The sequence below is a fragment of the Pseudomonas sp. LB-090624 genome (assembly GCF_003205205.1).
Taxonomy (GTDB): domain Bacteria; phylum Pseudomonadota; class Gammaproteobacteria; order Pseudomonadales; family Pseudomonadaceae; genus Aquipseudomonas.
Genome location: NZ_QJRL01000030.1, coordinates 1 through 52120 on the forward strand (window position 1 = coordinate 1; position 52120 = coordinate 52120).

Annotated in this window: 46 protein-coding genes and 2 pseudogenes; 31 read left to right on the top strand and 17 right to left on the bottom strand. The window is 63.2% G+C overall.

All coding sequences use genetic code 11. The features are described from left to right. Window positions 1-215: 215 nt before the first annotated feature. On the bottom strand, window positions 216-947 hold the full coding sequence (gene fnrB / locus DMX11_RS21535; protein ID WP_110746620.1) for a Crp/Fnr family transcriptional regulator FnrB: 732 nt from the start codon (window positions 945-947) through the stop codon (window positions 216-218). Window positions 948-1174: 227 nt separating this feature from the next. Here fnrB and DMX11_RS21540 point away from each other — a divergent pair, with 227 nt between their 5' ends. Both DMX11_RS21540 and DMX11_RS21545 read left to right on the top strand, forming a co-directional pair. After that, window positions 1175-1744 carry a GNAT family N-acetyltransferase gene (locus tag DMX11_RS21540; protein ID WP_110746622.1) on the top strand — a complete coding sequence of 190 codons (570 nt, stop codon included), beginning with the start codon at window positions 1175-1177 and terminating at the stop codon, window positions 1742-1744. 117 nt (window positions 1745-1861) lie between these two features. Continuing rightward, window positions 1862-2410, top strand: coding sequence for a GNAT family N-acetyltransferase (locus tag DMX11_RS21545; protein ID WP_110746624.1), 549 nt, complete (start codon window positions 1862-1864; stop codon window positions 2408-2410). A 112-nt stretch (window positions 2411-2522) separates the two neighbouring features. On the opposite strand, the gene DMX11_RS26080 is transcribed toward DMX11_RS21545, so the two are convergent. After that, entirely contained in the window at window positions 2523-2687 is a 165-nt protein-coding gene (locus DMX11_RS26080) for a hypothetical protein (protein ID WP_177410774.1), read from the bottom strand. Window positions 2688-2878: 191 nt separating this feature from the next. Between DMX11_RS26080 and DMX11_RS21550 the strand changes: the two genes are divergently transcribed. Further along, window positions 2879-3382 carry a CinA family protein gene (locus DMX11_RS21550; protein WP_110746627.1) on the top strand — a complete coding sequence of 168 codons (504 nt, stop codon included), beginning with the start codon at window positions 2879-2881 and terminating at the stop codon, window positions 3380-3382. 70 nt (window positions 3383-3452) lie between these two features. On the opposite strand, the gene DMX11_RS21555 is transcribed toward DMX11_RS21550, so the two are convergent. Further along, a complete protein-coding gene (locus DMX11_RS21555; protein ID WP_256590654.1) occupies window positions 3453-4391 on the bottom strand; it encodes a LysR family transcriptional regulator in 939 nt (312 codons plus the stop codon). A 150-nt stretch (window positions 4392-4541) separates the two neighbouring features. On the opposite strand from DMX11_RS21555, the gene DMX11_RS21560 reads away from it, so the two are divergent. The 6 genes from DMX11_RS21560 to DMX11_RS21585 all read left to right on the top strand — a co-directional run bounded on the left by DMX11_RS21560 (window position 4542) and on the right by DMX11_RS21585 (window position 10018). Further along, a complete protein-coding gene (locus DMX11_RS21560; protein ID WP_110746629.1) occupies window positions 4542-4967 on the top strand; it encodes a DMT family transporter in 426 nt (141 codons plus the stop codon). A gap of 11 nt (window positions 4968-4978) precedes the next feature. After that, window positions 4979-5461 (top strand): DMT family transporter, encoded by a 483-nt coding sequence (locus tag DMX11_RS21565; protein WP_110746631.1) that lies wholly within the window; start codon window positions 4979-4981, stop codon window positions 5459-5461. A gap of 279 nt (window positions 5462-5740) precedes the next feature. Next, window positions 5741-6268 carry a (2Fe-2S)-binding protein gene (locus tag DMX11_RS21570; protein WP_110746633.1) on the top strand — a complete coding sequence of 176 codons (528 nt, stop codon included), beginning with the start codon at window positions 5741-5743 and terminating at the stop codon, window positions 6266-6268. Beyond that, complete coding sequence (locus DMX11_RS21575; protein ID WP_110746635.1) at window positions 6265-7266, top strand: xanthine dehydrogenase family protein subunit M; 1002 nt, start codon at window positions 6265-6267, stop codon at window positions 7264-7266. Before DMX11_RS21570 ends, DMX11_RS21575 begins: the two co-directional genes overlap by 4 nt. After that, a complete protein-coding gene (locus DMX11_RS21580) occupies window positions 7263-9461 on the top strand; it encodes a xanthine dehydrogenase family protein molybdopterin-binding subunit (RefSeq protein WP_110746637.1) in 2199 nt (732 codons plus the stop codon). Before DMX11_RS21575 ends, DMX11_RS21580 begins: the two co-directional genes overlap by 4 nt. Window positions 9462-9694: 233 nt before the next feature. Beyond that, window positions 9695-10018, top strand: coding sequence for a general stress protein (locus DMX11_RS21585; RefSeq protein ID WP_110746639.1), 324 nt, complete (start codon window positions 9695-9697; stop codon window positions 10016-10018). Between the two features lie 64 nt (window positions 10019-10082). Here the strand turns inward: DMX11_RS21585 and DMX11_RS21590 are convergent, their stop codons facing one another. Both DMX11_RS21590 and DMX11_RS26085 read right to left on the bottom strand, forming a co-directional pair. Beyond that, window positions 10083-11432, bottom strand: a complete 1350-nt coding sequence (locus DMX11_RS21590; RefSeq protein WP_110746642.1) for a sodium:proton antiporter — start codon at window positions 11430-11432, stop codon at window positions 10083-10085. 91 nt (window positions 11433-11523) lie between these two features. After that, window positions 11524-11685, bottom strand: a complete 162-nt coding sequence (locus DMX11_RS26085) for a hypothetical protein (RefSeq protein WP_177410775.1) — start codon at window positions 11683-11685, stop codon at window positions 11524-11526. Window positions 11686-11921: 236 nt separating this feature from the next. On the opposite strand from DMX11_RS26085, the pseudogene DMX11_RS26090 reads away from it, so the two are divergent. Next, a pseudogene (locus tag DMX11_RS26090) lies at window positions 11922-12189 on the top strand (short-chain dehydrogenase); the annotation flags it as partial. Between the two features lie 258 nt (window positions 12190-12447). On the opposite strand, the gene DMX11_RS21600 reads toward DMX11_RS26090, so the two are convergent. Both DMX11_RS21600 and DMX11_RS21605 read right to left on the bottom strand, forming a co-directional pair. After that, window positions 12448-13404 carry an aliphatic sulfonate ABC transporter substrate-binding protein gene (locus tag DMX11_RS21600; protein ID WP_110746646.1) on the bottom strand — a complete coding sequence of 319 codons (957 nt, stop codon included), beginning with the start codon at window positions 13402-13404 and terminating at the stop codon, window positions 12448-12450. A gap of 16 nt (window positions 13405-13420) precedes the next feature. Further along, on the bottom strand, window positions 13421-14386 hold the full coding sequence (locus tag DMX11_RS21605; RefSeq protein WP_110746648.1) for an ABC transporter substrate-binding protein: 966 nt from the start codon (window positions 14384-14386) through the stop codon (window positions 13421-13423). A 198-nt stretch (window positions 14387-14584) separates the two neighbouring features. On the opposite strand from DMX11_RS21605, the gene DMX11_RS21610 reads away from it, so the two are divergent. From DMX11_RS21610 to DMX11_RS21670, 13 genes are all read left to right on the top strand, one after another. Continuing rightward, a complete protein-coding gene (locus DMX11_RS21610; protein ID WP_110746650.1) occupies window positions 14585-15475 on the top strand; it encodes a LysR family transcriptional regulator in 891 nt (296 codons plus the stop codon). A gap of 168 nt (window positions 15476-15643) precedes the next feature. Beyond that, window positions 15644-16777, top strand: a complete 1134-nt coding sequence (locus DMX11_RS21615) for an acyl-CoA dehydrogenase family protein (RefSeq protein WP_110746652.1) — start codon at window positions 15644-15646, stop codon at window positions 16775-16777. Continuing rightward, complete coding sequence (locus DMX11_RS21620; protein ID WP_110746654.1) at window positions 16774-17718, top strand: D-isomer specific 2-hydroxyacid dehydrogenase family protein; 945 nt, start codon at window positions 16774-16776, stop codon at window positions 17716-17718. Before DMX11_RS21615 ends, DMX11_RS21620 begins: the two co-directional genes overlap by 4 nt. A gap of 17 nt (window positions 17719-17735) precedes the next feature. Next, a complete protein-coding gene (locus tag DMX11_RS21625) occupies window positions 17736-18530 on the top strand; it encodes a class II aldolase/adducin family protein (protein WP_110746656.1) in 795 nt (264 codons plus the stop codon). A 77-nt stretch (window positions 18531-18607) separates the two neighbouring features. Continuing rightward, window positions 18608-20227 (top strand): ABC transporter substrate-binding protein, encoded by a 1620-nt coding sequence (locus tag DMX11_RS21630; protein ID WP_110746711.1) that lies wholly within the window; start codon window positions 18608-18610, stop codon window positions 20225-20227. Beyond that, the gene (locus DMX11_RS21635) at window positions 20224-21174 is read left to right on the top strand and encodes an ABC transporter permease (RefSeq protein WP_110746657.1); all 951 of its coding nucleotides are present in this window, start codon (window positions 20224-20226) and stop codon (window positions 21172-21174) included. Before DMX11_RS21630 ends, DMX11_RS21635 begins: the two co-directional genes overlap by 4 nt. Before the next feature lies 1 nt (window position 21175). Then, window positions 21176-22090 carry an ABC transporter permease gene (locus DMX11_RS21640; RefSeq protein ID WP_177410776.1) on the top strand — a complete coding sequence of 305 codons (915 nt, stop codon included), beginning with the start codon at window positions 21176-21178 and terminating at the stop codon, window positions 22088-22090. After that, on the top strand, window positions 22087-23709 hold the full coding sequence (locus tag DMX11_RS21645) for an ABC transporter ATP-binding protein (protein WP_110746659.1): 1623 nt from the start codon (window positions 22087-22089) through the stop codon (window positions 23707-23709). The genes DMX11_RS21640 and DMX11_RS21645 overlap by 4 nt, the downstream gene beginning before the upstream one ends. A 71-nt stretch (window positions 23710-23780) precedes the next feature. Next, window positions 23781-25115, top strand: a complete 1335-nt coding sequence (locus DMX11_RS21650; protein WP_110746716.1) for an LLM class flavin-dependent oxidoreductase — start codon at window positions 23781-23783, stop codon at window positions 25113-25115. A gap of 30 nt (window positions 25116-25145) precedes the next feature. Then, entirely contained in the window at window positions 25146-26246 is a 1101-nt protein-coding gene (locus tag DMX11_RS21655; RefSeq protein ID WP_110746661.1) for an LLM class flavin-dependent oxidoreductase, read from the top strand. A 380-nt stretch (window positions 26247-26626) separates the two neighbouring features. After that, complete coding sequence (locus DMX11_RS21660; RefSeq protein ID WP_110746663.1) at window positions 26627-28189, top strand: FAD-dependent oxidoreductase; 1563 nt, start codon at window positions 26627-26629, stop codon at window positions 28187-28189. Window positions 28190-28208: 19 nt separating this feature from the next. Beyond that, entirely contained in the window at window positions 28209-28703 is a 495-nt protein-coding gene (locus DMX11_RS21665) for a RidA family protein (RefSeq protein ID WP_177410777.1), read from the top strand. Window positions 28704-28737: 34 nt separating this feature from the next. Beyond that, window positions 28738-31149, top strand: coding sequence for a TonB-dependent siderophore receptor (locus tag DMX11_RS21670; RefSeq protein WP_110746668.1), 2412 nt, complete (start codon window positions 28738-28740; stop codon window positions 31147-31149). A 33-nt stretch (window positions 31150-31182) separates the two neighbouring features. Here the strand turns inward: DMX11_RS21670 and DMX11_RS21675 are convergent, their stop codons facing one another. Beyond that, the gene (locus DMX11_RS21675) at window positions 31183-32502 is read right to left on the bottom strand and encodes an LLM class flavin-dependent oxidoreductase (protein ID WP_110746670.1); all 1320 of its coding nucleotides are present in this window, start codon (window positions 32500-32502) and stop codon (window positions 31183-31185) included. Between the two features lie 10 nt (window positions 32503-32512). After that, complete coding sequence (locus tag DMX11_RS21680; RefSeq protein ID WP_110746672.1) at window positions 32513-33466, bottom strand: ABC transporter substrate-binding protein; 954 nt, start codon at window positions 33464-33466, stop codon at window positions 32513-32515. A gap of 299 nt (window positions 33467-33765) precedes the next feature. On the opposite strand from DMX11_RS21680, the gene DMX11_RS21685 reads away from it, so the two are divergent. Then, window positions 33766-34374 carry a cysteine dioxygenase gene (locus DMX11_RS21685; protein WP_110746674.1) on the top strand — a complete coding sequence of 203 codons (609 nt, stop codon included), beginning with the start codon at window positions 33766-33768 and terminating at the stop codon, window positions 34372-34374. Next, entirely contained in the window at window positions 34371-35954 is a 1584-nt protein-coding gene (locus DMX11_RS21690; RefSeq protein ID WP_110746677.1) for a rhodanese-related sulfurtransferase, read from the top strand. The genes DMX11_RS21685 and DMX11_RS21690 overlap by 4 nt, the downstream gene beginning before the upstream one ends. Before the next feature lie 382 nt (window positions 35955-36336). On the opposite strand, the gene arfB is transcribed toward DMX11_RS21690, so the two are convergent. The 3 genes and pseudogenes from arfB to DMX11_RS21705 all read right to left on the bottom strand — a co-directional run bounded on the left by arfB (window position 36337) and on the right by DMX11_RS21705 (window position 37797). Then, window positions 36337-36750 carry an alternative ribosome rescue aminoacyl-tRNA hydrolase ArfB gene (arfB, locus tag DMX11_RS21695; protein ID WP_110746679.1) on the bottom strand — a complete coding sequence of 138 codons (414 nt, stop codon included), beginning with the start codon at window positions 36748-36750 and terminating at the stop codon, window positions 36337-36339. Between the two features lie 103 nt (window positions 36751-36853). Further along, window positions 36854-37219 (bottom strand): annotated as a pseudogene (locus tag DMX11_RS21700) (tetratricopeptide repeat protein); the annotation flags it as partial. Between the two features lie 98 nt (window positions 37220-37317). After that, a complete protein-coding gene (locus tag DMX11_RS21705) occupies window positions 37318-37797 on the bottom strand; it encodes an Lrp/AsnC family transcriptional regulator (protein WP_110746718.1) in 480 nt (159 codons plus the stop codon). Window positions 37798-37955: 158 nt separating this feature from the next. On the opposite strand from DMX11_RS21705, the gene DMX11_RS21710 reads away from it, so the two are divergent. From DMX11_RS21710 to DMX11_RS21720, 3 genes are read left to right on the top strand one after another with little or no spacing between them, the layout of a single operon-like run. Then, window positions 37956-39782 (top strand): tyrosinase family protein, encoded by a 1827-nt coding sequence (locus DMX11_RS21710; protein WP_110746685.1) that lies wholly within the window; start codon window positions 37956-37958, stop codon window positions 39780-39782. Then, window positions 39779-41512: a hypothetical protein gene (locus DMX11_RS21715; protein WP_110746686.1), complete on the top strand. Its 1734-nt coding sequence runs from the start codon at window positions 39779-39781 to the stop codon at window positions 41510-41512. Before DMX11_RS21710 ends, DMX11_RS21715 begins: the two co-directional genes overlap by 4 nt. Window positions 41513-41571: 59 nt before the next feature. Beyond that, on the top strand, window positions 41572-43158 hold the full coding sequence (locus DMX11_RS21720; protein WP_110746689.1) for a hypothetical protein: 1587 nt from the start codon (window positions 41572-41574) through the stop codon (window positions 43156-43158). Between the two features lie 94 nt (window positions 43159-43252). On the opposite strand, the gene dksA is transcribed toward DMX11_RS21720, so the two are convergent. Then, the gene (gene dksA / locus DMX11_RS21725; protein WP_110746691.1) at window positions 43253-43657 is read right to left on the bottom strand and encodes an RNA polymerase-binding protein DksA; all 405 of its coding nucleotides are present in this window, start codon (window positions 43655-43657) and stop codon (window positions 43253-43255) included. Between the two features lie 31 nt (window positions 43658-43688). Then, window positions 43689-45035 (bottom strand): dihydroorotase, encoded by a 1347-nt coding sequence (locus tag DMX11_RS21730; RefSeq protein WP_110746693.1) that lies wholly within the window; start codon window positions 45033-45035, stop codon window positions 43689-43691. A 149-nt stretch (window positions 45036-45184) separates the two neighbouring features. Between DMX11_RS21730 and DMX11_RS21735 the strand changes: the two genes are divergently transcribed. Continuing rightward, window positions 45185-45622 carry a DUF4440 domain-containing protein gene (locus DMX11_RS21735; RefSeq protein WP_110746696.1) on the top strand — a complete coding sequence of 146 codons (438 nt, stop codon included), beginning with the start codon at window positions 45185-45187 and terminating at the stop codon, window positions 45620-45622. Window positions 45623-45707: 85 nt separating this feature from the next. Here the strand turns inward: DMX11_RS21735 and DMX11_RS21740 are convergent, their stop codons facing one another. Beyond that, complete coding sequence (locus tag DMX11_RS21740) at window positions 45708-46322, bottom strand: dTMP kinase (protein ID WP_110746698.1); 615 nt, start codon at window positions 46320-46322, stop codon at window positions 45708-45710. A 138-nt stretch (window positions 46323-46460) separates the two neighbouring features. Then, window positions 46461-47213, bottom strand: coding sequence for an SDR family NAD(P)-dependent oxidoreductase (locus DMX11_RS21745; RefSeq protein ID WP_110746701.1), 753 nt, complete (start codon window positions 47211-47213; stop codon window positions 46461-46463). A 104-nt stretch (window positions 47214-47317) separates the two neighbouring features. On the opposite strand from DMX11_RS21745, the gene DMX11_RS21750 reads away from it, so the two are divergent. Together DMX11_RS21750 and DMX11_RS21755 are read left to right on the top strand one after the other, a co-directional pair. Next, window positions 47318-48238 (top strand): LysR family transcriptional regulator, encoded by a 921-nt coding sequence (locus tag DMX11_RS21750; RefSeq protein ID WP_110746703.1) that lies wholly within the window; start codon window positions 47318-47320, stop codon window positions 48236-48238. A gap of 224 nt (window positions 48239-48462) precedes the next feature. After that, complete coding sequence (locus DMX11_RS21755; RefSeq protein ID WP_110746706.1) at window positions 48463-51009, top strand: HWE histidine kinase domain-containing protein; 2547 nt, start codon at window positions 48463-48465, stop codon at window positions 51007-51009. Between the two features lie 158 nt (window positions 51010-51167). On the opposite strand, the gene DMX11_RS21760 is transcribed toward DMX11_RS21755, so the two are convergent. Further along, window positions 51168-52120 (bottom strand): acetolactate synthase large subunit (locus DMX11_RS21760; protein ID WP_110746720.1); only part of this gene is annotated, 953 nt, incomplete at its 5' end.

The window sequence follows — 52120 nt, forward strand, 5'->3', positions numbered from 1 at the left end:
CGTGGTTTCTCTGGTGAGTGTTTGGTCTTCGCAAACTCAACGTTAGCCAAGAACCACGATGACCATCCTCTTTCGCCTGCAGGGCGCCTTCGGCTGGTTCAGTTACACCACTTCCCGGGACACGATCCGCACGGATCATGTGCCACGCCCGATCGGGGTGGGGCACGCCCCCGAAAGCTGGCCTGTACAACGCTATGACCGGGTGCTTGCCGCGCTCAAGTGGGCGCCTCCAGGCGGGTCAGGTTGACCAGGCCTTGCATGTCGATGAGCCTCACCTCACGCCCGGCGCACAGCATGAAACCTGCATGGACGAAGCGGCTGAACAGTCGGCTGACCGTTTCCTGCGTGAGGTCCAGGTAGTTGGCGATATCACCACGGGACATGGGCAGGTTGAACACATCAGCCTGCAACCCTCGCGCCTGGTAACGCGCGGACATGCCCAGCAGGAAGATCGCCAACCGCTGCTCGGCACGCCCATGGCAGGAGCGCAGGTGCTCGTCCTTACCCTGGATCCCCAGGCTGAGCATGTGCAGCAGCTGATAGCGCAGCCCCGAAATCTGGCCGGACAGGTCCACCAGCTGGTCCAGCCTGATGGCGCAGACCAGTGAGACTTCCAGGGCAACGGCAAAGCTTCGGTAATGACTGGCACCAATAGCGTCCAGCCCAAGCATCTCCCCCGGCAGGAGAAAGCCGGTCACTCGCTCGGTGCCCTCGGCATCCAGCAGAAAATTCTTGATCGCCCCGGAGCGCACGGCAAACACGTGCTCCATGGGTTCATTGGCCTTGAACAGGTACTCACCCCGCTCCAGCGGTCGGTTACGGCGGACAATTCGCTCAAGCTTGGCCACTTCGTCAGCACTGAGGCTGGCTGCCAGGCAAAGCCGGCTCAACGAGCACGCAAGGCACCTCACATGGGGCCTTGCCCCCATTTCCGCAGAGCCTGACATGACGATGCCTCTGCTTTTTTGCAAGGCGGGTATCTATTGAAGTTAGCGGCTCCACTAAACGTTAGCGGTCTGTCCGACCAAGGGTCGGACGCTATCCCCCCGGCTATACCCGTTTATTTCTCTCGGTTTGACAGGTCATGTGGGAAGCAATTGACAACTGTCAAGTCAGCGCAGGGCCCACTGTCGACACTGAACTTCCTTGTTCATTCGACCCAGAGGACATTGCCATGGCGCCCGCCGAGACTTCCCGTGAACATAAAACGCCTTCGTTCCCTAAACCTTCGGGTGAATACTGGATCGAAGCCCTTGAAAACGGCGTTCACGTATTGATCAGGCCTTTGCAAGCCAAGGACCGAGAGCGCGAAAAAGCCTTCATCGAACGGCTGTCGCCCGAATCCCGACATTTCCGCTTCCTGTGCCAGCTCAGGGAGCCCGGTGACGCCATGCTCGACCAGCTGATGAAGGTCGATCAGGATCGGCAGGTGGCCTACGTCGCCTTGGCCCACGTGGATGGCGAATTGCAGGAAGTGGGCATTTCCCGCTATGCCACCGCCAGCGACAAGGACGAGTGCGAATGCGCCGTTACCGTCATGGACAGCTGGCAGCACCATGGCTTGGGTCGCCTGCTGCTCAAGCACCTGATCGACCATGCCCGGGCCAAGGGCTTGCGGCAGATGTATTCGGTTGACGCAGCAGCCAACCAAGCGATGCGCGAGCTGGCCAAGACGGCGGGGTTCACCACCGCTACTGACCCGGATGACCCCAGCCAGGTCATCCACCGGCTCTCGCTGATCTGACCCTGCGTGCAGATCAGAAAACCGTCATCGACCCTGAACTTGACCATTGTCAGAGCCGAACCGGATAGCCGCGTTATAACGGCTGCACGAGGCACACTTCAGACCCGCGGGGGCCGCATGAACGAGCAGCAGATCGAACAGCCGCAAGCCTGTGAACATTGGGTCGAAAAGCTTGACGACGGTTCAGCCGTGTTGATCCGCCCGCTGCGCGAGGACGACCACGAACGGGACAGGCGCTTTCTGAGCACCATCGCCTACGAGGCCAGGCGCTTTCGCTTCATCGCCGGGCTCAGTGGCGCAATGCCCAGCCTCGACCCGCGGTGGATGCCGGTCGATCAGCATCAGCGCGTGGCCTATGTCGCACTCGCCCATGTGGACGGCAAGTTGCAACAGGTCGGCGTCAGCCGCTATGCCGGCATAGCGGGCAGCTTGAACTGCGAATGCGCGGTGGCGGTCAGCGAGGACTGGCAGCGCAAAGGCTTGGGCAACCGCCTGTTGCAGCACCTGATCGAGGCCGCACGGCGCAATGGCTACCAGTGCATGGTCTCCCGGGACCTGGCGAACAACTATGCCATGCACCGGCTGACCAAGGCGCTGGGTTTCACCTCACGCTACCTGGGCGGCGACGTCAGCGAAATTGTCCATGAGCTGGACCTCAGCGCCTGAGTATCGCGCAACGGACTCGGACCTCACCAGCGAGGTCGCCCTGCTGCTGGTACTGAATCTGGGCGCGCTGAGCCTCAACCAACCCGAACTCGCCACGGCAGCAGGCCTAGCCTCAGTGCTTCTTCTCCCTTTCTTGACGCGCTGTTTTCTGCGCGGTCGAATCGTGATCGGTGCCAGATGAGCCATCGGGTCGATGCGCATCGTTGTCGCGCTCCTCTTCACCCTGGGGTTTTGACGAGGTCTGCGGCTTTTGCCCGGCGTTGGTGTGCTTGTTCATGGCCTGCCCTACCCTTGTCTCTGTCGTTGAATAGCCTATAGCGCTTCGGGGACCGGCGCTGCGCTCCCTGAGTTGATGCCAACGCGGGGTATGAAGTTCACGTCAAGAAAACCAGCGAACCTGCGCTAAACCGATGAACCATTTACCTGGCCGACACGTCCACCGCAAAAGAACAACGAGTTGATTTCAAAATGGCAAGTGATCCGGTCCTGGCCGTGCTTGGCTACCTCAAAGACCACCATCTGGTACTTACCACTGCCGAGTCCTGCACAGCAGGCTGCATGGTCGCTCTGTTAGCGGCCTTCCCGGGTACAGGCGAGGTCCTGGAAAGCGGTTATGTGGTCTATTCGCCCTCCGCCAAGAAGCGTCTGCTAGGGGTAAGCGCCGAAACCATCGATCGGTATGGACTGACCAGCGAACCCGTCGCGTGGGAGATGGCCCGAGGGGCTTTGCAGGACAGCGATGCCAACGTCGTTATTGCAACTACGGGTGTAGCCGGGCCTACCCCAGCGTCTGGGGTTCTACCCGGCACGCTGTGTTTTGCGTGGGCATTTGCCGGCGAGCCAATTGCCGTATTTACCCGTACCCAGCGTTTTTTTGGAGAGCGAGCGCAAGTCATGCACGATGGCGCCGTCTATGGACTGACCCGCCTGATCCATTATCACGAGCGCTGGCTTCGTGGCGCGCGCGCCTGAGAGGGCCCAGCAGTTCAAACAAGGCCGAACTTCTCACCGCACTGCTCATTCCCAGAAGTGCCCATACCCCTCACCCAAGGTCGTCCCAGTAAGGCGGGAACCCGATCGCATCCAACAAGAACGCTGATACCGCGCTTACTTTCTTCGAACGAAGGCGGTTTTCAGGCGAAATCAGATGAATCTGGCTTGTCACCGGTTCTATGGATCCCCTCCATTCCGGCAGCAACTGGATAAACTGACCGTTGACGAAATGCTCCTTGCCTAGCAACCAGGATGGGAATAGAACGATTCCCATCCCCCCCAGCGCTGCCTCGACAAGCGCCTCGGCATTGTTGCTGCGAAATGGGCCCTGGACATTGATCACCTGCACTTCGTCCTCCGGATGTAGCCGGAAGTGCCACCGCTGCATTCCGCCTTGACCTTTGTATACCAGGCAATTGTGGGCTTTCAGATCTTCCGGGCACTGCGGGGCCCCGTGGAGGGCGACATATTCAGCGCTCGCGCATAGTACGTAACGCTGGTCGCAGATCTTGCGCCCGATCAGTGCCGAGCTCTCCAGGTGCCCTACCCTGATGGTAATGTCGACGCCCTCCTGGACAGGGTCGATGTACAGGTCCGACAGCGTCAGTTCGACAACGAGTTCGGGGTACTCTGCATAGAGCCTTTCGACCAGGCGGACGATGTGCAGTCGGCCCAACGCGACAGGCGCATTGATTTTCACCAATCCGCGTATATCACTGCCCTTTCCTCCTAGATCCTCGTTGGCTGCGTCCAACAGCTCCAATACTTCGCGGATTTGCTGGAAATAGCGCTCGCCAGCGTCAGTGAGCCTCACTGCGCGAGTGTTGCGGTACAGCAACTGCTGCCCGAGTTCTTTTTCGAGGGCTGCGATGAAACGCGAAACAGAGGATGCCGGCACCTGAAAATGTCGGGCCGTTGCTGCAAAGCTACCCGTGACAGCAACCATCACGAAGTATCGATGCGCCTTGAGGTGCATCACCTCTCTCATCGCCAATCACTCCTTGTTCAGGACCAGGGATCACGTGCCTGGCTCCAGGCATTGCTAAAATCGCAATTAAGTCTTGCCAATCTGATGGATTGTGGCAATTGGAGCACGAAAATATCATTCCCGCTTCTTTGAGACGAGGCGTTTCCTACGATGCGGTTGTGGATCATTCCCTTGGTTGTCCTGGCGGGCATGGGGCTTTCGGTAGAAGCTGGCCTGCTCGGCCCCTTGGGTGCGCAAGTGGGCCATATCTGGGCCACGCTGGGCATTTTTGTCATCGGCACCCTACTGCTGACCTTCGGCTTGATCTTCGGTCGTCCGCGCTTGGGCAAGCTGTTCTCACAGCCACGCTGGATGCTCAGCGGTGGTGTCCTGGGGCCGGTGTATGTAGGCGCATTGACGATAGCGACCCCTCACATTGGGGTAGGTCTGACCATGGTTGGGATTCTCTTCGGCCAACTCGGCACAAGCCTGGTCATCGATCATTGGGGCTTGCTTGGTAGCGCCAGGCGCCAGGTCGACCGATATCGAGTCGGTGCTTTGGTCGCCATCCTCGCTGCGCTTTGGCTCATCCACTAAGGAGTACCGCTATGGTTGTTCTGATGCTGTTGGTTGTGATGCTCGGTGGCGCGGTACTCTGCGCCCAATCCGCCATCAATGGTCGCCTCGGCGCCGACGTCGGCGTATTGGAGAGTGCGTGGTTGACCTTCGCCATGGGCTCCATGGTCAGCTTCCTGCTCGCCTTCTTCCTGGAACCACCCCATGCATTGAACCTGTTCACCGTTCCACGCTGGCAGGTGACCGGTGCCTTTTTCGGCGTTATCTACATGCTGGCCATCGTCTTTGCCATCCCGCGTATCGGGACTGCAGCCGCAACCGTATCCGTGATCAGTGGCCAGCTATTGATGAGCTTGCTGATCGATCATTTCGGTTGGTTTGGCAATCCGGTGATTCCGCTCGATCTGCATCGACTTGCTGCGCTTGTATTGCTAGCCATCGCTCTGGTTCTTATCTACCGCAGCAATACCGCGCGCGCGACTGAACCCGAAGGTGCAGCGTCTGTCGCACAGTAAGCACCGAAGGCCTGGTGATGCTTCCCAATGCTTTGCCAGGTTTTCCTGTGGAGTACATCCGTACTCCTTTGATTTTCAGTCCCTCACCTTGCCAAACGTTTGAATGCTGATGCGCTGCGTGCCCGTCCTCATAGGGCTGCGACAAGCAGGGGGTCAGCTCGGCCCTGCCTGGCAGAAGCGATGAGCACTTCGGCAAGCCGGCTGAACGTTTATTCAGCCGGCCCGGTCGCACAACAGAGACGCAGCCAACTGCGCGAACCCTGACCGTGAGGACCTTTCATGAGCGCGATCTCTCCCAATGGGGCTGAAGAGCACCCTATCTCTCTGACCCTCAATGGTCAGCCCCGAACGTTGCAGGTGCATCCCTGGATTACCTTGCTCGACCTGCTGCGTGAGCAATTGGACCTGGTCGGCACCAAGAAGGGTTGCGACCATGGCCAGTGCGGCGCCTGCACGGTGCTGCGCGACGGCAAACGCGTCAATGCCTGTTTGACCTTGGCCATAATGTGCGACGGTGCCGAGTTGGTGACCATCGAAGGGCTGGCCAGCGGCGACGTCCTGCACCCTATGCAGCGGGCCTTCATCACCCACGATGCGTTCCAGTGCGGATACTGCACGCCGGGGCAGATCTGTTCTGCAGTCGGGCTTGCTCATGAAGGGCGTGCCGACACCCGCGAGGCCATTCGCGAGCAGATGAGCGGCAACCTTTGTCGCTGCGGTGCCTACGGAAACATCGTCGCCGCGGTGGAAGACGCCTTATCGTCGATGACGGACGGGGCCCCGCAAGAACGAGGGCCGAAGCCATGACGCCCTTCAGCTACCACAAGCCTGCATCAGTCAGCGAAGCCGTGAACCTGGCTGACACCTGCTCGCACTTCATCGCCGGGGGCACCAACCTCGTCGACCTGATGAAAGAGAACGTGGTCCGTCCCCAGCGCCTGATCGACATTTCCGGCCTTGGGTTGAACGACATTCATCCCACCGCGAATGGTGGCGTACTCATCGGAGCACGGGTGAGCAATGCTGAGCTCGCCTGGCACCCGATGATCGAGCAGCACTACCCACTGCTGTCAGACGCTATCCTGGCCGGGGCATCACCGCAGTTAAGAAACATGGCCAGTACCGGTGGCAACTTGCTGCAACGTACCCGGTGCTACTACTTCTACGACACCGGCACCCCCTGCAACAAACGTGAACCCGGCAGCGGATGCCCCGCGCGTAATGGCCTGAACCGCATCCATGCCATTCTCGGCGCCAGTGATGCCTGCGTCGCGACGCATCCGTCGGACATGTGCGTGGCGTTGGCAGCGCTCGAAGCGGTGGTGCATGTAGAAGGGCCGAACGGTGCACGCCAGATACCCTTTGCGGATTTCCATCGCCTGCCCAACGACACGCCCGAGCGCGACAACCAACTGGCAGTCGCTGAACTGGTAACAGGCATCGAGCTGCCGCCCCCGATGTTCGAACGTCATTACCAATATCTGAAAATACGCGACCGCGCCTCCTACGCGTTCGCGCTGGTGTCGGTCGCTGCGGCGATGACCTTCGATGGTGAGGTGATCCAGCAGGCTCGCCTGGCGTTGGGCGGTGTCGCCCACAAGCCGTGGCGGGACCCTGACGTGGAGCGCCTGCTGGTCGGCCAGGTGCCTTGCGAAGCACGCTTCACCCGCGCCGCGCAAACGCTGCTGCAAGGTGCACAACCCTTGAGCCACAACGGTTTCAAGGTGACGCTCGCCCAGCGTGCAATCGTGCGGGCATTGAATGGAGCGGCGCGCGGCGTCGCCCACAGGGGGGCACGACCATGACCAACAGCACACCGGTAGTCGGCACGCCCCTGGACCGCGTGGACGGGGTGGCGAAAGTCACCGGGCAGGCGCGCTATGCGGGCGAATACCCCGAGGCTGGGCTGCTCCACGGCAGCGTAGTGTCCAGCACAATCGCCCGCGGTCGGGTGCTTGCCATTGATAGCACCCAGGCGATGCGCGTGCCCGGCGTGATCGCCGTGCTCGACCATGGCCATCGTCCGCATATCTCCAGCTATGACGACGACTACAGCGATGCCGACTCCGCGGAAGGGTCGCCATTTCGGCCATTGTTCAATGATCGGGTGCTCTACAGTGGGCAACCGTTGGCGCTGGTGGTCGCCAAAACCCTGGAACTGGCCCGGTATGCAGGCTCGCTGATCAGGATCGATTATGCCGAGGAGGCTCACCAGACAGACCTGGGCGCAAGTGAACAGTCGCATGCGGCTCCCGCAGAAACACCGGCGCCACGTGGCGACTTCGCCGGGCAGTTTGCCAGGGCGCCGGTGCAGGTGGATGCCACCTACCGGACGGCCAACGAGCACCACAACCCGATGGAGCCCCATGCGTCCACCGTGCACTACAAGGCCGACGGCACCTTGGAAATCCACGACAAGACCCAAGGCACGCAGAACTGCCAGGACTACCTGCACACAGTGTTCGGCCTGCCCAAGGCCAACATCCGCGTGCACGCGGCGTTCGTTGGTGGCGCCTTCGGCTCGGGCTTGCGCCCACAGTACCAGTTGCCGCTGGCAGTGATGGCGGCGTTGCACCTGCGGCGCTCGGTGCGCGTGACGCTGACGCGCCAGCAAATGTTCACCTTTGGTTACCGCCCCCGCACCGAACAGCGCTTGCGCCTGGGTGCAGACACAGACGGGCGATTACTGGCGATCGCTCACGATGCGCTTGGTCAGACATCCCGCTTCGAGGACTTCACCGAGCACCTGGTGGAGTGGAGCGGCATGCTTTACCACTGCGACAACGTCGTGCTCAGCTATCGCTTGGCCTCGCTCGATGTGTACACCCCGCTGGACATGCGGGCACCTGGGGCCGGGTCCGGAATGATTGCGCTGGAATGCGCCATGGATGAGCTCGCCTGTGCCGCGCAGATTGACCCAGTAGACCTGCGCCGGCGCAATTTCACCGCTCAAAATGCGAACGAGGGCAAGCCCTACTCCAGCAAGGAACTGCTTGCGTGCTACCAGCAAGGTGCCGAACGTTTTGGTTGGCATACCCGCAATCCGCAACCGCGTAGCATGCGCAATGGCCACCAACTGGTCGGCTGGGGAATGGCTGGCGGCGTCTGGGAAGCCATGCAGATGAAGGCCAGCGCCAAGGCGCGCATCGATGCCCAGGGCCACCTCACCGTCAGTAGCGCCACCACCGACATCGGGACCGGCACCTATACCGTCATGACTCAGATCGCAGCTGACGCGGCCGGGACCAGGGTGCAGGATGTCACCTTCTTGCTGGGTGACTCCTCACTCCCCACCGCACCGCTTCAGGGCGGATCGTTCACGGTGTCCTCGGTGGGCGCGGCCGTGCGCCAGGCTTGCCAGGTACTGCGCACCAAGGTGCTGGAACATGCGCGCAAAATGTACCCCCAGGTGGCCAACACAGCCCGGCAGCAGATCGTTTTCGCCGATGGTTACTTGCACGCGGGCAGCCAGCGCCTGGCCTTGGCGGATATCGTCGCCGGCGCCCCCAACGGTGAGTTCGAGGTGCAGATCGATGCCGAGCCCGGTGCCAGGCGCCAACCGTTCTCCACTGCGACGCATTCGGCGGTGTTCGTGGAAGTCCACGTCGACGAGGACCTCGGCATGGTCAAAGTCACCCGGGTGGTCAGCGCTGTGGCGGCTGGCCGGGTGGTCAACCCGAAAACCGCACGCAGCCAGATCCTGGGCGGCGTGGTATGGGGGGTAGGCATGGCGCTGCACGAAGCAGCGTTGACCGACCATCGGCTGGGCCGCATCGTCAATCACAACCTCGCGGAATACCACATCCCAGTGAATGCAGACAGCGGGGATATCGACGTGATTTTCGTTGAAGAGCACGACGACATCGTCAACGACCTGGGGTCCAAAGGTGTTGGCGAAATCGGCGTCGTGGGGGTAGCTGCCGCGGTGGCCAACGCCGTCTACCATGCCACGGGCAAGCGTGTGAGGGAGTTTCCGATCACGCTCGACAAACTGCTGTGATCGGTCGGGGGCCACGCCCCCGCACGGGCTGGTCTGCTGCCTTGACCGTCAGGCATCGTCACCGGCCTGTTCCTATGGTGAGTTGGCTGGGGTTATTACGACGCAACAAATTGACCTGAAGAATCTTTCGCGCCCCTTGTCAGCTAATCCAAAAGTATTGGGAGCGAGTCCAGGCAGTGCTGCATCCGAATTAAACACAGTCTGTTCTGTGTCGATGAATGAGGTGCTAGATCATGGCTAACGATCAAGGGCAAAGCGGGCAACAAGGCGGCACCGCTCAAGACAACCCTGGCGATTTTGCGAACGAACCCGACAAGGCTTCGGAAGCTGGCCAGAAAGGCGGTCAAATGTCGGAGGGCGGATCCGGGGATCAGCGAACTGGGCACGGGAGTGGTGATAACCTTCCGGAGAACGATCAGCGTGCCGGGGGTACAACCCAACGAGGTGGTCAGGGCGGACACTCCACTGGCATCAAATCTGACCGGGAGGCAGGTACAGAAGAAGCGACGCAAGCAATCCAGGATGAAGACAGCGGAATGACGGAAGACAATCGCTGAGCGATAGCCAGGGACACGGATAGCCCTGGCTTCCTTGACCAGGAAGACAGACACGGCGTTTTCTCTACACTTTGCAGGCGCGCTCTTTCCAGGCCTCATAACGTGCGAGCAATGGTTGAACAGTCAGCCCATGCAGAAGAATGCTCAACGCCACTACCGAGAGCACCAGGTTGGTAGTCTGCGCTGCGTTCGCCGGAAGCAACCCATGGTTAAGGGCGTAAAACAAGTAGTAAAAGCTGCCGATTCCCCGGATGCCGAACCAGCCCAGCAAACCCCGCTGCCTTACATCCAGCGCCCCACGAAATGGCATGAGCATGATGCTCAGTGGCCGAATGACAAAGAACAGCGCCCCAGCAATGATCAGCGCCTGCCAGTCCCAATGCGCGAGCAGAACAACGCCGAGCAATGTCACCAGAAACACTTCCAGTGCCCGTTCGACCAGGCTGCCAAACGCGAGCATATCCCCCAGCATGATCCCAGCCGCAACCTGGGAATCATCAAGTCCCTGGACATCGCCTTTCATGGCCAATTCTGGTGCCACGTGTTGGTGCCCCACCACCGGCTGCACCAAGTGTTCCGCTGCCGGATCATTCGGGCTGGTCGAAGTCTGCACTTCGGCCTGGCGCAGGCCCAGCCCTGCGGCGAACACCGCCAGGAACCCATAAGCCTGGATCGCTTCGGCTGACACATACGCCAATGCAATCAACGCAAGGGCCAGATAATCGTTGGGCGACACGGTGCTGTCGTCATTGCGTATGCGCAAAAAGAGCGTGAACTTGCCTAAACCACGCCCCATCCAGTAGCCACCTGCCAGTCCAGCAGTCACTGCCCATAGCATATCCTTCAACAGCCACTCGCTCAGCCAGGCCTGTCCAGTGTTCTGCTGCAGGAAAAGCCCCAGCACAACGAAAGGAAAAGCCACCCCATCATTCAAGCCCGCCTCGCCGGACAAGCCGAAACGAACAGGATCATCGTCCTGGGCATCGACCACTTGCACGAGTGTTGCGAGGACGGGATCGGTAGGCGCGATGATCGCCCCGATCATTACCGATACGCCCCACCCCAGGTTCAACCCATAGTGCAACACCAAGGCTGTTCCAATGATGCACATCACCATGACCGGCCCAGCCAGGCAAAAGGCGCTCCACCACCTAGGGTTACGCATGGGCAGACGCAGCTTCAATCCGCTGAAAAACAGCGAAAACAATACTGCGACTTCAGTGAGGTGCTCCATCCACCCGCTCGACTGGGCCACATCAAGCTGCAAGAAACCCAGGCCAGAAGTCCCCAAGACTACGCCAAGACCAAGGCATACCACTGAGGACGTAACGGGTATCCACCGCAAATACGAGGAAGACAGTGCGAGCAACAACAACACTGCGCCCAACATGGCGAACCAGACGATAAAGGTCATGAATGCGGCCGCCTGAAAAGTGGGCTGGGCTGAGTTTCGACGCTCCGTCGTTTCACATCATTTCGCCAGGGCGAAGTGCCAGCGTTGTGACCTACTGGACCGATTCGCCATCTTCCCCAATGTCTTCCTCCGGCTCCTCGGCATCCGTGGCGTCAGCGTCGTTCAATGGCGGCGATGCGGGTTTTTCCGGGTCGTTGATGAAAGGCACGCCGCTGGGGCCATGTTCTTCGAGACCTTCCGTTTTCGGCTGCATGATTAACCTCCAGGTGATGATCAGTTGGAGGCCAGGCTCATCGCGATGTTCATTTTTGTACACGGGGCGCCAAGGTCACCACTGAATCGGTTGGCCTGAACTTTGGCACAGCCTGTGGCTTCCTCTGCATATCCCCATGGTTCGCGGCAGCAGGACAACTGCCGGAAGGTGGTTCCGGGGGCCGCATCAGGGGCGCTGGGCCCTGACCACGTAGAACACTCACGGGAGCTTGCACCATGATTGATCAAGCGACAGGTATGAAGCCGGGTGAACGGTATTGTGTCGAAAACCTTGAACGCGCCCATCAATTCCCGGGCTTTTTTCAGGACGGTAAATATTACCTTGGCCCAGAGCTTTTGACGGCTGTGGGATGGCTGGAAGGTGACCGGTTCATCTACGACAGTCTCGATGCTGAAGGAGCACCCGTGTTCCCTGATCGGGTGGCCGGCACCATCAACGACTTGACCTTGAATCTTGTCGACGGCACCGCCCTCCAGCTTTCACCGATGGCAGTCAGTGAGACCTTCACGGCGCCGATAGACGACCCCATTTCACCCATCGATGAGCCACCTCCGCTGACTCACTCGCCCATCCGCGGGCCGCTGCGCGGCAGTGTCGAAGGCGCGTGGCGAACCGCCAAAGGTAAAACGCCTCTTCTGCTGAGCGCAGCAGTTATCGGGTTCGTTGCTGGGTTTGTCATTACCCATTCACAACGCCGGCGCCGATAACCGAACGCCTGAATAGCAGCGCTGCGTGCAAGGGCTAGTTCGGTGACGGCTCATAAAGGTTCACCGAGCTGGCATCCACCGCCTTCGGCAGCAGCCCCTCGCGGTAGAAGGCATCGGCGATGCGCTGTTGCTCAGCCAGGTTCTCCAGCTTCACCGGCTGCACGTCATAACTGCGCCGGGCGTTGGCCTGTTGCACCGTGGCGCTGTCCAGGTTGCCCCACAACGGGCCAAGAATACGCGCCGCCTGCGCCGGGTTGGCCTTGGTCCAGGCTCCCGCCTCGCGCAGGGCCAGGTACACCTGCTGCAGCACTTCGGGGTGGGCCTTGGCATAGTCGCTGCCGGCCAGGTAGTAACGCTGGTAGCTGGCCAGTTCGCTGCCGTCGGCCAGAATACGCGCGTTCTGCTGGCGCTGAGCACTGGCCACGTAGGGGTCCCAGGTCACCCACGCATCGACCTTGTGGTTTTCGAACGCCGCTCGGCCGTCGGCGGGGATGAGGTAGGCCGGGCTGATGTCCTTGAAGGTCAGCCCGGCCTTGGCCAGTGCCTGGATCAACAGGTAGTGGCTGCCGGCGGCTTTGGTCACCGCCACGCGCTTGCCCTTGAGGTCGGCCAGGGTCTTGAGGGGCGAATCCGACGGTACCAGGATCGCCTGCGCCGTGGGTGACGGGGTTTCCCGCGCGAAGTAGGTGAGTTTGGCGCCAGCGGCCTGGGTAAACACCGGCACAGTATCGGCGACGTCCGCCGACAGGTCGACATTACCCAGATTCAGGGCCTCCAGCAGCGGCAGGCCGCTGGGGAACTCGTGCCAGCTGACGCGGATGCCCTCGGCCTGCAGGCGCTGTTCAAGGCTGCCTCGAGCCTTGAGCAGGGTCAGCAGGGTCGAGGACTTCTGGTAGCCGATGCGCAGGGTCTGCTCGGCGTTCGCCAGGTTCGGCAGCAGGGCACTGGCCAGCAGCGCCAGGCCGAGCCGGCGCAGGGGTTTGATGGGCATGTGGACATCTCCTCAATCAGGGTTGCAAAGCCAGTTTGGCGGCACCGGGAAGGGTGAAACCGCTGGCGAAGGTCGGTGCCACGTCGAGGCGGTGGGCTATCAGGCCATGGGCATGGTAGAAATCGGCGGTGTCCTGCTGTTCGGCCACCGTCTGGGGGTCGATCAGCTGCCAGCGCAGTTGGCGACGCTTGAACTGCAGGCGGGCAGCGTCTTCGGGGAAGCCGATGATCGCCGCCAAGGTTTTCGAGTAGCTGTCCACATGCTGGTTGGCCCATACCTGCGCGCCGGCCAGGCGGTTGAGGTAGTCCTGCAGGGCTGCGCGCGTGGCGGGTTGGTCCAGGGCCTTGTCGGTAGCCGCCAAGAAGCTGTTGCCGGTGGACAGGCCGCGGCCGTTTACCAGCACCCGGCCCTGCCCGCTCAGCTCGGCCAAGGCGGTGTAGGGTTCCCAGGTGGACCAGGCGTCGACTGCGCCATTGGCCAGGGCGATCTTAGCGTCCACAGGCCCGAGAAACCGAAATTCCACGTCTTTCTCGCTCAGCCCGACCTGTTCCAGCGCCTTGAGCGCCAGATGATGGCCGATCGACCCGCGCCCGGTGGCGATGCGCTTGCCCTTGAGGTCTGCCGCGCTGTGCAGCGGTGCATCGGGGCGCACCAGCAGCGCCGTGCCATAGGGATCGGACTTGTCCACTGCGATTGCCTTGACCGGAGCCCCCGATGCCAGCACGAACAACAGCGGCGCATCGCCGATGATGCCCGCATCGATCGCTCCGGCATTGAGCGCCTCGGCGAGCGGTGCGGCGGCGGGAAACTCGGCCCAGTGGATGTCGTAGGGCAAGTCGCGCAAGGCACCTGCGGCCTCCAGCTGAGCGCGCATATTGCCCTTCTGATCGCCGATGCGCAGGGTCAGGCGCTCAGTGGCGCTGGCCTGGCCAAGCAGCAACAGTGCCGCGGCCAGGGTGAACAGCTTCGTGCGGACGGACATGGCGTTCCTCGATGTCTGGGCGGGCCGCGTCATGCGGCCGGGTCTGCGACTGTAGCGAGAACCGTCAAATAAACTAAATTGATTTTAGGAATAACCTAATATGCGTTTTAATATCGTCGATGCATGCAGATGGCATTACTCGCCATTGGGATTATGCTAATGCCTTATTTTCCACGTTCGACCCTGTGAGCGCCGATTATGAAAATCGATGATATGGACGCCTTCGTGGCGGTCATCCGTTGCCAGTCCACCAACCTCGCCGCCGAAGCCCTGCAGTTGACCCAGCCGGCCATCACCCGCCGGGTGCAAAATTTTGAGGAAGACCTCGGCGCTACCCTGCTTGACCGCAATACCAAGCCCCTCAAGCCCACGCCCATGGGCTTGCGGGTGTACGAACAGTGCAAGGCGATCCTGCGCGAAATCGACGCGCTGCGCGAAATGGTGGCCAACGACGGCGCTCCGTCGGGCACGCTGCGCCTGGGCGTGCCGCAAACCTTGGGCGACGTGGTGCTGCTCGATGCCCTGGCGCGGATTCGCGAGGCCTATCCGCAATTGCGCACCCAGGTCAGCAGCGGCTGGGGCAGCAGCCTGATCGCGCGCATGGAAAACGGCGAACTCGACGCCGCCGCCGCACTGTTCCCACCGGGCAAGATCTTCCCCGAAGGCATCACCAGCCAATCGATCGCACGCATGCCGCTGAAGGTGGTGGCGGCCAAGGGCAGCGCCGCCAAGCGCAGCTACAAGCTCAAGGACTGCTATACCCGTGGCTGGGTGCTCAACCCCGATGGCTGCGGTTTCCGCGCCGGGCTGCAGCGGGCCCTGAGCGAACAAGGCCTGAGTCTGTCGATCAACTTGGAAACCTTCGGCACAGAGTTGCAACTTGGGTTGGTCGCCAATGGCCAGGGGCTGGGCCTGGTACCCGAGCCACTGCTGCAGGCAAGCCGGCATCGCGAGGCGCTGGATGTACTCAATGTCAGCGACTTCAAGCCGCAAGTGGACCTGTGGTTGTTCCATCCGCGCTTCCTGGGCAACCTCCAGGAGCCTGTGGAACTGTTTGGCGAAGTCGCCGGGCATCGGTTGCTGGGCTAGCCATAACGGGGCGCCGTGCGCCCCACCCTTAAATGCGTAACGTGCATAACGAAAGCATTTGTAAATTCTTAAAACAAATAATTAGCTTAGAACTAAAAAGACTTTTACAGCCTTCATCCATACGAATACGGTCTTAGCCAACACACCGTCATTCAGGGATGAAACCCCATGAGTCACCCCTCCGACAGCGCCCTCGACGAGCTGACACAGGCCCTTGCGGCCAATGCCGAGCGCTATGACCGCAACGCATGCTTCCCGCAGGACAACTTCGACCTGCTGCAACGCCACGGCCTGCTGGCCTTCACCGTGCCCCGCGCCCTCGGCGGCGCGGGTGCCGACCTTGCCAGTGCGCGCCGGGTAATCGGCGCGGTCGGCAAAGGCGACCCGGCCACCGCGCTGATCTTGGTCATGCAGTACCTGCAGCACTTTCGCCTGCAGGACGAAGCCCGTTGGCCCGAACACCTGCGCCAACGCGTGGCTCGCGATGCCGTGAACCACGGCGCGCTGATCAACGCCCTGCGCGTCGAGCCGGAACTCGGCACCCCTGCCCGCGGCGGCCTGCCAGCCACCGTGGCGCGGCGTACGGCCGAGGGCTGGCGCCTGAGCGGGCGCAAAATCTATTCCACGGGCAGCCATGGATTGACCTGGTACCTGGTGTGGGGCCGCAGCGACGACGCCGACCCCTTGGTCGGCGGCTTCCTGGTGCACCGCGACAGCCCTGGCATCACCATCGTGGACGACTGGGACCACCTGGGTATGCGCGCCACCTGCAGCCATGAAGTGCGTTTCGACGAGGTGCTGATCCCTCTCGATCACGCGGTCAGCGTCAGCCCTGCCAGCGCGCCAAAAGCCGAACTCGACGGCGAAAGCCTGGTATGGATGGCAGTCCTGCTGCCGGCCGTCTACGACGGCGTGGCCCGCGCCGCACGCGACTGGCTGGCGGGCTTTCTCAAGCACCGTGCCCCCGCCAACCTGGGCTCGCCGCTGGCCAGCCTGCCGCGCTTCCAGGAGGTGCTGGGGCGTATCGACACCCTGCTATTCGCCAACCAGAGCCTGCTCGATGCCGCCGCCAACGGACAGGTTGCGCCGCAGCATGCCGGGCAGCTCAAGCACCTGGTCAGCGCCAACGCCATCCAGGCCGTGGAACTGGCCGTCGAGGCAGCCGGCAACCCGGGGCTTTCGCGGTGCAACCCGCTGGAGCGGCATTACCGTGACGTGCTCTGCAGCCGTGTCCACACCCCACAGGACGACGTGGTCTTTGGCCAGGTCGGCCGCGCCGCACTGCTGGAGGCACGGGGATGAGCCATTCGATCATTGCCAGCCAACTCGACGCCCAGGCAAACCAGCACCTACGTGATCAGCTGCCAGACCATCAAGTCATCGACGTTGCCCCCGGCCCGCTGGCCCTGCAGGCCCCTGCCGATGTGTTGATCCTGCGCCCGATCAATGTGCGTGGGCAGCGCGTCGACAGCCCCCCGCCGGGCTGGCCCTGGGACCTGAAATGGGTACAGCTGCTGTCCTCGGGCATCGACTTCTACCCCCACTGGGTATTCCAGGGCGCACAGGTCACCAGCGGCAAGGGCGCCAACGCCGAGCACGTGGCCGAGTTCGCCCTGGCCCTGGTGTTCACCGCTGCAAAGCAACTGCCCGGGCTGTGGGTCAAGGATGCCGACTGGCGCCTTACCCCGCTGGCCCCGCTGCGCGGCCGCACCCTGGGCATTCTCGGCTTCGGTAGTATCGGCCAGAGCCTGGCGCGCAAGGCCGTGGCCCTGGGCATGCGCGTCCTCGCCCTGAGCCGCCCCGGCCAGGCTATTGCCGACGTGCCCGGGGTGGTGTGCGCCGCCGACCTGCAGCAGCTATTCGCCGGCAGCGATCACCTGGTACTGGCCGCACCACTCACCGCTGCCACCCGCGGCCTGGTCGATCGCGAGGTGCTGGCCCATGCCCGACCTGGCCTGCACCTGATCAATATTGCCCGCGGCGGGCTGCTCGACCAGCAGGCGTTGCTGGAGGCGCTGGACAGCGGCCTGATCGGCCGCGCCAGCCTGGATGTCACCGACCCGGAGCCGTTGCCCGCCGGCCACCCGCTGTATCACCACCCGCGCGTATTCCTGTCACCGCACACCTCGGCCATTTCCGAGGACGGCTACCCGGCCTTCCTCGAAGCCTTCATCGCCAACTTCCACCGCTACCGCGAGCAGGCGCCCCTGGCCAACCTGGTCGACACCGCACGCGGCTATTGATTACCGGAGAACACCCCATGAGTTCACTGTCTGCCGTCACCACCAGCGCCCATAGCGTGCGCGACCGTGTCAGCGCCGAAGAGTGGGAGGTGCGGGTAAAGCTGGCCGCAGCCTACCGCCTGGCCGCCCTGTTTCGCTGGACCGACCACATCTACACACACTTCTCGGCCCGCGTACCGGGGCCCGAGGAGCACTTTCTGATCAACGCCTTTGGCCTGCTGTTCGACGAGATCACTGCCTCCAACCTGGTCAAGGTGGATGTCGACGGCACGATCATCGACGACCCGCTGGGGTTGGGTATCAACCAGGCCGGCTACGTGATCCACAGCGCCATCCACCGCGCCCGCCCCGACCTCAAGGCCGTGCTGCACACCCACACTCGCGACGGTGCTGCGGTATCGGCCCAGCGCGGTGGTCTGCTGCCGATCTCCCAGCACGCGCTGGGCTACTACAGCCGCGTGGTCTACCACGATTACGAGGGCGTGGCCCTGGACCTGGACGAGCAGCAGCGGCTGGTAACCAACCTGGCCGACAGCAACATACTCATCCTGCGCAACCACGGGCTGCTCACCGGGGGCATCAGCGTAGAGCATGCGTTCCGCGAACTGCATGGGCTGGAGCGTGCGTGCAACATCCAGGTGGCAGCCCAGGCCGGTGGCAATGACCAACTGCTGCATGCACCGCAGGCGGCCATCGCCAAGGTGCATGAGCAGTCGAAGCGGTTCTCCGATGGCAAGGGGGAAGGCATCCAGCGGCACTGGGACGCGTTGATCCGGCAGCTGGATCGTGAGGGCCGCGATTACCAGAACTGATGCACAGGCAGCTGTCGCCTGTGCTTGCCAGCGAAAAGGCCAGTACCGGCCAACCCCTTCCGATCAAGGACCACTCCATGCCCCTATTGCACCGCCTGTTCGCCATCGGCACCCTCGCCCTGGCCCTAAACGCCTGCTCACCCGGCGATGGCAGCTCCACCGGCAAAACCCTCAGCGTCGCGTTCTGGGGCGATAACACCACCCTGGTCAGCGTCGACCCCTTTCAGGTCTACTGGCTGGAACACCGGGTACTGCTGCGCAACGTCGCCGAGTCGCTCACCGACCAGGACCCAGACGACGGTCGCATCATCCCGTGGCTGGCAAAAAGCTGGGAGGTCAGTACCGACGCCTTGAGCTACACCTTCCACCTGCGCCAGGACGTCACTTTCAGCAATGGCGAGCGTTTTGACGCCCACGCCGTAAAAGGCGCCTTCGACAGCAACAAAGCCTTCGCGACCCAGTTGCCCGCAACGTTTGGCGCCACCTACCTCGCCGGCTACGATCACGCTGAGGTGATCGACGACTTTACGGTGCGACTGGTGCTGTCGCGGCCCAATGCCGGCTTTCTGCAGGCCACCTCCACCACCAACCTGGCAATCCTCGCGCCCGCCTCATACCAACTGAGCGCGCAGGAACGCTCACAGGGCAAGATCATCGGTACCGGCCCGTTCATCCTCGACCACTACACCCCCGAGGTCGGCGCCCGCCTGGTCAAGCGTGCCGACTATGCCTGGCCGTCGGCCAACATGCGCAACCAGGGCCCGGCCCATGTGGATGCCGTGGACATCAGCTACATCCCCGAGGAGAGCGTGCGCAACGGCCTGTTCCTGCAGGGCAAGGCCGACATCCTGTGGCCGCGCAACCCGTTCTCGGAGGTTGACCTGAAGTTGTTCCAGTCCAAGGGCGCGACCATCCAGAGCCGCTCGCTGCCGGGCCCGGCGCTGAACCTCTACCCCAATACCCGCAACGAGCGCCTGCTGGGTGACCGCCAGGTGCGCCTGGCGCTGCAGAAGGCCATCGACCGCAGCAGCTACGCGCACACGGTTTACAACGCCGAGTTCCCGGTGGTCAGCGGCGTGTACGACGTGACCACCCCGTACTTCAAGCCACAGGCCGGCAAGCTCGCCTATGACCCCAAGGGCGCCGGGCAGTTGCTCGACGCTGCCGGCTGGCACATGGGCGAGGATGGCTACCGACACAAGAACGGCCAGCGCCTGACCCTGCGCTACAACCTCACCCCCGCCGAAAGCGCCGGTGACGTGCTGGTGCAGGACCAGTTGCGCAAGGTTGGCATCGACCTCAAGCTGAATGTGCTGACCCGCGCCGAATGGGTGGCCGGCAACGCGGCAGGCAGCTACGACCTGACCTCTACCTACATGACTCGCGCCGACCCGATCATCCTGCAGACCATCCTCGATCCACGCGCGGCCAACAGCGCCACAGTCGCTACCAACACCTACGAGCCGCACACCCTGGCCAGGGCCCAGGCGCTGTTCGACAGCGGCATCACCGCCACTGCCGACCCGCAACGTACCCAAGCTTACGGCCAGTTGCAGGACCTGCTGATCGACGAAGCCTCGGCATTCCCACTGTATGAACGCGTCTGGCAGGCCGCCACCGCGCCGCGGGTCAAGGGCTTCCGCTGGACCGCCGAAGGCTTCGCCCTGTTCAGTGACATCCAGGTCGGCCAGCCATGAAGCGCTACCTGACCGGCCGCATCGGCCAAGCGTTGTTGGTGCTGTGGGGTGCCTACACCGTCACCTATTTCATTTTGTATATGCTGCCGGGCGATACCCTGGCGATCATGCTCAGCGCCTCCGGCATGGAGGCCGACGGCCTGTCTCCCGAGGACCTGGCCAAGGCCCGCATCTACTATGGTCTGGACAAAGGGCTGTTCGAGCAGTACTTCGACCTGCTGTGGCGCGCCCTGCACGGTGACCTGGGGCAGTCGCTGTCCCAGGGGCGGCCAGTCACTGCGCTGTTGGCCGAGCGGCTGCCCCAGACCCTGGCGCTGGCAGGTTCTGCCATTGTGCTGTCGTTGCTGGCCGGGGTCGGCCTGGCCTACCTGACCGCCTTCGTGCAATGGCGCCCCCTGAAGACCGCACTGGCGCGCCTGCCGTCGTTGGGCTTTTCAGTCCCGGTGTTCTGGATGGGCTTGCTGCTGATCCAGGTGTTCGCCTTCGCCCTTGGCTGGCTCCCGGCCACCGGCAGCCAGGGCCTGGCCAGCCTGGTGCTGCCGGCGATCACCCTGGCGATCCCCAGTGCTGCGGTATATGCCCAAGTGCTGCAGCGGGGCTTTCACGGCGTGTGGCAGGAGCCCTACATCACCACCGCCTTCGCCAAAGGCCTGAGCCGGGCCCAGGTGCAGGCACGCCATGGTTTGCGCAACGCGGCCTTGCCGCTGCTGACCCTGGTCGGCCTGCAGGTCGGCAACACGGTGTCCGGCGCCGTGCTGGTCGAGACCATCTTCTCGCGTAACGGCGTTGGCCGCCTGGCCCAGGAAGCTGTGCTGCGCCAGGACATCCCGGTGGTGCTGGCGATCGTTGCGGTATCAGCCACCGCCTTCGTGGTGGTCAACCTGATCGTCGACCTGCTCTACCCCTACCTCGATCCGCGCATCGCCCACACGGCCAAGGTGAGCTGAGATGACCATCGACATACCCCTGAACACGATCGACACGCCGCACAGCCGCGATGGGGCACAAACAGCCACCCCTTGGACACGTCGCACGCGCCTGCAGCGCGCTCACCAGGCCTTGATCCCGCTGCTACGCCGTCCCGGTTTCAGCGTGGCCCTGTGGGTCGTACTGTTCGCCCTGTTCGCGGCACTGACCCCCCAGTTGCTCACCAGCTTCGACCCTTACGCCACCTCGCCCGCCGACAAGCTCAGCAGCCCCGGCCTGGTGCACTGGTTCGGCACCGACGAGCTGGGGCGTGACCTGTATACCCGGGTGGTCTATGGCGCGCGCCTCTCGGTGCTGGCGGCACTGTTGGCGGTGACCATCGCCCTGGTTGGCGGTCTTGGGCTGGGCGTCCTGGCCGGTTTTGCCGGCGGGCGAGTCGACGCCGTGCTGATGCGCCTGATCGACGTGTTGCTGGCGCTGCCCGGCCTGCTGCTGGCCCTCGCCATCGTCACCGCCATCGGCTTTGGCACAGTCCCGGTGGCTGTCGCCGTGGGCGTCGGCATCATTCCGGGCTTTGCCCGCACCACTCGCGCCGAAGTACTGCGAATCAAGACCCTGCCCTATGTCGAGGCCGCCCGCCTGGGCGGCGCCAGCTGGGCACGCACGCTGCTGTGCCATGTGCTGCCCAACGCCTGGGGCCCGGTGGCGGTGCTCGCCACCCTGGACTTCGGTGCGGCCATTCTGGCCACCGCCGGCCTCAGTTTTCTCGGTTTCGGCGCAGCACCGCCAGCCGCGGAATGGGGCACGCTGATCGCCAACGGCCGTCACTTCCTGATCACCGCCCCTTGGGTTTCTCTGCTACCAGGGCTGTTCGTGGTGGCGGTGGTGTTCAGCCTGAACCACCTGGCGCGCAGCGCCGAGGAGCATGCCCGATGAGCCAGCCACACTTGATTCAGGTCCGTGACCTGAGCGTCAGTTACGCCTTCGCCGGGCAACGCACCCAGGCCGTGCGCCAGTTGTCGTTCTGCCTGGCTCAGGGCGAGACCCTGGCCGTTGTCGGCGAGTCCGGCTCGGGAAAATCGACGCTGGCAAACGCCCTGCTCGGTCTGCTGCCGACCAATGCATCCATCGACCATGGCCAGCTATGGGTCGATGGCGTCGATGTGGCGCAGGCCAGCGAGGGCGACAGGCGCAAGTTGCGCGGCCGCACCATCGGCCTGGTGCCCCAGGACCCGATGGTCAGCCTCAACCCCACCCAGCGTATTGGCCGGCAGATCGCCGAGGCGCTGGAGCTGGCCCATGACGGGCGGCGTTACCCGGACCTGGATGCCGAAGTGCTGGCGCTGCTGGCACAGGTCGGCATCGACGCGCCTGAACTGCGCGCCCATCAATACCCCCACGAGCTGTCCGGCGGCATGCGCCAACGGGTCCTGATCGCCATCGCCCTGGCCGGCGAACCTCGGCTGATCATCGCCGACGAACCCACCAGCGCACTGGACGTGACCGTGCAGCGGCGCATTCTCGACCACCTGCAACAGCTGGTGGCCGAGCGGGGTATCGCCTTGCTGATCATCACCCATGACCTGGGCATGGCCTGCGACCGTGCCGACCGCCTGCTGGTGATGAAACAGGGCGAGCTCATTGAGCATGCCTCGCCCAGACAAATCCTCTGGGGCGCACAGCAACCCTATACGCGAGACCTGCTCAACGCAGCGCCGGCCTTCGTGCCGCGCAAACGCCTGGGAGGCCCGACGCCTGCAACGCCGCTGTTACGCCTGAGCAATGTCGGCAAGCGCTTCGCGCTGCCCGGGCAGGACGCGCACTTCACCGCATTGCACGACCTCAACCTAGAGCTGCACGCCGGGCAGACCCTGGCCATCGTCGGCGAATCGGGCTCGGGCAAGAGCACCGCGCTGCGCATTGCCCTTGGGCTGGAAAAGCCCAGCCGGGGACGTGTGGAGTTCGCCGGTATCGACGTCAGTGCCTGCACCTGGCGACAGTTCCGGCCCCTGCGCAGGCGTATCCAACTGGTGCAGCAGAACCCCTTTGCGGCACTCGACCCGCGCTTCACCGTGTTCGACAGCATCGTCGAACCGCTGGTGTCGTTCGGCCTGCTCAAGGGCGAAGCGCTGGAACGCAAGGCCATCGAACTGATCGCCAGGGTGCACCTGCCGGTGCATTTCCTCGACCGGCTGCCGCGGGAGCTGTCGGGCGGCCAGCGCCAGCGGGTGGCGATCGCCCGGGCATTGGCCCTGGAGCCGGAGGTGCTGCTGCTCGACGAGCCGGTCAGCGCGCTGGACGTGTCGGTGCAGGCACAGATTCTCGCCCTGCTGACCGACCTGCAGCGCGAACTGGGCATCGCCTACGTACTGGTCTCCCACGACCTGGCAGTGGTCGCGAGCATGGCCGACCACGTGCTGGTCCTGCAACGCGGCCAGGTGGTCGAGCAAGGGCCCGCGATCCAGGTGTTCGGCAGCCCGGCCAGCGCCTACACGCAGGCGCTGATCGAGGCGATACCCGGCCACTCCCGCAGCGTACTGCCTGTGGCGGTTTGACGGTTGTACCGTGCGGTACGTCGTGCCGTGCGGACCAGACATTGAACATTTTCTGGCAAGAGGTATTGAACGTGAGCAAACGACAGATCCATCTCGGCGCAATGATCCACGGTGTCGGTCACGGCTGGGGCGAATGGCGCCACCCCGAAGCGCTGGCCGACGCCAGCGTCAACTTCGGTTTCTACAAGCACCAGGCGCAACTGGCCGAGGCCGCGAAGTTCGACTTCGCCTTCATCGCCGACAGCCTGCACATCCACGCCCGCTCCAGCCCCCATTACCTCAACCGCTTCGAGCCGCTGACCATTCTCTCTGCACTGGCGGCGGTCACCTCCCACATCGGCCTGGTCGCCACGGTCACGGTCAGCTACACCGAACCGTTCCAGGTTGCACGCCAGTTCGCCTCGCTGGACCTGATCAGCGGCGGCCGGGCCGGCTGGAACGTGGTCACCTCGTGGCTGTCGGGCACCGCCGACAACTTCGGCAAGGCAGAGCACCCGCCCCACGCGGTGCGCTACCGCATCGCCCGTGAGCATGTCGAGGTGGTCCAGGGGCTATGGGATTCGTGGGAAGACGACGCCTTCACCCGCGACAAGCGCACTGGCGAGTTCTTTGACCCTGCCAAGCTGCACACCCTTGGTCACCAGGGCGAGTTTTTCAAGGTAAAGGGCCCGCTGAACATCCAGCGCTCGCCCCAAGGCCAACCGCTGATTTTCCAGGCGGGGGTGTCGGAAGATGGGCGCAACTTCGCCGCGCAGAACGCCGATGCGATCTTCGTCAACCCCGAGTCGTTCAGCGATGCCCGGGCTTATTACCAGGACCTGAAACAGCGCGCTGCGCGCCATGGCCGCGATCCGGAACAGCTGTTCATCCTGCCGGGCATCCGCCCCATCGTCGGCCGCGACGAAGCCGAGGTCGAACGCCGCTACCAGCAGGCCGTCGAGCTGGTCAGCATCGAGGACGCCCTGGTCGCCCTCGGCCGTCCGTTCAACGACTACGACTTCAGCCAGCACGACCTGGATGCGCCATTTCCGGACCTGGGCACCCTCGGCGACAACAGCCATAAGGGGACCGCCGACCAGCTCAAGCAACTGGCCCGCGAAGAAAGCCTGACCCTGCGCCAACTGGCGCTGCGCTTTTCGCGCCCAAGGCGTGACTTCACCGGCACCCCGGAGCAGGTGGCCAATGCCCTGCAGGACTGGTTCGAGGACCGCGCCGCCGACGGTTTCATCATCAATTCGCTGCTGCCCGATGGCCTGCAGTACTTCACCGAGCTGGTGGTGCCCCTGTTGCAAGCACGCGGCCTGGTGCGCAGCGAGTACACCGGCAGCACCTTGCGCGACAGCTTCGGCCTGAGCGTACCGACCAACCGCAACACACTGCGCCGCGAGCCGACCGCGGTCGCTTGAACCGCCCTGGACGAAAAGGAGTTCCACTGCATGAGCCTCGAATTCATTGGCCTCATCGGCCCTCAAGAAAGCAGCGAGTCGCAAGCCCCGCGCGGTCCATTGGTTGACCTGGACTTTATCAAGGCCTTCGCCCAGGCCCAGGAATACGCCGGGTTCGACAAGGCCCTGCTGGCGGTCAACACCAGCGCGCCAGACGCGATGATCCTGGCCAGTTACGTCGCCGCACTCACCGAACGCATCGGCCTGCTGGTCGCGCACCGCCCCGGTTTTCAGGCGCCGACCTTCGCCGCCCGGCAGTTCGCCACCCTCGATCAGCTCAGCCGCGGGCGCGCCTCGATCAACGTGATCACCGGCGGCGACAGCGGCGACCTGCAGCGTGATGGCGACTTCCTCGACAAGGATGCCCGCTACGCACGCACTGACGAATACCTGGAGGTGCTGCGCAACACCTGGACGCAGACCGCGCCGTTCGACCATCACGGCGAGCATTACCGGGTAGAGGACAACCTGACCCTGGTCAAACCGGTGGACAAGCTGCCGATCTACTTCTCCGGGGCTTCGGATGCGGCGGTGGAGGTCGCAGCCAAACACGCCGATGTCTACATGATGTGGGGCGAGCCCCTTGAGCAGGTGCGCGAACGCATTGCGCAGGTACGCAAGGCCGCTGCTCGCCACGGGCGGGAAAACCACATCCGCTTCAGCCTGTCGCTTCGGCCGATCCTGGGGGCCACCGAAGACGAGGCCTGGGCACGAGCCGAGCGCATCCTCGCCGACGCCAGGCACCGCATCGGCATCCGCCAGGGCAACCGTCGCGAGAAGAACTTCGGCAAGAGCAACGTCGGTTCCGAACGCTTGGTGCAACTGGCAAGCCAGCGCAAGGTACACGACACCCGGCTGTGGACCGAAATCGCCGCGCTCGGCGGTGGCGCCGGTAACTCCACCTCGCTGGTGGGCACACCCGAACAAGTTGCCGAGGCCGCGCTGGCGTATTACGAGCTAGGTGTGAGTACCTTCCTGTTTCGTGGTTTTGACCAGTTGCGCGATGCCGTGGACTACGGCCAGGAGCTGATTCCACGGATCCGCGCACGGGTTGCGCAGCAGCAAGCAGACCGTGACGCGCGCAGCGCCTGACCTGAACCGGCCCTTTCACAGTTAGCGCCGCGAAAGGGGCAACGCAGACGATCCCTCGAGCGAATTCAGAGCACCAGCCCGTATCGGCCTGGTGCTTCTGCTCGTGCGCATTGGTCGTGGAGATGACGCCCACGCATTAGCCGGCCAAGCACCATTCAACATCATTTAAACGCATTTATACCAACATTTATTATCAGCTATAAACATAATTAACTTAGAACAAAAAAGCCTTTCACAGCGCCGTGAAAGTCCATTAGGTTCTTTAAACCGACCCCCAACGTGGCGGAGGCAAATGGATTTGTGCCAGCCGCTGTGGGTCCGTCCTTCGATCCGCCTGCCCGTTGCGCACATCCGAACCCAACCTTTTCGGAGCATGCGACATGGGATTGTCCCGTAGAGATCTGATCACCCGCCTCGCCGCCATTGGCGGCTATTCAGCAGCCCTCGGCGCGCTTGGCCAGAATGCCCTGGCCGCCACCTTCCAGCCCCTGCAACTGGCCGCCAACGGCGGCAACGGCAAGCGCGTGGTGATTGTCGGCGCCGGTATATCCGGGCTGGTATCCGCCTACGAGCTGCGCAAGGCCGGCTTCTCGGTCACCGTGCTGGAAGCGCGCGAGCGCGTCGGTGGCCGAGTCTGGACCCTGCGCCACGGCGACCGCATCGAGCACAACGACGGCAGTTCACAAACCGTCGAGTTCGACCCGGGCCACTTCTTCAACGCTGGCGCTGCACGCCTGCCCAGCCATCACCTGACCATTCTCGGTTACTGCCGCGAACTGGGCGTGGAGCTGCAAGTGCTGGTCAACAGCAGCCGCAATGCCCTGGCCCAGCCTGACCTGGCCCGCCCACCACTGCTGCTGCGCCAGGCGGTCAACGATACCCGCGGGCACTTCAGCGAGCTGCTGGCGCGCAGTGTCAACCGCAACAGCCTCGACGCCGAGCTGAGCAGCGGCCAGCGCAAGGCCCTGCTGGACTTTCTCAAGGTCTACGGCGACCTGGATAGCCAGCAGCAATACCGCGGTTCGGTGCGCGCTGGTTATACCCGCTTCGCCGGCGCCGGGGACCAGACTCCGGTTCAGCGCCAGCCGGTGCCCCTGGATCAGTTGCTCGACAGCAACCTGCTACTGCCGCTGGTGTTCGACGAGATTCCCGAGTTCTCCTCGACCATGTTCCAGCCGGTCGGCGGCATGGACCAGATTCCCAAAGCATTCTTCCGCCAGGTCAAGGACAGCGTGCGCCTGGGCGCCGAGGTGCTGGGGGTGGACACGGCTGACAACGGCGCCAAGGTGGTATGGCGTGATCGCAAGACTGGGCAGCAGCACATCGAGCAGGCGGACTACGCCATCGTCACCCTCCCCCTGCCGCTACTGGCCAAGCTGCCGAACAATTTCAGCACGGCATTCAAGCAGGCCATCGCCACCGCCGAAGGCGACAAGGCCAACAAGGTCGCCTGGCAATCGCCGCGCTTCTGGGAAACGGATTTCCAGATCTACGGCGGCCTCAGCTACATCAACCACGAAGCACGCACCCTCTGGTACCCCAGCGACCACCTCAACAGCGCCCAGGGGGTGTTGGTCGCCACCTACAACACCGGCGACGTGGCCCAGCAGTTTGCCAGCAAATCGCTGCAGGCCCAGGTGGCTTCGTCGCGCCAGGCGGTGGAATCGCTGCACCCCGGCCACAGCCACAAGCTGGGCCGGCCGGTGGTAGTCAACTGGTCGAAGATCCCCTTCAGCGAAGCACCGTGGATCGTCCATGACGAAGTTGCCCAGCCCGGCTACGACCTGCTCAACCAGCCTCAGGGCCGAACCTGGCTGGCCAGCGATGCCCTGGCCCATGGCGGCGTGGGCATCTGGCAGAACAGCGCGGCGGAATCCGCCCGCCGGGTAGTCGGCCTGATCGCCCGCCATGCCAACCAGACCACCCGCGGCGCAGCCGCCTGATCGTCAAGGAAACCACAGCATGCCTCGTCTTCTTCTGCTTGCCGGAGTGCTCATGTCGCTGACCCTCAATGCCCATGCCGATGCCATCAAGCGGGTCGCCCCGCCTGGCTCCAACTTCCCCATCTCGCAACTGGTCACAGTGCCGGCCGGCAGCCACCTGACGTTCGTCAGCGGCACCTTGCCGGATGTGGCCGACGCCAAGGCGCCCAAAGGCAGTATCGCGGCGTTCGGCAACACCGAAACCCAGACCCGTTCAGTGCTGAACAAGCTGCGCACGGCGCTGCAAAGCCAGGGCCTGGATGTAGGCGACATCGTTCAGTTACGGGTGTTCCTGGTAGGCGACCCGGCCAACGGCGGCGCCCTTGACTTCACCGGGTTGCAAGCGGCCTACAGCCAGTTCTTCGCCACCGCCGAGCAACCCCGCACACCGACCCGCACGGCCATTCAGGTGGTGGCGCTGCCGCTGCCGGGCGCGCTGGTGGAAATCGACGCAATCGCGGCCAAGGCGCCCTGAGCGCGCCCGCCAAGCCAGACAAGGAACTGCGTGCATGAAGCAAGCCTTTACCACTGCCCCGCTTTTCACCATGGCCTTCGCCGCCGGCGTGCATACCGCGCCGGCACTGGCCGACGAACCTGCCGCCCAAGCCCTGGGCACGGTGATCGTCACCGGCAACCGTGGCAGTGAAAAACGTACTGTCACCAGCAGCCCGGTGCCCATCGACGTGATCAGCGCCAAGCAGCTGCAGGAAACCGGCAAGCCAGGCCTGATGGAAGCCCTCAGCGCCAGCGTGCCGTCGCTGACCCTGCCGGAAAAAACCGGCTGGGACGCCAGCGGCATGGCCCGCGCGCCAAACCTGCGTGGGCTCAACGCCGCCCAGGTGCTGGTGCTGGTCAACGGCAAGCGCCGCCACACCAGCGCTACCCTGAACATCAGCGGGATCAACGCCGGCGCCGCCCCCAGTGACCTGGACCTGATCCCCATCAGCGCCATCGACCATGTCGAGGTGCTGCGTGATGGCGCAGCGGCCCAGTACGGCTCTGACGCCATCGCTGGGGTGATCAACGTGATCCTCAAGGCTGATACCAGCGGCACTGCCGTGACCACTGCAGGCCAGGGCTACGACGGCAAGAAACAGACCGTGCAGCAAAGCCTGAACAAAGGCTTCGAAATTGGTCGCGAGGGCGTCCTCCAGCTGGCGCTCGACGCCCGCAGCCAGAACGACGACAACAAGGCCAGCGCCAACGGCTACAGCCAGGCCGAAGCGTTGGAGCGCGCCGGCAAGGTCACCTACGGTGGCTACGGCACGCCGAAAATCAACCTGCTGACCCTGGGCTACAACGCCGAGCTGCCGCTGGAAAACGACGTGACCCTTTACTCGTTCAGCACCTGGTCGTACCGCAAGGCTGAACAGGGCCAGAACTTCCGCCTGCCGACCATCGTCAACACCATCACCACCGGGCCCAACGGGCGACCGGCCGGCTACACGCCCACCTGGTACATCGAGGAGTACGACTACCAGGCGGCATTCGGAGCCAAGGGCCTTGCTGGCGAGTGGGACTGGGATCTGTCCAGCACCTACGGGCGCAACGAGGCCGAACAGGGCACCTGGAACAACCAGAACCCATCGCTGGGCGAGGCCACGCCCAACCATTTCGAGTCCGGCACCTGGGTCAGCTCGCAGCTGACCAGCAACCTGGACCTGCGCCGCAGCTTTGACGTAGGCCTGGCAAAGCCCCTGGACTTTTCCTGGGGCCTCGAGCAACGCCGCGATACGTACCAGGTGCAGGCCGGCGACTGGGCCAGCTGGGCAGACGGCGGCTACTGCGCGGCGCCCGGCAACTGTGCTGCCTCAGGCGCCCAGGTCACCAACGGCATCTCCCCGGCCGAGGCCACCAGCGCCAGCCGTAACAGCTACGCCGGCTACCTGGACGTAGGCTTCAACCCCCTCCCGCAGTGGTACTGGGGCGCTGCCTTGCGCTATGAACACTACGACCGCGGCGTGGGTGCGACCCGCAGTGGCAAGCTAACCACCCGCTACGAGCTAACCCCCGAGCTGGCCGTACGAGCCACGGTGAGCAACGGCTTCCGCGCCCCTTCACTGGCCAACAGCCTGTTCAGCGCCCGCTCCACCACCTACGGCGTGGTCGACGGCGTGTACCAGTCGATCAACTACGGCGTGTTGCCGGTAGATTCGGCCGCCGCCAAGGCACTCGGTGCCGAACCGCTCAAACCTGAAAAATCGACCAACTACAGCCTTGGGCTGGCCTGGCAGCCCAGCGAGCGCCTGGCCTTCACCGCCGACGCCTACCTGATCAACGTTCGCGACCGCATCACCCTGACCGGCACCTTGCTCGGCCCTGAGGTCACCCAGGCCCTTTTGGCCAACGGCATCGACTCGACTTCGGGCGGCCAGTACTTCACCAATGGCGCCAACACCCGCACCAAGGGCCTGGACCTGGTGGGCAGCTATGATCAGGACCTGGGTGGCGCCGGGGCCGTGAAGTGGACGGCGGCCTTCAACTGGAACGACACCGAGCTTCTCAGCTACAAGCAGAGCGTGAACATCCTCGGCACGCCCTACGAGCTGATGAACCGCCAGGCGCGCAACCTGCTGACCGAGGTACAGCCGCACACCAAGCTGATCCTCGGTGGCAACTGGCGCCTCGGCCGCTACCGGGTCAACCTGGGGCTGACCCGGTATGGCTCCTGGCGTGAGGTGAATGCCGCCAACGATCGTTCGCTGGACCGCGAATACAAGGCGCGCTGGATCACCGACCTGGATCTGGGCTACCAGCTGACCAAGGACCTGGAACTGGCGATCGGTGCGCGCAATCTGTTCGATGTGTACCCCGAGCGACAGGCGCCAGCCAGCAAGACCATGGTCAAGGGGTACGGGGTGTACTCGCCGTATGGCTTTACCGGCGGGTATTATTTTGGCCGACTGACCTACACCTTCTGAAACCGCCAGGGGCCGCATGGCGGCCCCGGCGATCTAGCGGGTAAAGCGCGGTATCGGCAAGCCGAGGCTCTCGCGCAGGGTGGTACCTTCATAAGCGGTGCGATACACCCCACGCTCCTGCAGCAATGGCACGACTTCCTCGGTAAACCGGCCGAACTGCCCCGGGTGGCCAATGTAGATGTTGAAGCCGTCCAGCGCCCGCGCCTCGAACCAATCGGCCATCTTCGCCGCCACGGTGTGTGCCGAACCCACGAACGCCCCCGGCCGCAACTGGCGGCCGAACGCCACGGCCTGGCGCAGGCTGAAGCCCTTGTCACGGGCCTGGTCGGCAATGCGCTTGGCGTTGGTGAAGAAGCTGCTGCGGGCGTATTCCAGGCTTTCCTGCGGGAACGGCGCATCCAGGTCGTAGCGGCTGAAATCATGCCAGCCAAAATTACGCCCGAACTCTTTCAACGCCAGTTCAAAGCTGTGGTCAGCCTGGTGGTAGTGACGCTCGATTTCTCGCGCATGGTCGTCCGTATCGCCAACGTAGATCTCCGCCCCCGGCAACACCAGCAATTGGTCCGGGTCACGCCCCAGGCGCAAAGCACGGCCCTTGATGTCACGGTAGAAGGCCTGCCCCTGCTCGATGCTGGCGGCATGGGTGAACACCACGTCGGCAGTGGCGGCACCCAGGTCACGACCCTGCTCGGAATCGCCCGCCTGGAAGATCACCGGCTGGCCCTGCGGCGAGCGCTGGATGTTCAGCGGGCCGACCACCGAAAAGTGCTCGCCCTGGTGATTCAGTGCATGCAGTTTAGAGGGCTCGAGAAAGCGGCCGCTGGCACGATCCCGGGGAAAAGCGTCGTCCTCGTAGGAGTGCCACAGCCCCTGTACCACGTGCACATGCTCCTGGGCCCGGGCGTAGCGGGTGTCATAATCGTAGTGCTCGTCCAGCCCGTAATTGCCGGCGGTGCCGGCATCACCGCTGGTGACCACGTTCCAGCCCGCGCGGCCCTTGCTGATCAAGTCCAGCGAGGCGAGCCGGCGGGCGACGTTGAACGGCGCGTTGTAGGAGGTGGTGAGGGTGCCGACCAGACCGATATGACGGGTACTGACCGCCAAGGCCGAGAGCAGGGTCAACGGCTCCAGACGGTTGAGGTAGTGCGAAGGCGAGCCTGGCGTGATGAACTGGCTGTCAACGATGAACATGAGGTCGAACAACGCCGCCTCGGCCTTGCGGGCGATGTCGATGTACCAGTCGATGTTGACGCTGGCGTCGGCAGGCAGTTCCGGGTCGAGCCACAGGTTGTGCCGGCCAGGGCCACCGCAGCCCATGGTCAGGGCGCCGAGTTTGATCTGTCGTTTGCTCATGGGAATCCCTTCATTGGTTGCTGAGAGCGGGCGCCTGGAACGCCGCACCGAACGAGGTGTCGAACAGGTTCGCCGCTGGGTAGGGCTTGATAAGACCAAGCCCGGCGAAGAAGTCCACGGTCTTCTGCGCATCGACGATCACCTGCGGGTTCAGCGGTGCCAGGTCGGTGCGCGCACGGGCGAACCAGGAGCGGGCAATGTCGCGATCGGCACGGGTTCGCTGGGCCCAGGCATCGGCGTAGGCCTCGGTGTTGGCCGGGTCGTTCAGGGTCCAGTCACGGGCCTTTTTCAGGCGCTGCAGAAAGTCGGTGATCTGCGCGCGCTTTTGCTCCACCGCCTTGCTGTTGGCCACCACGAAGCTCTGCGCCGGGATCACCCCCTCGGCCGTGGCAAGCACTCGAGCGCCCTGGCGCTCTTGCTGGGTAACGTAAGGTTCCCAGGTGGCGATCACGTCTACTGATCCGCCATCCAGGGCGTGGGAGGCATCCAAGGCGCTGAGGTAGCGCAACTCCAGGGCATCGCGGGGAACACCTGCCTGGTCCAGGGCGCTGAACAGCAACTGCTGACTCCACGAACCCTTCCAGATCGCCGCGCGCTTGCCACGCAGGTCTTGCAGGCTGTGAATCGAGGAATCCTTGCGCGCCAGGATGGCCACGCCTTCAAGGTTCTGCCGGCTGACCGCGATCACCTTGATGGGTGCGCCCAGGGCACCCAGAAACAGCGGCGGAGCATCGCCAAGCAGGCCGATGTCGAGGCTGCCGACGTTGAGCGCCTCGGCCACCGGCGAGCCGGCGGTGAACTGCTTCCATTCCAGGGTGTAGGGCAAGTCGTCGAGCACCCCGGCCGCTTCCATGACTGCGCGGGCGTTAAAGCTCTGGTCACCGACCACCAGCGTCTGGGCTGCGGCAGCAAGGCTGAAGGTAGTGGCCAGCAGTGTGGCAGCCAAGTGTTTTATGTAGCGCACGTTCGTCTCCAGATGCCCCTTGTGGGGCAGATGAGCCGATCCGCACGTGCGGTCTCGTCCAGGGTTTATCTATAACCATAAGGCATCAGCCAAATGGTTTTTATAATTTAAGGCGTATTCTGAGGCCTGTGAAATGCACATTAGGCATAACCTCATGCCTTAGATGAGAGTGATTTGAAAACAGAATAATCAATCTGTAAATGCGTTTTTTGCATATTAGCTTATTATTATTTTGCATTTTGAGAATATAAAGGGGATTTGCTAGGGTTAACCGGAACCCGAAAAACCGAGCCTGAACCATGACCCAGAACCTGCGCACGGAGCGCTTACGCCATTTCATCGATCGCCTCGCCCTGCTGCTCGACCAGCGGCCTGACGAAGCCGCCCTGCTCGATCGCGGTCAGCAACTGCTGGCCGAGCTGGTCGCCCATGACGACTGGTTGCCGGACGATCTCGCCCAGCCCGACCCGCAGCGCTATCAGCAGTATTTGGTCCATTGCGACTCGCGCCAGCGCTTCTCGGTGGTGAGCTTCGTCTGGGGCCCAGGGCAGCAGACGCCGGTGCACGACCACCGGGTCTGGGGCCTGATCGGTATGCTGCGCGGCGCAGAAATCGCCCAAGGCTTCGAGCGCGACGCCCAAGGCAAGCTGGTTCCTCTCGGCGCGGCAGTGCGTTTGGACCCGGGCCAGGTCGAAGCGGTGTCGCCGCGCATTGGCGACATCCACCAGGTCAGCAATGCCTTCAACGACCAGGTGTCGATCAGTATCCACGTCTATGGCGGCAACATCGGCGCGGTCAAGCGCGCAGTCTATGCCGAGGACGGCAGCGAAAAACCGTTTATTTCCGGCTACTCCAATACCCGCCTGCCCAATATCTGGGACCTGTCCAAAGAGAACCTTGCCCCATGAGCTTCGTCACCACCCGCCGTTACCACGATATCCGCCGCGCCCTGCTGGCCCGGGAGGAACTGGCCTTGATCGACGTGCGCGAAGAAGACCCGTTCGCCCAGGCCCATCCCTTGTTCGCTGCCAACATCGCGCTCTCGAAGCTCGAGCTGGAGGTTTTTGCCCGCGTGCCACGGCGTGACACCGCCATTACCGTCTACGACGACGGCGAGGGTCTCGCCGCCGTGGCGGCACAGCGTCTGCAGGCGCTTGGCTACCGCGACGTGGCTGTGCTTGAAGGCGGCCTGGCTGGTTGGCGAGCCGCTGGGGGCGAAGTGTTCCGAGACGTCAACGTACCGAGCAAGGCTTTTGGCGAACTGGTGGAAAGCGTGCGCCACACGCCATCGCTTGCCGCTGAGCAGGTCCAGGCGCTGCTGGATGAAAAGGCCAATGTGGTCGTGCTCGATGCGCGCCGCTTCGACGAGTACCAGACCATGAGCATTCCGGGTGGTATCAGCGTGCCCGGTGCCGAGCTGGTGTTGCGCGTAGCCGAGTTGGCACCGGACCCGGACACTCAGGTAATCGTCAACTGCGCAGGGCGCACCCGCAGCATCATCGGCACTCAGTCATTGGTCAACGCGGGCATTCCCAACCCGGTCGCTGCCTTGCGCAATGGCACCATTGGTTGGACCCTGGCCGGACAACAGCTGGCCCATGACCAGGACCGACGCTTTCCTGAGGTCAGCGCCGCTAATGGCGCCAACGCTGCGCGCCAGGCGCGTGCGGTTGCTGACCGCAGCGGCGTGCTGCGCCTGGAACAGGATGGACTGCTCGACTGGCAGGCGGACCCCACCCGCACCACTTACCTGTTCGACGTGCGCACACCCGAGGAATACAACGCCGGCCACCTGCCTGGCAGCCGCTCAGTGCCGGGCGGTCAGCTGGTGCAGGAAACCGACCACGTGGCCAGCGTTCGCGGGGCGCGAATCGTGCTAGTGGATGACGACGGTGTACGGGCTAACATGAGCGCCTCCTGGTTGGCCCAGATGGGCTGGCAGGTCGCCGTGCTCGACGGCTTGTCGGTGGCAGATTTCAACGCCACCGGCGAATGGCAGCCTCCCCTGCCCGAACAGCCCGCCGCCAACGACATCGGTGTCGAGCGACTGGCCAGTTGGCTGCAGGAAGACGGCACGGTGCTGCTGGACTTCACCACCAGCGCCAACTACGTCAAGCGCCATATTCCGGGTGCCCACTGGTCTATCCGGGCCCAGCTGGCCGAAACCCTGGAGTCTTTGCCACCGGCCAGTCGCTATGTGCTGACTTGCGGCAGCAGCCTGCTGGCGCGCTTCGCCGCACACGACCTGCAGGCTCTCACCCGTACCCCCGTTTACGTGCTCGAAGGCGGCACCAGCCGCTGGATCGCTGCCGGCCAACCGCTGGAAACCGGCGAAACGCAGCTTGCCGTACCCCGCAGCGATCGCTACCGGCGCCCTTACGAGGGTACGGACAACCCCCGCGAGGCGATGCAGGGGTATCTGGACTGGGAGTATGGCCTGGTTGCGCAACTCGAGCGCGACGGCACCCATGGGTTCAAGGTGCTCTGAACCTGAGTGTTCGTCATTACATTTTTGGCGCTTGCCAGATCGAGCGCCGCCCGCGCGGCGCATCGCGAGCTGGCGCTCGCTCCTACGTTTGTTTCGGGCCAGTTATTCCTGTGGCATTTGTGCGCGTACGCCTTGGCGCATGGTTCGATATCGCGTCGTACAAACCAGGCGGTCGCGCGCGCCCGCACAGGCGTTACTGGCCCGAAACAAACGTAGGAGCGAGCGCCAGCTCGCGATGCGCCGCGCGGGCGGCGCCCGATCTGACAAACGCTGGGAATATCGAGGCTGACACCTCTATGCCCAACGCTTACCGTCCGCCAGTGCTGAATACGGTTGCTCCAGAGATCGCCTGAGCCTGTTCCGGAGATATTCCATACAGACCCTAGAAGTCCACCTTACCCCGCCCCGCCTTGACAGTACTGCGCCTGGCTTTTCCTTCGAGGCGGCGGGTCTTCGAGCCGAGGGTCGGCTTTGTCGGGCGGCGTTTCTTCTCGGTCTTGCCGGCACTGATGATCAACTCGGCAAGGCGCGCCAGAGCGTCAGCACGATTCTGCTCCTGGGTGCGGTACTGCTGGCCCTTGATGATCAACACGCCGTCGCTGGTGATACGACTGTCACGCAGGGCCAGCAGCCGCTCCTTGTAAAAGTCGGGCAGCGATGAGGCCGGGATATCGAAACGCAGGTGCACGGCGCTGGACACCTTGTTGACGTTCTGCCCACCCGCGCCTTGCGCGCGGATGTACGTCAGTTCGATTTCGGCATCCGGCAGATGCACGTTGTTGGAGATGATCAGCATGACAGGGCCCTTTCAATTGCCACCATTATCACAGGCTCTGCCACTCTCCCCTAGAACAACATGCTCAGCGGCGCTGATCGACGACACGCACCGCCCTCGCCTGCCGCGCAGCCTGGGCTGCTTCGATCAACTGATAGTTGCGATTGCGCAACGCAAGGTTGCTACCCACCCGCAGGTTGGAGCGCGCCGCCAGCACTTCGGCCTGGTCATACTGGCCCTGCTCCAGGCGCAGGACGCCCAGGTAATGCAAGGTGGCCGGGTTGCCGGGCTGAATCTGCAACGCGCGCTCCAAGGTTGCGGCTGCCTGGTCCAGCTCGCCGTGCTCGTACTGCTGCGAAGCAGCCTCGATCAGTTGCGTGGTGGCCTTGTTGCTGTGCGCCGGTGCCGAGCGTTGACCGGCAAGGACACATTGGCCGGCGAAGGTGCTGAACAAAAGAAACAGTGCTGGCAGCAGACGCTGGCTGGGCATGGAGGATGGCACTCGGGCAGTCGGGTAATTCGGGGGAGGAGCTATCGACTGGCTTTGCTGGGCGAAGTTCCCGGGTTGCCTCGCGACATGCTCAGCCATCAGGCATCGACAACCTGCTGAAGCCCTCCTCCGAGCGGCAGCTCATACGACTTTTTCACTGTGCGCACCACCAGCGTCGATGAATAAGTGCGAATCGGAATATCCCGATAGGTGTCGAGAAACCGGTAGATATAGTCGGTGTATTCGGCTGCATCGCGAAATTTGGCAACCATCACGAAATCGAACTCGCCTGTCATCAAATAGCAGTCCTGTATCTCGGGGTGGCTGGCAAGGATGTGCTGCATTCTGCGGTCGATGTCGTTGCTGTCGCGGTCCAGCTTGACCAGAAAAAAGGCGGTTACCTGAATGCCCAGCTTGCGCTCGTCCAGTATCGCGACCTTGGCCTTGATGATTCCGGCACTCTCAAGGCGCCTGATCCGCCGGTAACAACTGGTGGAAGACAGCCCGACGCTGTCGCTGAGCAGCTCCAGATTCTGGCTGCAATCCTTTTGCAGCTTGCCCAGAATTTTCAGATCCATGGCGTCTGTCATTTTCGCTGTGTCTTCCTTGAAAAACTGCAATGAATTCGCCGCAAGAGCGGGGCAATTTGCACGATTCCTGCGCGCCGGACCTCTACCATCAACTGAGCTTAGCAGCCCGGCCAAAGATGGCCTGCGGGGCGCATGAGAGGGACCTTATGATCGTTGCAAAACCTACATGGACTGCCGACATCCACGGCCTTTTCAGTGCCCCCTACTGGATTCCCGCCGAGCAGCGCGCGGCCGTGGCGGCCTCCTGGGCCGGGTGCATGAACGGCTACTTCGTCTTCCTGGACGACCCGGACTCGGTCAGAACCTGGTCAGAAACCATTTACCAGCACCTGGCCTCGCGCAACATGCCGCTGACCCTCGACCAGCAGCAGTTCTGGCCGATCGATGCACTGGAAACCTTCAGGCTGTGGGTCAACCAAGGCTGGCGTCTGGACGCCAGCTCGCCCTTCGACCTGGCCGAACGCATCCCACCACCAGACCTGCCGCAACCGGTCAAGCGCGTAAGGCAGGACATCCGCGCGCTGAGCGTCGAAGAACTGAACCTGTACCGCGCCCGCCTGGACGATGTCATGCAGGTGGGCAACCCCGACAGCAACGCGCCCTGGCAACGTTACGCCTACATCCACACCAACTGGTGCCTGCATTACCAGGAAGCGTTTGCCCTTTGGCACCGTGCGTACTTGTTGTACCTGGAGCAACTGATCGACTGCGCCATCCCCTACTGGGACTGGATGGCCGAAGACGCCAGCGTCGACGGTAGCCCACAAGCCGGCCTGCCGCAGGCGTTTCTCGACGAAACCTACGTGCACCCGCACAGCGGCGAGACCCGGCCCAACCCATTGCGTTACGCGGCCGCCAAGGACGGTTGCTCCAAGGTGTGCTCCCGGGCCGCGGTCAGTGGCGTGGACTGCCGCTATGTGCAACGCAACCCGTTGTTCTACACCCACGGTGACGACTCGCGCTTTGACCGCGCTCGGCTGTACGGCATGAGCCGGATCTTCCAGCAACAGGTGGTGGATGCCCTGAAGTTCACCTGTTTCAGCCAGCCACAGGGAGTACCCGGTTACCCCTGGGCAAACATTCCGGTGTTCGACCCGCCCCAACAAGACAGCCTGTACCCCAATCGCACGCTCAACTTCGACGGCCTGTACGAGCAGCCCCACGACAACTATCACGGCTGGATCGGCGGCGACATGGCCGATAACGCCTACACCGCCTTTGACCCGGTGTTCTGCTCTTACCACGCCAATATCGACCGCATGCTCGAGGTGTGGATCAGGGCCCACCCCGAAGCGCAGTACACCACCCAGTGCCTGCTGCAGCCGTTCGCCGGGCGCGACGCCACGCAACTCACCTTCACCAGCGCCGACGCCTGGCGCTACACCACCCTCGGCGACATGGCCCAGGACAGCCGGCACATCGGCTATGACTACGGGGTGCCGGTAGCCCCGCAGTTCGGCGCGCCCAAGGTGGCCGCCGGCACCTGCTGCGAGCACCGCGCAACAGCCGCCACTGCGGTGGAAAGCGCAGTAGGGCCAGGGCCGTGGGTGGTGTTCGACCATGTACGTTGCACCCATGACACCTACCTGATCGACGTCTTTCTCGACCAGCCGGACGCCGCCCCGCAACATGTGAACGCTGACAACCCTCATTACGTGGGGCGCTTCAGCCGTATCGGCATGGGGCTGGTGGACGACAAGGGCCGCTGCATCACCCATGGCGTTTCGCGCGCTCTGAATGCGGCCCGTAACGCCGCTGCGCTGGGCCTCGGCCCTCATGATGCGGTGCAGTTGTCGCTGCTGGTGACCCACCTCGACAGTGGCCGCGTGCTGCTGCCTGACGAATACAGGATCCTGCCCGGTTTCATCGCTCAACTGGTGTGGGACGACCCACGCCAAACCCTCGCCGGCCCGCCTGCGGTCGCCGGCTGCTGCGCTGCTGCCCCCTCACACACACCTGGAGAACCGACATGAGCACGCCCTTCAAGCAGTTCACCTCTCCCGCTGGCCAAGCCCCCAAGGACTACAACAAGCTAGGCCTGGAGGACCAGTTGCAGCAGTTTGAAACCGACTGGAACAACGACCTCACCGGCTGGACCGAGTCGTCGATCATCGGCAACCCTTGGTCGGGCCAGAACGACGCGCCTCGCTCTGGCTATTACAACCCGCTGGTGGAGGGTTTCGGTGAAGTGACCCCGCCCGCGATCACCTGGGCGCCCTTCCCCAACCGGCTGTGGACGTTCTTCTACAACAACGGTGCAGCGGTCGTTCCGCAACTTGGCAGAGCCATGACCCTGAACCAGGTGATGGAGCTGGCCGACCGCGGCCAGATCACCCTCGACAACACCCTCTACACGCTATACGACCCGGACAAACAGGGCACCCTGCTGCAACTACCGGCCAAGCGCTGCCCAAGTATCGACTGGAACGGCAGGTACACGGCGTTCTCACCTTCCGGCCCGCGGGGCTGGCTCGACGAGTATTGCGAGTGGTCGATCGTACGCGATGCCAACGGCAACATGCGCAAGATCACCTTCACCTGCGAAAACCCCGCCTACTTCCTGGCCATGTGGCGCATCGACCCGCAGGCAGTATTGGGCCTGTACCGCGACTACATAGACCCCAGCGTGCAACTCGAGGACCTGTACCTGCGCTACACCGTCGACTGCCCGACCGGCAAAGCCGGCGATCCGGTCATCGACCCGACCACTGGCCAGCCGGCCTATGACACCGTCAACAAATGGAACGCCGGCACCGCCTGCGTTCCCGGGCAATACGGTGGTGCGATGCACCTGACCTCCGGCCCCAACACCCTCAGTGCCGAGGTGTACCTGGCCGCCGCCGCCACCATCCTGCGCCCGGTAAGCAGCAGCCAGAATGCCCAATCGCTGATCTGCTGCGCGCAGTATGGGCAGAACTACCGCAACTCCGACCCGCACATCGGCTTCATGGCCAATTCGACGGCAGTGAAAAATCGCCTGTCGCTGACCAACCCGATTGGCCTCTACCTGCAGCAACCTACCGATTTCAGTGGCTGGAAAGGCCCGCAAGGCCAGGACGTAAGCCAGTACTGGCGCATCACCCGCGGCACCGCCAAGTCGGCCGCCAACGGTTCCGACCAAATCCTGCAGGCGGTGTTCGAAGTCCCGGAAAGCGCCGGTTTCTCGATCAACGACATCACCATCAACAACCAGCCGGTCAACTATGTGTGGGTGATCGCCCAGCAACTGCTGGTGGGCCTGAGCGTCACCGTCAAGCCGCTTGCTACCACACCGCCCTCCTTCCCGTGCGTGCAGGACCGGCAGACCGGCCGGCAACCCTGGCCGGTGCAGCTGCTGCCACTGGACTTGTTCTACGGGCAGTCCCCCACCGACCTGCCCGCCTGGCTGGCACCGGGTAGCAGCAACCCGTTCGTGCTTGTGGTGCAAGGCGCAGACGCCAACACCACGGCGCAGAACGCCAGGGTGCAATTCTCCAACCCTGGGGTGACGGCACAGGTCACCCAGTACCTGCCCGACGCGTCGGCCATTCCTGGCCAGACCAACTCTGGTGGCACTCAAGCCTACATGCTGACCATCACGGTCAGCCCCAACGCAGCACCCGGCCTGGTGACGGTGCGTGCGCTCAACCCGGGCGAAGACGTGAACGTAAGCGCGGCAGACCACCCGTGGGAATCCGGCCTGGCGCTGGTGCCTGGCGCCTGATCCCTCCCGTACAGCCGCACCTTCGGGTGCGGCTTCACCGCCTTGCAAGGAGCGCAATGATGTCCAGCTTACGCCTGAGCCTTCTGTCGCTGCTCAGCGGCATCCTGCTTTGCCTGCAGACCCTGCAACCCGCTGCTGCGGCCACGCTGTCGGACGCCGATGCCTGTGTGCAGCAACAGTTGGTGTTCAACCCTGCGAGCGGGGGGTTTCTGCCGGTCAATAACTTCAATGCCACCAGCCAGGCGTTCATGAACTGCTTCGGCTGGCAACTGTTCATTGCCTTGAACTGGCCAGTAAACCCCGGCTGGCCGGCCACCCCCAGCCTGGCGGGCGAACCCGACAGGCAAAGCACCCTGGCGCAGTTCGGTGTGCCGACCACGGCGGGTGAACCGATGAGCGTCGCTCCGGTGTGGGCCAGCTACAAGGACGCCAACGATATCTTTCTGCCAGGCGCGCCCGCGCCCACCGGTTGGGGGGTACAAACCCTGGTACCAAGCAGCTGCAATAGCCAGGGTAGCCTGAAGGCGCTCAAGGTGGGTGCGCGCAAATTCATGAACGCTACCTCAGAAGGCGCGATCAACGCCCTGCACGGGTTCCACCTGTCTACCGGGACACTGGCATCCATTCCCGACCCGGTCATGGAAGCGTCCGGCGGCTGGCTGACGGATCAGTCGGGCAACCTGGTATTTTTCGAACGCAAGGTAGGCAAGGCCGAATTCGACTACATCGTCGAGCATGGGCTATATGACGCGGCCAACCAGTTGAAGCTCGCCCAAACCGAGGGGCTGTCGCTGCCCATCGGTGAAGCGATGCGCGAACTGCCGCCGTCGCCTGTGCCGCAGGAGCAACTGGGCGCAATCGAGCTCAAGGCCGCCTGGCGGGTGCTGACTGGCAAACCCGAACTGTTCGGTCGCTACCTCACCACCGTCGCCTGGCTCAAGCGCCCCGACACCCTGGCATGCACCCAGGAAGTGGTGGGCCTGGTGGGCCTGCACATCATCAACAAGACCCAGGCTTCGCCCAACTTCATCTGGACCACGTTCGAGCAGGTGGACAACGTGCCCGAACCTGCCCAGGTGCCGCTGCAGCAAACCCCGCCGGGCGGTTTTGCGTTCAACAACCCCGAATGTGGCACCGGCCCCGAGTGTAAACCGAACGTGGCCCGTATCCAGTGCAAGCAACACCACCCCGACCGCGACTGCAGCGACCTCTTCCCGCGCGACCAGCCGGTACAGACCACCCGTGAATACCCCGTGCCCAGTGCCCTGCAGGCCCTGAACAGCGCAGTGCAAGCCAACTTCGCGCAGCAAAGCCAGGGCCAGTCGGTGTTCCAGTACTACAAGCTGATCAATGTGCTGTGGACCCTTGCCCCCAACCCACCCAGCCCAGAACCGGGTGCCAACGCACAGGTGCCGTTGTCCTACGGGCCGTTCATCAGCGAGGGCCCCGTGCCAGTGGCCAACACCACCATGGAAACCTACGTGCAGGGTGATGACTGCAACCAGTGCCATCAGTACGCGACGATTGCCGGCAGTCCCTCGCTGGCTTCGGACTTCTCGTTCCTGTTCAACACTGCCAGCTCGGCCAGCCAGAAAAGCCTGATCAAGCGCGTCAAAGCCTTCGAGACCCTCAAGGACCGGCCCTGAGCAGAAAAAGCGCATGGAGTACACTGGTACTCCATGCGCTTGGCAGGGATCGCCCGACAAGGCGAGGCGGCGAACACCGGCTCGGCAGACCTAGTCAATCCTCGCGAATGTGCCGCTCCCTGCGCTCCTGGCGCTCCTTCGCCTCGATGCACAGCGTGGCTGTCGGGCGCAGCAGCAACCGCTTCAGGCCGATGGGTTCGCCCGTGTCCCTGCACCACCCGTACTCACCCCGGGCTATGCGTTCCAAGGCTTCGTCAATCTTGTCCAGCAGCTTTTTCTCCCGCTCCAGCAGGCGCAGCTGCCATTGCCGTTGCTCCTCCACAGTCCCCAGGTCCGAAGGGTCGCTGCGGGGTTCGAACGTGCGCATCAGTTCGAACTCGCTGGAAATCCGCGCTTGCAACTCGGTGCGCTGCGACAGCAGCAGGTCGCGGAAAAACGCCAGCTGGGAAGCATCCATATAGGCCGCTTCTGGCATGCAAAGCAGATCGTGTTCAGTCATTGCCGTCATTCTCGCGTCAGTAGGTCGAGGCTCAGCGCCGCTGTGCATGAAACCCCAGTGGCAAACCCTGGCAATGCGTGTGCAGCTCGTGCTCATGCCAGGCCAGCTGGCCGGAAACAATCGTGGTGGCTATGCGGTGACCCAGCCGGTGGTGCTGGAAGGGCGTCCACTGGCAATGGGCAAGTACCGGATCGAGGCTGACCGGCCGTGGCACTTCGAGGTGTTCGACCAGCGCAAGGTCTGCCCAGTAGCCTTCACGCAAGTAGCCGCGCTCCTGGATTGCGAACAGGTCGGCCACCGCATGGCTGGTCTTACGGACCAGCTGAGTCACCGGCAGCACGCCCTCCGCGACCAGGTCGAACAACGCTGGCAGCGCATGCTGCACCAGCGGCAGGCCGGAAGGTGCGCTGGCGTAAGGCCGGTTTTTCTCTGCCAGGGTATGGGGAGCATGGTCGGTGCCGATCACATCGATGCGGTCTTCCCGCAGTGCCTGGCGCAATGCGTCGCGGTCGGCGCGGGCCTTTATCGCCGGGTTGCATTTGATGAGGTTGCCCAGGCTTGCATAGTCGCGGTCGTCAAATAGCAGATGGTGCGCACACACCTCCGCCGTGATCAGCTTGCTGGCCAACGGGCCAGGCGCGAACAACGCCAGCTCCATGGCCGTGGTCAGGTGCAGCACATGCAAGCGGGTACCGAACCTGTTCGCCAGCTCGACGGCCAGGCTGGAGGAGCGCCAGCAGGCTTGCGCATCGCGTATGAGCGGGTGCATGGCCGCCGGAATGAAATCACCGAACTCTTCACGGCAGCGTGCTTCGTTGGCAAGGATGGAGGGCGTGTGTTCGCAGTGCGCCAGCAGCACCGTCGGCACACAGGCAAAAAGGCGCTCAAGTACCCTGGGGTCGTCGACCAGCATGTCCCCGGTGGAGGCCCCCATGAATACCTTCACCCCAGCGATTTGCCGCGGGTCCAACCGGGCGACGGTCTCAAGGTTGTCCTTGCTCACGCCAAAGTGAAAGCCGTAATTGGCAACCGAGGACGCGGCCGCGCGGGCTTTCTTGTCATCCAGGGCTGCGAGGGTCAAGGTCGCCGGATGGGTATTGGGCATGTCCATGAAGCTGGTAATGCCACCGGCTACAGCAGCCCGCGACTCGCTGGCCATGCTGCCCTTGTGCGTTGCCCCGGGTTCGCGAAAGTGCACCTGGTCGTCGATCATCCCAGGCACAAGCCAGCGCCCTTGCGCATCGATTTCGATGTTGGCGCTCGCACCCTCGATGCTGCTGGCGATTTTCTCGATTCGCCCGTGGGCAACCAGGACATCGGCATCGAACACCTTGCCTTCGTTCACCAGCCGGGCATTCCTGACAAGGATATTGCTCATGAGCGAACCTCCCCAGAGTTACCGCCTGCCCATTGCCTGCGCTTGAAAATCATGATCCGGAACCTGTAGCGGAAATGTTATGTTATAACACTTTACCGCACGCAGGCATCAACCTGCCACCTATCCCTTTCCACCTCAGGTGAGCCCCCATGAGCGCAACCGCCGCCTCCCCCGTAAACGCTGAACCCTACGCCGACACCGAACTGGCCTGCCTGGCAGGCGCCAAGGCCGCGCTCTATCGATGGGCCGCAACGGTGGCCACGCGTGACGTAGACCAAGTGCTGGCCCTTTATGCGTCAGACGCCATCCTGGTACCCACCCTGTCCAACCAGGTACGGGACTGCGCCGACAGCCGCCGAAACTATTTTGACAATTTCCTGAGCAATGACGGCCTGGTGTGTGACATCAAGGTGTTCAAGAAGCGAGTAAGCCGCAAACTGGGTACCGTGGTCGTCGGCGGGCTCTACACGTTCGTTTACCGTGAAAATGGCCAGCAGCGCGTGGTACCGGCGCGGTTTCTGTTCACCTTTGAAAGGATCGACGATCAATGGCTGATCACCGGGCATCATTCGTCGATGGAGGCATGAACCACTCGTTGTTGCAGACCCCATGCGCACACGGTCTGAGACTGACCAGGTTGCCTGCGGGTGGCGCCCCAGGGTGCGCCCGCCTTCAACGAACGGCGACTGCCTGTATTTCGCCTGCCAGCTGCCGGGTTGCCTGGTCGATGGTGCCTTCGTTTCGGCACAGCAGCCAGCCATGCTCGACGACCGCCCGCTCGAACGCTTCGGTGCACGCAGCCTGTTCATCCAGATTGTGGATCACCGTACTGCCCAGCCCACGGTTGCGCGCCGCGGCCCTTGCCCATGAAGTTTCAGGGGCGGTGACAACGCCGATATGCAGATCCGGCACTTGCACGCCGCGCTCAAGGTTCAGCTGCAAGATCTGCGCAAACGGCACGGTACGGCGAAACGCGGCGTCAGAGGGGTACCAGCGATCGATCAGGATGATGCTATCAAGGGGCTGTCTGGGCAGCACCGTGCGGGAAATCCAGGCCCGGCTTTCGGCAAAACGTTCGCAAACCTGGTATTCCAGATCCTGGCAGGGGCTTCTGGCGAGCCGGTTGACCAGCACCATGGTTTCGCTGCGGTAGGGGTCGTTGTTCTTCTCGCACAGGCGAACCACTTTGTGCCCGTGCAGCCTCAGGGCTTGGGTCACAGCCTCCAGCAGTGTGGTCTTGCCGGTGCCCTTGGGGCCATCGATGGAAACAAACAGTGGGCGGTTCATCGTTCAATACCAGTAGGCTCTGGCGCGCGATGAGACCATTGATTGCAGCTTGCCTACAAGCGCTTCCGGGCAGGAGCACAAATGTTCTCCATAGGCGAAAGGCGGCATGCGCCGCCTTCGTTGCCACCGCACTGCCGGTCAGATCTGCGCCTGACCACCATCGACGAACAGCTCGGCGCCATTGACGAAGCTGGCATCGTCACTGGCCAGGAACACCGCCGCGTTGGCGATTTCCACCGGTTCCCCTACGCGGCCCAGCGGCACCTGCGCTGCCAGGTAGTCGAGCAGGCCCTGCTGTTGCTGCGCATCCGGGCCCGCGAGGTCGACCAGGCCAGGTGTACGGGTAGCACCAGGGCTAAGGGTGTTGACCCGTACGCCGCGGTCCTTGAGGTCCAGGATCCAGCTGCGGGCCAGGGCGCGCACGGCGGCCTTGGAAGCCGAGTACACACTGAACGCCGCAGTGCCGGAGCTGCCCGCCGTAGAGCCGGTCAGGATGATCGAGGCATTGCGCGCCAGCAGCGGCAGTGCCTTTTGTACAGTAAACAGTACACCCTTCACGTTGCGATCGAAGGTATCGTCATAGTGCGCCTCGGTGATGTCGCCCAAGGGCAGCATCGAGCCGCCGCCGGCGTTGGCGAACAGAACGTCGAGGCGGCCATGCTGCTGGCTGATACGGGTATACAGTTCATCCAGCTGGTCCAGGCGAGTGGAGTCCACCGCTACCCCGGTGGCGTTGCCAACCAGCGCCACCGCCTTGTCGAGCTCCGCCTGACGGCGGCCGGTGATGTAGACGTGCGCCCCTTCTTCGGCAAAGCGTTTGGCGGTGGCCAGCCCGATGCCGGTAGTGCCGCCGGTAACCAGTGCGATCTTGCCTTCGAGTTTCTTGCTCATGGTGTTTCTCCCTTCAGGTTGGTGAGTTGCTGTGGGGAGAAGCGTATCGACTTACCATTACTTTCAAAATAGAATCATTTGAAACCCATCATTGCAGAAATGAAATGGCACGTATTCCGGATTTCGAAGGGTTGGCGATGTTTGCCAAGGTGGCTGAAGAAGGCTCCTACGCGGCAGCATCACGCGCCATGGGGGTGTCGGTCCCCACCGTCTCACGCGCTGTCACCCGGCTGGAGGAACGCCTGGGTGGGCGCTTGTTCAACCGCACCTCTCGCCAGCTGTCGCTGACCGAGTTCGGCCAGCGTATGGTCGAGCAAGCCAGCACGCTCTATCGCCAGGCCGAGGAAATCGAAAGCGAGGCGCTGGAACTGTCGGTGCAGCCCCGTGGCCTGGTGCGGCTTGCAGTGCCGATGTCATTCGGGTTGCGCTGGGTCGCGCCGTTATTACCTGAGTTGCTGGCGCGTTACCCAGGGCTGGAACTCGACCTGCATTTGTCCGACTCGACGGTTGACCTTGTGGCAGATGGCTTCGATGCCGCACTGCGCATTGCTGCACTGCCCGACTCGTCACTGGTGGCGCGGCGTATCTGTTCGGTCACCCAGAACCTGGTGGCGTCACCTGGGTATCTTGCCGCGCATGGCCACCCCGCGCACCCGCGTGAACTGGCCGATCATGCCTGCATGAGTTACGCCTACCGCGCCCGCAGCCAACTGTGGCGTTTTACCCACCACGACGGCACGGAACAGGATGTGACCCCGCGTGGGCCGCTTCGGGTTACCAACTCCGATGCCCTCGTTGCCCCCTTGCTGGCGGGCCTGGCGATCGCCGAGCTGCCGGAGTTCATTGGCGCCGAATACCTGGCTGATGGCCGCCTGGAACGGGTTCTGCCCGAATGGAGCATGACCCAGGGCGGGCTTTATTTCGTCACCCCCTCGGCACGTAGTCGGCCGCGAAAAGTGCAGGCATTGGCCGAATTCTTCGTCGAACGCTTGGCCGAGCCCGCCTGGCGTTCAGGGGGCCAGTAACCGGGGCATTCTGATTCATGGCCGGGGCCGCCAACCCATTCCCTGAGTGCCTGCAGCAAGCGTTCACCCTCAAGGTTTGGCACCTTTAGCAGGCCTTGCTTGTCCTAGCTCTGCCAAGGTTGCTGGACAGGCTATACCCACAATCATGATGCCTGCTAGGCTGACGAAGATTGCGCCTTTGCGCGTACCTGGCAATCGCTCATTTATCCTCAGGCACCGGCCAAATGACCTCCAACACTCAAGTAAATCTGACCAACTGCGACCGCGAGCCGATCCAGATCCCCGGCAGCATCCAGCCTCACGGTTGCCTGCTGGCCTGCGATGCCACGGCGACGGTGGTCTTGCGCCATTCGGCCAACGTCCCGCAGATGCTAGGCATAACCGGGGACATCAACGGCCAGAAGCTGCAGGCGGTGTTGGGTGATGAGGTCGCCCATACCCTGCGCAACGCGCTGGCCCGGACCCGGGAAGCCTCGCGGCCAGCCCTCAGTTTTGGTGTGCAGCTGGCCAACGGTCAGGCCTTCGATATCGCAGCCCATCTATTCAAAGGTTCGGCGATCCTCGAGTTCGAGCCCGCCGACGCCGGCATCGCCGAGCCCGTGGAGCTGGCGCGCACGCTGATCGCCCAGCTGCGTGAAATCGACCAGACCGGCAAGCTGTTTCGCGATGCTGGACGGTTCATCCGCGCCGTGCTTGGCTATGACCGGGTGATGATCTACCAGCTGGGCGCGGACGGTGCGGGCAAGGTGGTCGCAGAAGCCAAGCGCAGTGACCTTGAAAGTTTCATGGGCCAGTACTTTCCGGCTTCCGATATCCCCCAGCAGGCTCGCGCGCTGTACCTGCGCAACCGGATCCGGGTGATTTCCGATGCGCAGTTCAAGACGGTGCCCATCGAACCGGTACTCGACCCTTCGGGCGAGCCGCTCGACCTCTCCTACGCCCACCTGCGCAGCGTCTCGCCCATCCACTGCGAGTACCTGAGCAACATGGGCGTGGGCGCGTCGATGTCGATTTCGGTGATTGTCGACGGCGAGCTGTGGGGCATGATCGCCTGCCACCACTATGCACCGCGCACCCTGTCCATGGGGCAACGGGTAGCAGCGGAAATGTTCGGCGAGTTCTTCTCGCTGCACATCGAGACGCTGCGCAGCCGGCAAAAGCTTGAAGCAGCCGTGCACGTGCACAAAGCGCTGGACAGCTTGATGCGGCAGGCCAACCAGGCCGCTGACATCGACGGGTTCTTCCACGCACGCCTGCCGCGGCTGATGTCGCTGATTCCCTGTGACGGCATCGGGATGTCGCTGCAGGGCCGCTGGGCGTCCGTCGGGTTGGCCCCACCGAAGTCGGCCGTCCCCGATCTACTGGGCTTGGCCAGCATGGTCAGCGAGGGCCGCACCTGGGCGTCCAACCGCCTGTCGATGGTGCTGCCCGCAGCGCAGGCGTACTTCACCGTCGTTTCAGGCGTACTGATCATTCCGATGTCGCAACACCCGAGGGATTACCTGATTTTCTTCCGCAAGGAAGTCATCGAGACGCTCGACTGGGCCGGAGACCCGAACAAGACCTACCACAGCGGTGCGCTGGGCGACCGCCTCACGCCACGCAAGAGTTTCGCCATCTGGAAAGAAACCGTTCACCAGCAGTCGCTACCGTGGACCGAGCAGGACCGTCAGTTTGGTGATGCCATCCGTACTGCCATCGTCGAGGTGGTCCTGTACAACAGCGAGTTGCTGGCCAGCGAGCGCTCCAAGGCCGAGGTGCGCCAGCGCATCCTCAATGAAGAGCTCAACCACCGGGTCAAGAACATCCTCTCGCTGATCGGCGCCCTGGTTGCCCACCCGACGACGGAAAGCCAGACGCTGCAGGATTATGTGGCGACGCTGAAGGGGCGCATCCAGGCATTGTCCCTCGCGCATGACCAGGTGGTGCGAGGCGACGGCGGTGGGCGTCTGGCCAAACTGCTGGAGGCCGAGCTATCGCCCTACCGCACTGCTGCAGGCGTGATCGAATTGCAGGGCCCGAACGTGATCCTTGATGCCCGCGCCTATTCGGTCATGGCCCTGGTGCTGCATGAGCTGGCAACCAATGCTGCAAAATACGGCGCGCTCTCGCGGGGCGGTGGCACGCTTTCCGTGGGCTGGAGCATCGATCCAGCTGGCGCATGCGCCATTGCCTGGCGTGAAAGCGGCGGGCCGATGGTGCGGCCGCCGAGTCGCAGCGGCTTTGGCTCGGTGCTGATCGATCGCAGCATCCCGTTCGACCTTGGCGGCACCAGCGCAGTGGAGTACCACCCCGAAGGCCTGCAAGGTTTGTTCAGGATACCGGCCAAACACCTTACCGTGGCCGAAGCAGCCGAGCCCGCCAGCGACGTCGCCCCCATCGCACGTGCAGCAGATACCTTTGCCGCCCGTAGCGGTTTGTGTGTATTGATACTGGAAGACCAACTGGTAATTGCCGTTGGCCTGGAGCAAATTCTGAATGATGCGCAGATCCAGGACGTGATCACCGCTGGCTCCGAGAACGAAGCCATTCGGCTGCTTGCCGACCGTACACCGGATGCCGCGATTCTGGATGTCAACCTGGGTACCGGTACCTCCATGTCAGTGGCGGATGAACTGCTCCGACGGCAGGTTCCGTTCCTGTTCGCTACTGGTTATGGCGACGGCATCAGTATTCCCGAGCATCTGCAGCATGTCCCGGTAACGCGCAAGCCCTACGATTCGAACGCCATACTGGCCAGCCTGGCGGGGCTGTTGAGCGCGGTTTCATGAGCTTGTTCACAATCCAGGCGCTTGAGCGATCGCGGTGGGCGCGGCTTTAGCCGCGAACACCGGCAAAGCCGGTGTCAGGGGGAGTCTTCGAAGGGAGCCTCGCGCCCTCAGGTATTGCGCCAACTTAGCGATGGCGCTGTACCTGAGGGCCTCAAGGCTTACACCGCCAGCGCGCGCTCACGCAGCTCGCTGTTGAGGATGCGGTCGTTCTCGCTGTAATCGACCGGGCAGTCGATCACGTGCACGCCTGGGGTCTTGATGCAGTGCTCCAGCAGTGGCAGCAGGCCTTCGGCGCTTTCCACGCGATGGCCGTTGGCACCGTAGGCTTCGGCGTACTTGACGAAGTCCGGGTTGCCGTAGTCCAGGCCGAAATCGGTGAAGCCCATGTTGGCCTGCTTCCAGCGGATCATGCCGTAGCCGTCGTCACGCAGAATCACCACGGTGATGTGCATGCCCAGGCGTACTGCGGTTTCCAGCTCCTGGCTGTTCATCATGAAGCCGCCGTCGCCGCATACCGAGATCACCGGGCGGTCCGGGTACACCAGGTGCGCCGCCATGGCCGACGGCAGGCCAGCGCCCATGGTCGCCAGGGCGTTGTCCAGCAGCACGGTGTTCGGCTTGTGCGCCTTGTAGTTACGGGCGAACCAGATCTTGTAGATGCCGTTGTCCAGGGCAACGATGCCTTCGGACGGCAACACGCGACGGATGTCGGCAACCATGCGCTGCGGGTAGACCGGGAAGCGGTTGTCGTCGCCACCTTCGGCGATCTGCGCTTCGTTGGCTTCACGGATGGCCATCAGGCGGGTGAAGTCCCAGTGCGCGGTATCGTTCAGCGCTTCGCTGATCTGCCACACGGCGTTGGCGATGTCGCCGATCACTTCCACCTGCGGGAAGTACACGGCATCGACTTCGGCGGAGCGGAAGCTGATGTGGATGACTTCGGTGCCGCCACGGACCATGAAGAACGGCGGCTTTTCGATCACATCGTGGCCGATGTTGATGATCAGGTCGGCCGCTTCGATGGCGCGGTGGACGAAGTCACCAGACGACAGCGCAGCGTTCCCCAGGAAGCGCGGGTGACGCTCATCGACCACGCCTTTACCCATCTGGG

What these genes read in the sequence shown, in the direction of transcription:
- DMX11_RS21705 (WP_110746718.1), bottom strand. Translation starts at nt 37,797, where the DNA reads ATGGATCTGAAAATTCTGGGCAAGCTGCAAAAGGATTGCAGCCAGAAT.
- DMX11_RS21580 (WP_110746637.1), top strand. Translation starts at nt 7,263, where the DNA reads ATGACCAACAGCACACCGGTAGTCGGCACGCCCCTGGACCGCGTGGAC.
- arfB (WP_110746679.1), bottom strand. Translation starts at nt 36,750, where the DNA reads ATGCTGATCATCTCCAACAACGTGCATCTGCCGGATGCCGAAATCGAA.
- DMX11_RS21735 (WP_110746696.1), top strand. Translation starts at nt 45,185, where the DNA reads ATGAGCGCAACCGCCGCCTCCCCCGTAAACGCTGAACCCTACGCCGAC.
- dksA (WP_110746691.1), bottom strand. Translation starts at nt 43,657, where the DNA reads ATGACTGAACACGATCTGCTTTGCATGCCAGAAGCGGCCTATATGGAT.
- DMX11_RS21585 (WP_110746639.1), top strand. Translation starts at nt 9,695, where the DNA reads ATGGCTAACGATCAAGGGCAAAGCGGGCAACAAGGCGGCACCGCTCAA.
- DMX11_RS21635 (WP_110746657.1), top strand. Translation starts at nt 20,224, where the DNA reads ATGAAGCGCTACCTGACCGGCCGCATCGGCCAAGCGTTGTTGGTGCTG.
- DMX11_RS21620 (WP_110746654.1), top strand. Translation starts at nt 16,774, where the DNA reads ATGAGCCATTCGATCATTGCCAGCCAACTCGACGCCCAGGCAAACCAG.
- DMX11_RS21740 (WP_110746698.1), bottom strand. Translation starts at nt 46,322, where the DNA reads ATGAACCGCCCACTGTTTGTTTCCATCGATGGCCCCAAGGGCACCGGC.
- DMX11_RS21575 (WP_110746635.1), top strand. Translation starts at nt 6,265, where the DNA reads ATGACGCCCTTCAGCTACCACAAGCCTGCATCAGTCAGCGAAGCCGTG.
- DMX11_RS21550 (WP_110746627.1), top strand. Translation starts at nt 2,879, where the DNA reads ATGGCAAGTGATCCGGTCCTGGCCGTGCTTGGCTACCTCAAAGACCAC.
- DMX11_RS21710 (WP_110746685.1), top strand. Translation starts at nt 37,956, where the DNA reads ATGATCGTTGCAAAACCTACATGGACTGCCGACATCCACGGCCTTTTC.
- DMX11_RS21590 (WP_110746642.1), bottom strand. Translation starts at nt 11,432, where the DNA reads ATGACCTTTATCGTCTGGTTCGCCATGTTGGGCGCAGTGTTGTTGTTG.
- DMX11_RS21665 (WP_177410777.1), top strand. Translation starts at nt 28,209, where the DNA reads ATGCCTCGTCTTCTTCTGCTTGCCGGAGTGCTCATGTCGCTGACCCTC.
- DMX11_RS21570 (WP_110746633.1), top strand. Translation starts at nt 5,741, where the DNA reads ATGAGCGCGATCTCTCCCAATGGGGCTGAAGAGCACCCTATCTCTCTG.
- DMX11_RS26080 (WP_177410774.1), bottom strand. Translation starts at nt 2,687, where the DNA reads ATGAACAAGCACACCAACGCCGGGCAAAAGCCGCAGACCTCGTCAAAA.
- DMX11_RS21645 (WP_110746659.1), top strand. Translation starts at nt 22,087, where the DNA reads ATGAGCCAGCCACACTTGATTCAGGTCCGTGACCTGAGCGTCAGTTAC.
- DMX11_RS21640 (WP_177410776.1), top strand. Translation starts at nt 21,176, where the DNA reads ATGACCATCGACATACCCCTGAACACGATCGACACGCCGCACAGCCGC.
- DMX11_RS21720 (WP_110746689.1), top strand. Translation starts at nt 41,572, where the DNA reads ATGTCCAGCTTACGCCTGAGCCTTCTGTCGCTGCTCAGCGGCATCCTG.
- DMX11_RS21625 (WP_110746656.1), top strand. Translation starts at nt 17,736, where the DNA reads ATGAGTTCACTGTCTGCCGTCACCACCAGCGCCCATAGCGTGCGCGAC.
- DMX11_RS21750 (WP_110746703.1), top strand. Translation starts at nt 47,318, where the DNA reads ATGGCACGTATTCCGGATTTCGAAGGGTTGGCGATGTTTGCCAAGGTG.
- DMX11_RS21670 (WP_110746668.1), top strand. Translation starts at nt 28,738, where the DNA reads ATGAAGCAAGCCTTTACCACTGCCCCGCTTTTCACCATGGCCTTCGCC.
- DMX11_RS21540 (WP_110746622.1), top strand. Translation starts at nt 1,175, where the DNA reads ATGGCGCCCGCCGAGACTTCCCGTGAACATAAAACGCCTTCGTTCCCT.
- DMX11_RS21560 (WP_110746629.1), top strand. Translation starts at nt 4,542, where the DNA reads ATGCGGTTGTGGATCATTCCCTTGGTTGTCCTGGCGGGCATGGGGCTT.
- DMX11_RS26085 (WP_177410775.1), bottom strand. Translation starts at nt 11,685, where the DNA reads ATGCAGCCGAAAACGGAAGGTCTCGAAGAACATGGCCCCAGCGGCGTG.
- DMX11_RS21730 (WP_110746693.1), bottom strand. Translation starts at nt 45,035, where the DNA reads ATGAGCAATATCCTTGTCAGGAATGCCCGGCTGGTGAACGAAGGCAAG.
- DMX11_RS21615 (WP_110746652.1), top strand. Translation starts at nt 15,644, where the DNA reads ATGAGTCACCCCTCCGACAGCGCCCTCGACGAGCTGACACAGGCCCTT.
- DMX11_RS21565 (WP_110746631.1), top strand. Translation starts at nt 4,979, where the DNA reads ATGGTTGTTCTGATGCTGTTGGTTGTGATGCTCGGTGGCGCGGTACTC.
- DMX11_RS21600 (WP_110746646.1), bottom strand. Translation starts at nt 13,404, where the DNA reads ATGCCCATCAAACCCCTGCGCCGGCTCGGCCTGGCGCTGCTGGCCAGT.
- DMX11_RS21605 (WP_110746648.1), bottom strand. Translation starts at nt 14,386, where the DNA reads ATGTCCGTCCGCACGAAGCTGTTCACCCTGGCCGCGGCACTGTTGCTG.
- DMX11_RS21690 (WP_110746677.1), top strand. Translation starts at nt 34,371, where the DNA reads ATGAGCTTCGTCACCACCCGCCGTTACCACGATATCCGCCGCGCCCTG.
- fnrB (WP_110746620.1), bottom strand. Translation starts at nt 947, where the DNA reads ATGTCAGGCTCTGCGGAAATGGGGGCAAGGCCCCATGTGAGGTGCCTT.
- DMX11_RS21660 (WP_110746663.1), top strand. Translation starts at nt 26,627, where the DNA reads ATGGGATTGTCCCGTAGAGATCTGATCACCCGCCTCGCCGCCATTGGC.
- DMX11_RS21545 (WP_110746624.1), top strand. Translation starts at nt 1,862, where the DNA reads ATGAACGAGCAGCAGATCGAACAGCCGCAAGCCTGTGAACATTGGGTC.
- DMX11_RS21685 (WP_110746674.1), top strand. Translation starts at nt 33,766, where the DNA reads ATGACCCAGAACCTGCGCACGGAGCGCTTACGCCATTTCATCGATCGC.
- DMX11_RS21610 (WP_110746650.1), top strand. Translation starts at nt 14,585, where the DNA reads ATGAAAATCGATGATATGGACGCCTTCGTGGCGGTCATCCGTTGCCAG.
- DMX11_RS21655 (WP_110746661.1), top strand. Translation starts at nt 25,146, where the DNA reads ATGAGCCTCGAATTCATTGGCCTCATCGGCCCTCAAGAAAGCAGCGAG.
- DMX11_RS21675 (WP_110746670.1), bottom strand. Translation starts at nt 32,502, where the DNA reads ATGAGCAAACGACAGATCAAACTCGGCGCCCTGACCATGGGCTGCGGT.
- DMX11_RS21630 (WP_110746711.1), top strand. Translation starts at nt 18,608, where the DNA reads ATGCCCCTATTGCACCGCCTGTTCGCCATCGGCACCCTCGCCCTGGCC.
- DMX11_RS21745 (WP_110746701.1), bottom strand. Translation starts at nt 47,213, where the DNA reads ATGAGCAAGAAACTCGAAGGCAAGATCGCACTGGTTACCGGCGGCACT.
- DMX11_RS21555 (WP_256590654.1), bottom strand. Translation starts at nt 4,391, where the DNA reads ATGAGAGAGGTGATGCACCTCAAGGCGCATCGATACTTCGTGATGGTT.
- DMX11_RS21715 (WP_110746686.1), top strand. Translation starts at nt 39,779, where the DNA reads ATGAGCACGCCCTTCAAGCAGTTCACCTCTCCCGCTGGCCAAGCCCCC.
- DMX11_RS21755 (WP_110746706.1), top strand. Translation starts at nt 48,463, where the DNA reads ATGACCTCCAACACTCAAGTAAATCTGACCAACTGCGACCGCGAGCCG.